Raw genomic sequence first — 57,671 nt, forward strand, 5'->3', positions numbered from 1 at the left:
TTGAGCTCTCCATTTTCTATCCAAATAAAGGACTAAGTTAAAAATTAATATATAATCAAATCACGCGTATTTCTTTTGAATCTCCAAAGCAACAGCCGAAGGAACAGGCTCATAATGATCAAACTGCATTGTATATTGCGCACGCCCCTGACTCATTGAACGAAGAGTATTCACATAACCAAACATATTCGCCAAAGGAACCATTGCATTCACAACTGTAGCAATACCACGCGCCTCAGTCCCTGAAATTTGACCGCGACGAGAATTGAGATCACCAATAACATCACCAACATAATCTTCCGGCGTTACAACCTCTACCTTCATAATTGGCTCGAGAAGTTGTGCACCCGCTTTTTTTGCTCCATCACGAAAAGCTGCACGAGCAGCAATCTCAAAAGCCAAAACGGAAGAATCAACATCGTGATAACCACCATCAATCAGTGTAGCCTTTACACCAAGCATAGGGAAACCCGCAAGAGGGCCTGATCCCATGACACTTTCAATCCCCTTTTGAACACCAGGAATATATTCCTTAGGAACAGCACCACCAACAATCTTTGACTCAAAGAGGAAATCATCACCATCATGAGGTTCAAAAATAATTTTAACACGAGCAAACTGCCCAGCACCACCAGATTGCTTCTTATGCGTATAATCAATTTCTGCTGTTTTGGTAATCGATTCACGATAAGCAACTTGAGGCTGCCCAATATTTGCCTCAACTTTAAATTCGCGCCGCATACGATCAACAATAATATCAAGATGAAGCTCACCCATTCCAGCTATAATGGTTTGCCCCGATTCTTCATCAGATTTCACACGGAATGAAGGATCTTCAGCAGCCAAACGATTGAGAGCTATACCCATTTTTTCCTGATCTGCCTTCGTTTTAGGTTCAATCGCAATTTCAATAACAGGCTCAGGAAAATCCATCCGCTCCAAAATAATAGGCTTCAAAGGATCACAAAGAGTATCGCCTGTTGTAGTCTCTTTAAGTCCCGCAAGAGCAACGATATCACCAGCAAACGCCTCTTCAATATCCTCACGAGAATTTGAGTGCATCTGAAGCATACGCCCCAAACGCTCTCTCTTTTTCTTCACAGTATTTTCAAGAGAAATACCTTTTTGAACCTTGCCAGAATAAATGCGACAAAAAGTCAACGACCCAACAAACGGATCGTTCATAATTTTAAAAGCAAGCATAGAGAGCGGAGCATCATCCGAAGATTCACGGGTTGCTTCAGACTCAGTCTTCACATCAACACCACTAATTGCGGGAACATCAACCGGAGAAGGAAGGTAAGAAACAACAGCATCCAAAAGCGGTTGAACTCCTTTGTTCTTAAAAGCAGTACCACAGAGAACTGGATGAAACTGAACCTCTATCGTTCCCTTACGAATAAGAGAAACAAGCTGTTCATTTGTTGGCATAACACCTTCCAAATACGCCTCTGTCGCAGCTTCATCAACCTCAACGGCCATCTCAATTAATTTCTCGCGATACTCTTCTGCCTTCTCCTTCAAATCGGATGGAATCTCACTTACAACCGCCGAAGCACCAATGGAGCCATCCCATTTTAATGCCTTCATCTCAACAAGATCAACAACCCCTTCAAAATCATTTTCAGCCCCGATTGGCAATTGCAAAACAAGTGCCCTAGCCCCCAATCGAGAACCAACCATCTCTACACTACGATAAAAATCGGCGCCTATCTTATCCATTTTATTAACAAAAACCATACGCGGCACACGGTATTTCTCAGCCTGCCGCCAAACAGTCTCCGTCTGAGGCTCCACACCAGCATTTGCATCCAACAATGCTATCGCACCATCAAGAACACGCAAAGAACGCTCAACTTCAATCGTAAAATCAACGTGCCCTGGCGTATCAATGATATTAAAACGCCGCTTCCGCCCATCACGCCCTTGCCAAAAGGTCGTTGTCGCAGCAGATGTAATCGTAATACCACGCTCCTGCTCCTGTTCCATCCAGTCCATTGTAGAAGCACCATCATGGGTTTCACCAATCTTATGATTCTTACCCGTATAAAACAAAATACGCTCAGTCATAGTGGTCTTACCCGCATCAATGTGCGCCATAATACCAAAATTACGATAATCTTCAATTTTATATTCGCGAGCCATTATATTTGCCTTATCCTTAAACACGCCTACCAGCGATAATGAGCGAATGCACGATTAGCCTCAGCCATACGATGAACATCCTCACGCTTCTTCACTGCAGAACCACGATTATTAGCCGCATCCATCAACTCAGCAGAAAGACGATCAATCATTGTCGTCTCATTCCGCCCACGAGCCGCCGAAATCAACCAGCGGATAGCAAGAGCCTGGCGACGATCAGGACGAACATCTATCGGAACTTGATAAGTAGCACCACCAACGCGCCGAGAACGAACCTCAATATGAGGAGAAACATTCTCCAACGCCTGATGAAACAGAGCTACAGGATCTGTCTTCACCTTTTTTTCTACAACCTCAAGCGCACCATAGACAATACGCTCAGCAACTGACTTTTTACCATCAAACATGATGGCATTCATAAATTTCGTAATAACCAAATCACCAAACTTGGGATCAGGATTAATTTCACGTTTTTCTGCTCTATGGCGACGGGACATTAGCTTTGTCTCTCAATATTATTTTGGACGCTTCGCGCCATATTTTGAACGACGCTGTTTACGATTCTTAACACCTTGGGTATCAAGCAAACCACGAATAATGTGATAACGAACCCCGGGCAAATCCTTCACACGACCACCTCGAATCATTACAACAGAGTGCTCTTGAAGATTATGCCCCTCTCCAGGAATATAACCTATCACCTCAAATCCATTTGTCAAACGGACTTTAGCAACTTTACGAAGTGCAGAATTCGGTTTTTTTGGCGTCGTTGTATAGACACGCGTACAAACCCCACGCTTCTGCGGATTCGACTGAAGAGCAGGAACTTTATTACGCTTAACTGGCGCTACACGCGGCTTGCGAATCAACTGATTTACGGTAGGCATATAACCTTCCTCTTTTCGATCTAAGTTCGTCTTACCCACTCGGGCTTTATCATTTCTATTTATTTCGATAGGATCAAAATAAATATCTAAGCTTACACACAAAATCGGGCACGCCTGCTATAAACAGCTTACCCGACTACAAGCAGAGAAGGCACGAGCCTTTTGCATTGGCATTTGCTTTTAATCTTTTATAAACCTGTTTAAATGTCTCCTTCGAGCAAATACCCGAAATCATCAATCACTCTCACATCGGTTATAGTGGTCTCTAATAGCGAGAACACATACATTCGTCAAGAACTAAACATCAGAAAGTTTTTAAAAATAAAAATAAATTAAATGATAAGGCTTTAGTTTGGCTTTTACAGAAGTTCTTGATAAACTAGTTTTCCATAGTAATATCTCTACATAAAAAGCAGCAATCTAATTCAAAGAGCACAAATTTGCCGGATATTTATTAAGACATTTTAACGATGCAATAAAAAATTACACCGGTAACATTTAAAATATTTAAGATGAATACCATGAAAATAGTAACATGGAATATTGCGGGAATAAAAGCGCGACATGAAACATTGTGTCAGTGGTTACAGAAAAATCAGCCCGATATAGTCTGTCTACAAGAAATAAAAAGTACCGATGAAAATTTTCCCCGCGGTGCAATTGAAGGCTTAGGGTATCATATAGAAACACACGGACAAAAAAGTTTTAATGGTGTTGCGATTCTCTCTAAAAAAACACCTGATGAAGTTATGCGCCGATTACCAGGCGATGATAATGATGAACAAACACGATACATTGAAGCCGTTTATTCAACAAATAAAGGTGTTATTCGTGTTGTATCCCTCTATTTGCCAAATGGAAACCCTATCACAAGCGAAAAATATTCTTATAAAATAGAATGGATGGAGAGATTGTACGCACATGCAAAATCATTGCTTGCATATGAAGAACCCCTTGTCCTAGCTGGTGATTATAATGTTATCCCTGCCCCATTAGACGCCAAAAATCCTCAAGAATGGAATCATGATGCCTTATTCCTTCCACAAACAAGACAAGCCTTCCAACGCATGATTCATTTAGGTTTTTATGATGCTATTCGTAATGTCACAGAAACCCCCTCATTCAGTTTCTGGGATTTTCAAGCTGGTGCCTGGCAGAAAAATAACGGGATTCGCATTGATCATTTGCTATTATCACCAGAAGCTGTTGATCAACTTATCTGTGCTTATAGCCAGAAAGAAGTAAGAGGGTATCAAAAACCATCGGACCATACGCCTGTTTGGGCACATCTTAATTTCAATTAACGAGGGTACAACAGCTGATTTATTGAAATAAAAAAATATCCCACCCCAAATATAATTCGTGCTACACCGTACGTGACAATATATCTTAAACAATAAAACAAGAACAAAAAACTATAAATGAATGGAGGACATCATGAAAAAATCATTGTTAATATTTATTGCAGCAACGGCGATCGGGTTCACCAGTATAGCACACGCTGAAAATGATACACTCGAAAAAATAAAAAAAACAGGAGAGGTCACGCTGGGCGTTCGCGAATCATCAGGTTTAGCCTATGCCCTCGGGAATGACAAATATGTAGGTTTTCACACAGAAATGGCAGAGCGTATTATTGACGATATTTCAAAAAAAATTGGTAAACCAATCAAAATTCATTATCTTCCCATCACATCGCAAAATAGAATCCCTCTCTTAAAAAATAGCACCTATGATTTTGAATGTGGATCAACAACAAATGATATTGCACGTAGTAAAGAAGCCGCATTTGCTTATACCACTTATGTTGAAGAAGTTCGAATTGCTGTAAAGAAAAACTCCAACATTAAGTCTCTTGATGATTTAAATGGAAAAATAGTTGCAACCACTACTGGTACAACATCTGTTCGGCTTATCCGCAAAAATAAACGTGCAAAAAATATTCACTTTAATGTTGTAAAGGGCAAAGATCACGGAGATAGTTTCTTATTATTAGAGTCTGGCCGTGCGGATGCATTTGTTATGGATGCTTCAATTCTGGCTGGGCTGATTGCAAAATCAAAAAAACCATCTGATTATGTCATTCTTGATACAGTGCTTTCAGTCGAACCCATCGCTTGTATGCTCCGATTAAATGACAAAAACTTTGAAAAAGAAATAAATGACAGCATTGTGCGCCAAATCAACAACAAATCACTTGAAAAACTTTACGATAAATGGTTTATGAAACCGATTCCGCCCGCAAATACTATTGTTAACCTTCCTTTATCTCAAGCAACAAAATACGCTTGGGAGCATCCCAATAATAAACCTCGTGAAAACTATACAGAAAATAAATGATAGAATTTAAAAAAATAACCACACTTCTTGAAAATTGAGTGTGGTTATATTGGGGTTTATTTTTTAATAAATTCAGGAAAATCAATTAATGGACTTTTCTTTTCTTTGTACAGATGACCTTGCCCAAACGTTCGTGGCTGGATGTCTTGGAACCCCTGGTGTAAGTCATACCTACTTAGATACACTACTTGATGGCTTTAAAAATACGGTGATATTATCTGTTTCTTCACTGATCTTAGCTGTATTTTTGGGCATCATTATAGGAACAATACGCACCCTACCAAATACTTCCGTGATCCGTTGCTTATTGCGTTCTATCGGAAGTATCTGGGTCGAGATTATGCGTAACATTCCCTTGCTTGTACAAGTGTTTTTATGGTATTTTGTTGTGCCTAAAATTTATCCACCAGCGATGAGCTTTTCACCTATTCTTCTCATAACATGTGCCTTAGGTTTCTTTACATCCGCCCGCATTGCGGAACAGGTACGTTCAGGTATTGAGGCCATTCCTTCTGGACAACGCTATGCAGCTATGGCAATGGGATTTACGACCTATCAAATTTATCGCTATATCATATTACCGCGTGCTATGCGTACGATCATGCCCCCACTTACTTCAGAAGCAATGGGTATTGTGAAAAATTCATCTATAGCATTTGCCGTTTCGATAAATGAATTGATGCAGTTTCAGTACCAAACAATCGAAGAAATAAGCCATGTTTATGAGAACTATTTAATTGTCACGATTCTTTACATTTTTATAGCTTTGTTCGTATTCATTATCATGACAATTATTGAACAAATACTCAAAATTCCGAATATTCAAACAGAGGAACGCTGAAGATGATAAATTTCATAACCTCCAAGTTTGAATTTTCTTTTCCTTTCAATTTTTCAGACTTTGATTTTTCATTTTTTACTTTTGATATATTCTGTTCTTATATCCTGTCAGGTTTACTCTTTAGTGTTTTTTTAACTCTTTTTGCGACAATATTAGGACTTATATTCGGCACTCTCTTAGCAATGATGCGGCTTTCTTCTATGAAGTTGCTCTCTTGGTTTGCAATAATTTACATAACTGCCATGCGTTCAATACCGCTTGTTATGGTTATTTTATGGTTTTTTGTCCTTTTACCTTTCCTCACTGGAACATCAATTGGTGCAAATAAATCAGCGCTTATCACCTTCACCGCTTTTGAAACCGCTTATTTTGCCGAAATTATGCGCGCTGGTATAAATTCTGTTGCCAAAGGACAAAAACATGCAGGACAAGCGCTCGGAATGACATATTGGCAAAATATGTACATCGTCATTCTTCCCCAAGCTTTCCGAGATATGTTGCCAGTTTTTTTAACTCAAGTTATTATCCTCTTTCAGGACACAACGCTTGTTTATGCAATCAGTGGACATAGCCTTTTGAACGGTTTTGATATTGTTGCTAACAATTTTGGTGTAAAGCAAGAAGCCTATATCTTAGCGGCACTTTTCTATTTTGTTATCTGTTTTACACTGTCGCAGATGGTCGTGTATCTGCAGAAAAAAATATCCATTATTCGCTAATAGGAAAAAAAATGACTACTCATATGATCGAAATAAAAAATGTTTCCAACTGGTATGGCGAGATTAATGTTCTTAAAAACTGTACAACCAATATTAACAAGGGAGAAGTTGTTGTGGTGTGTGGACCATCTGGTTCAGGTAAGTCAACACTTATTAAAACCATTAACGCTCTCGTTCCTTTTCAAAAAGGTGAAATTTGGATTAATGGAATACCAGTTCATTCAAAACAAACGAATTTGCCTAAATTGCGTAGTCAGGTAGGAATGGTATTTCAACACTTCGAACTTTTTCCCCATCTATCCGTCACAGAAAATTTGACAATTGCACAAATTAAAGTCTTAAAGCGCAGCAAAAAAGAAGCTCTCGAGCGTGGTTTGTTATATCTTGAACGCGTTGGGCTTATCGATCATAAAAATAAATACCCTGGTCAACTATCTGGAGGACAACAGCAACGCGTTGCTATCGCACGTGCCTTAACTATGGATCCGCTTGTTATGCTTTTTGATGAACCAACATCTGCTCTAGATCCTGAAATGGTGGGTGAAGTACTTGATGTCATGATCAGCTTAGCAGAAGAAGGTATGACAATGATTTGTGTAACACATGAAATGGGATTTGCGCAAAAAGTCTCTGAACGTGTTATTTTCATGGATCAAGGAAAAATCCTTGAAGACTGTTCGTCAAAAGAGTTCTTTTCTGATCCACAAGCCAGAATCCCACGTGCACAGGATTTCTTGTCTAAAATCCTTAGCCACTAGCAGCATATTATAACCAAAAACCACTTCTTTATAACAAAAAAGGTCAAAATTTATATCAAGATACACAAAAAAATATTATAACGAGATATTCAAAAACTGTTATTTTTTAAAATATCACCAACCAGCGAGAGTGCTTTACGCTTTTCGAATTCATTACAAAGGGCAAAAGCATGCTCTTGCAGAGAGCGAATCCAATCTCGATCTTTTACATCAGCTTTTTGATAGGCTACAGTTAACATTGCTGTACCACGAGCAATTTTTCCTTCCTGAACCAGCATATTTCCAAGCATTGCTTGAGCTGAAGGATTTCCTTTTCTTGCTGAAAGCTGAAACCATCGTGCTGCCTGCACAAGGTTTTTCTCCTTTCCCTCGCCCTTTAAAAACATTTTTCCTAAATGGTACTGAGCTTTAGAATTTCCATAATTCATTGCAGCCTGCATATAAAGGCGAGCAGCGTAAGAAGGATTAGGTTTTATAGGTGATTGAGGAATGCCTTTTTTTATATACCCTGCAAGTCTAACCAATGCATCAGAAATATAGCTTGCATCTTCTGAACCTAGATCAACATCTTTTTCAACGATAGATGCAAAAAAATTGTATGCCTTATAATCATCTTCAGGGACACCATCGCCCTCTGCATAAATAGAGCCAAGCTTCCAGCGCGCATCGATATTTCCCATATCGGCAGCACAACGTAATGCTGAAAGTGCCTGATTTATTTGCCCATTTTTATAAGCAGACATACCGCGTTTTAAAAAATAAAACGAATCATTAATAACTTTTTCCTCACTATTTATATCTATGACATAAGCATTAGCAAGAACTCCCCCCAAAGTAATAATAAGGGCAGCTTTTTGCCACGCTTTAAACCTGTTCATCATCTAAACCTCCCCCATTCTCTCATTTTTAATCATTACTTTTGCTACAAAATGCTTTGTATGAACTCAAAATCTTTTTAGTACAAGAAAATCTCTTGAATATAAGAAGGTTAACAGAAAGATAAATAAATGGAAAACGCAAAAAGCATCACCTTAAAATAATCTTTTAATTTTATATCTAACAAATTGATTTTTAATCATAAATCAAAATTCTGTATTTCATAATAGATTGCTTTATATTAAAGTATATGGTTATTTCAACCTTCTTATTCCGAAATAGCAGACACTGCTCAAGAGAGAAATTGTGTGTACTGAAAAAGAGTTTTAAAATGGATAAAATATCAAGAAACCGTTTAAATCTTAAAAACAGTAAGCAACATTAAAAATAAACTAACAACTTATTTTATCAAAACAAAAACGATAAAGTTCAGTTGTATTTACATGATAATACTCACCAGTAGAACAGAGAATAAAAGACCAATTACGTCAAGCGTTCTAAAGCAACAGATATTTTCTTCTGTGTAGCATGCAACTCTACAATCCTGTCACGCTCAATCTCAACAATTTCCGGCTTTGCATTTGCTACAAATTTAGGGTTGTTTAATTTAAACGATATTTTTTCAATATCCTGTTCAATTTTTCTCATATCTTTCATCAAACGAGCACGTTCAGCTTCCAAATCAATCAACTGCCCCAATGGTAAACAAAAAATCGCCTCTCCCAAAATCATTTGTGCTGATATAGCTGGAATTTTATCAGAGAAATGAATTGTTTCAATACGCGCTAATTTTTTAAGAAGAGTATCATAGCGTTGCACACGCTCTCGCGTTATTTCTCCTCCTTCGACAATAACAAGAGGTGCTAACGTGCCGGCGGGAATATTCATTTCAAAACGCACAGATCGAATCCCACTAACAACATCAATAAGCCAATTAATATCAGCAGCAGCCTTTTCATCTGCAAACATTTCCTCTGGCCATTGTATCAATGCCAGCATATCCTGACGCTTCATGTTTGGTGTTTCTGTCAGAGACCACAACTCCTCTGTCATATGAGGCATAAAAGGATGAAGAAGCTTATAAACTTCATCTAAAACCCAAGCGGTACAAGCCTGAGCCTCATTTTTAGCTTCCTCATTTGAGCCTTGAAATATGGGTTTGAGAAGCTCCAAATACCAGTCACAAAGTGTATTCCAAATGAAGCGGTAAAGTGCACTAGCCGATTCATTAAATTTATAATTTTCAATACCAGTAGTGACTGCTGAAACAGTTTTAGAGAGCTCTGTTAAAACCCAACGATTAAGCGCAAGTTTTGCTTTTTCTGGCTTAAAATCTGGATCATGCTTAACACCGTTCATCTTTGCAAATCGGGTAGCATTCCATAATTTCGTAGCAAAATTACGATAACCTGCAATACGGGAAGGATCAAGTTTGACATCACGCCCTTGCGCCGCCATAATAGCTAAAGTAAAACGGAGTGCATCTGCACTATATTGATCAATGAGCTCTAATGGATCAATAATATTCCCCTTCGACTTTGACATCTTTGCCCCCTTCTGATCTCGGACCAAAGCGTGCACATAAACCGTTGGGAAAGGAACCTCACCCATAAAGTGCAGTCCCATCATCATCATACGAGCAACCCAGAAAAAGATAATATCAAATCCCGTAACCGATAGAGATGTTGGATAAAAAGTAGCTAATTCAGGTGTTTTATTTGGCCAACCTAGTGTTGAAAAAGGCCAAAGAGCAGAAGAAAACCATGTATCTAAAACATCTTCATCACGCGTTAACGCAACCACTTCACCATAATAAGAAAGAGCTGCAGATAAAGCTTCTTCTTCACTTTTTTCAACAAAAACCGTACCATCAGGACCATACCAAGCCGGTATCTGATGTCCCCACCATAATTGCCGCGAAACGCACCAAGGTTGAATATTTTGCATCCAATTGAAATAGGTTTTCTTCCAACTATCAGGAACAAATTGTGTTTTCCCTTGACAAACAGCCTCTATCGCTGGCTTAGCTAATTCCGCTGCATGAACATACCATTGATCTGTCAAGAATGGTTCAATAGGCACCCCACTACGATCTCCATGAGGAACAGTGTGTGGATGATCATCAACCGCTGCTAAATATCCTCCCTTTTCCATTAAAGAAACAATACGATCACGCGCAAAAAAACGGTCAGATTGATCTAATTTTTCCACTAAGAGCTTTAATTCATCTGATAAAACCAGCCCCTCAAAAAATGCTTCATTCTCACGAAGAAAAATCTCAGCCTTTTTTGTAAAAATATTAATCAAACGTAGATTGTTGCGTTGCCCTACTTCAAAATCATTAAAGTCATGTGCTGGTGTGATTTTTACAGCACCACTCCCTGCATCAGGATCTGCGTAAGAATCACCAACAATTAACAATCTACGTCCAACAAGCGGCAAGATAGCATTTTGACCTATAAGATTTTTATAACGATCATCTTCAGGATTAACTGCAATTCCCGTATCACCAAGCATTGTTTCTGGACGTGTTGTCGCTACTGTAATAAAAGTTGTAGCATCATTCGGATCAAAAACTCTACCTTCAAGTGGATATCTAAAATGCCACAAATGACCTTTAACTTCTTTTTGCTCAACTTCAAGATCCGAAATAGCCGTTAACAGTTTAGGATCCCAATTAACCAAACGTTTATCTCTATATATCAACCCTTGCTTATAAAGCGTAACAAAAACTTCACAAACAGCTTGGGATAAACCTTCATCCATTGTAAACCGCTCACGCGACCAATCACACGAAACACCAAGTCTGCGTAGCTGGTTTGCAATAATCCCACCAGCCTCATGACGCCATTCCCAAATACGCTCAACAAATTTTTTTCTCCCCATTTCTTGGCGCGTTGGCTCTTGACGCTCTGCAAGTTGCCTTTCAACAACCATTTGCGTAGCAATTCCTGCATGATCCATACCCGGCTGCCACAATACATTTTTACCTCGCATCCGCTGAAACCGAACGACAATATCCTGGATTGTCGTATTCAGTGCGTGTCCCATATGCAATGAGCCGGTAACATTGGGAGGTGGAAGCATAACACAAAAGGGCTCTGCATCACTTTTCGAACCTACTCCCGCTTCAAAAGCACCACGAGCTTCCCATCTTTTTGCAACCCGTTGCTCTATAGAAGCAGCATCATAGTTTTTTTCTAACATTCTACCCACCCATAACGCCGCTAAAAAATTCAGGAAATGATCTGAAATCCGATCACACTCCCTACAAACCTCATCCATTGATGTCAAGTTTGCAAAACCGCAAACAGAATTTCATATAAAATTAAAACGGAGAACGCAAAAAAATAATAAAAAAATAATTAAGAAGATTTCTTAATTGCCTTAACAATCTCTTCACGTAAAATATTCTCAAGCAAAACGGGTAATTTACATTGTAACCATTCTGCTATAGCCGGACGCAAGACATCCTTTGCAATCTTCTCCGCAGAAGAAAGACAATATTCAGATAATTCTACACGAGTAGTCGCTCTATTTCCTTCCTGTGAGACACGGCTCTCATCATTATACTCTTTTGTTTTATGAACAGGGTGTTGTTCCTCAGAAGAAAACTTTACCTTTTGTATATTTACGCCAACCGTACCATTTTCTGGCTCTACATTCTCTTTTTCTTGCATTGACAAAGAATCTTGGTTTTCAGAAGAAAGCCCAATACGATCAGCCAAAGCCCTCATTGCATCATCAACCGATAAAGTAGTCTCATAACCAGCTCTCACAGTTCCTTCTAAACGATCTGCAGAGGTATTCATTGCACCACCTTCATTTAAAAAGTGATCAGGTTGAACCGCATTTTCTTCGATTATTTCACGAATAGATGTCAAAATTTCATCCATACTTGGCTCACGTAACACGCTTGAACTCTGTACCATACTTAAAAACCTCTCAAAGACGCAACAACAAAGAGAATCACACCTTTAGTGTAAGCAAAAGAATCATAAGATCAACACACCTCTCACTATATTTTCAAAGGTGATTGTCATGAATAAGGCACTACACACAACTTTCTTTATTGATAAAACAACATCTAGACTAGATTTTCTAGAGATTCCCAACGATCAACAGTCCGCCCCGTATAGACTGAAATTATTTGCAGATTTAATTTAAAAAGCTACTTTTATGCACTATCGGATATGTTTAACCATTTTCAAACCTAAATAATTTGCAGTCAATTTACCAATGAAAGATTGAACACTATAGCTCGCAACAACAGCATTACGCTCTGCTGTCGCAAGTGCAATTTGAGCATTAATTAACTGAGTACGAGAATTTAAAACATCTAATGTGGTAGCTTGTCCCACACGATTTTCTTGAACACGCCCCTTAAGCGCAATTTCAGCAGCACGAACACTCTCGCGGTAAGCGATGACAGATGCGCGAGCACCCTCCAACTGAAACCAAGCAGAAGTAAGTGCTTGTCTTGTACTACTCTGAGCTAAATCAAGGTGAAGGCGAGCCTGCCCAAGTTGTTCCTTGGATTGGCGAATTTGAGCAGAGGTACGCCCACCTTCAAAAATAGGGACACTGACTGATAACCCTATTGATTTAGAAACGCCATCCTCCCCAGCACCACTGTAAACACGATTATAAGATGCTGTTGCAGAAAAATCAACTTTAGGAAGTAATGCTCCTTCTTTAGCCTTTACATTATAAAGCCCAGCGTCAACCAAATATTTTGCATAAAGAATTGCCGGATGCATAAGTACACTCAGTTGATAAGCTGCATCAAGATTCATCGGCAAATTTTTTGCCACTGGTGGACGCTGTAATTTTTCAGGTTCAAAACCAATAACTTGTCTATAGGCTGCTTCTGCTGATTTTACTTCAGCACGTGCAAGACTCAGTTCTGAAACAGCTACAGAACGTGCAGCTTGTGCTTGGGCAAGATCAACACGCCCTCCCTCTCCCACATCAAATTTTGCTTTATTCGAACGAACTTGCTCCTCAAGAGCAGCCAAATTTTCTCTACGAAGATCAGCAATACGGCGCGCTTGATACACATTAGCATAAGCTGTTACAGCATCGAGAAACGTATTTTGCTCAGCATTACGAAAATATTCATGCTGAGCCTGTAACTTAACCTGAGCTGAAGAAAACATATTCTGCGTGACAAAACCGTCAAACAATCTTTGATTTAATCTTATTCCTATAGATCCAGAAGTGGTATAAGGACCCACCATAGGCTTACTCCGCCCATAGCTTCCAACCCCTTCAATTTGTGGTAAGAGCCCGGAGCGTGCAATAACCACATCATCACGCGATATACGTACAGCGGCACGTTCACTTTTTAACTTAGCATTGTGTATATAAGCTTTAGCAAAAGCATCCATCAATGTTTCAGCACAAACAGCCCCTGATAGAAAAACACTCAAAACCAGCAACAAACTTGCCTGAATTTTTTTGTTTATTTTGAACACACTACACACAATAACAAATCCCACATTAATCATAAAATTATCTTTTACCTACAAACAAAACAAATACTAAAATATAAAATCAGGCGTTTTTAAAAAACCAAGCAAACCTTTTACAGCGAGGTTAAAAGCTCGACGCGACGCAATAATCCCATTTTCTTTTATATAAATCCGCGCAACACCGGAATTACCATGTCCTTCAACCACAATGAGACGCCCACCGTCTCTCACTTGATCAAAAATACCCTCTGGAACAAAATCAACAGCACCTTCGATAAAAATAAGATCATAAGGCCCTCCCATAACATACCCCTGCTCCAAAGGTCCATGAACCACAGCCACATTGTCACACTGATGACGTTTTAAAACTTCAATAGCTCGCTCTGAAAGAGCTTTATTACTTTCTAACGCAATCACAGAGCCTGCAAGTTTTGAAAGCAATGCTGCACAATAACCACTCTTCGCACCGATATCCAAAACAATATCCGATGGTTTTACAGTTGCAAGCTGTAGCAATTTTGCTAAAGAGACAGGTCCCATCGAATAGCATGCAGGGAGCCCATTTTCCGCTGGATATACAACAATATCAGTATCAAGATAACTTAAAGCTTTCATATCTTCTGGTACAAAGTCTTCACGCGGTACCGTTAAAAATGCTTCAAGAACTGATAAATCCGTTACATTTACTGTACGAATTTGATTGTCAACCATTTTGCGACGAAGCTCTGCAAAATCTGCAACCATAACGACACTTTTCTCCTACACATAATAAAAACTATAATAAAATAGCGATAATGAGAACCTAAAATCTTTCACTGTGGGTGTTACAAAAAAGGACGCTACCGTCAACAATGAGATTCTAATCGCACTATTTTTCATGCAAAAACACTTTACCATGAAGAGAAGCAGTTTACTTGCGCATATTATCCCCAAAAGCCATTTTATTTAAATTGGCTGGAGGCCTCGCCCGGAATCGAACCGGGATACAAGGATTTGCAGTCCTCTGCGTAACCATTCCGCCACGAGGCCTCATCAACAAAAATATTAGAGTGTCAATAAGGGAAGGCAACGCATCCGTCAAGCTATAGAAATCTTCTCTGTTCTTTTTTCCTCTTCTTCTGTAGTTTGTGGTATTTTTTTTAAAAAAAAGTAATTTTACTCTTTGCAAATCAGTATTGCTTTGCTATAGCCCTTGCAGCTGTATAATTCGGCACTGTTCCCCGGTAGCTCAGCGGTAGAGCAACCGGCTGTTAACCGGTTGGTCGCTGGTTCGAATCCGGCCCGGGGAGCCATATTTCTCCTTATTATATATAATCTACTGTTTTTGTTAGACTTTTTTTAAGTAAGGGATTGGAATTTTCGAATTTGCTCTATAAATACATTCTTTTTGCAAGAAATCTTCAAATTTTTAACAAACATGCCAGCATATCATGAGCTCAACGAATCAACTGAGAGATAATGATTAAGAGCATATAATGAATTAGTTTATCAAATGCCGCGTATATTCCCAATGGAACAAACTGCTGATTATTGGATAATCCTCCTATACGGCCAACATAACAAAAGATTCCTGTAACTTAGAAAGCTATGGAATAAATTGAAAATTTAAATCTTATTCCTGTTTCAGATGCCATGCCAATATAAGCGACACCATACTGCATACTGTTTTTTCCATTGCAATGCGTGACGAACAAAGGGCAAAATCCATCTCTATTTTCTACAGATGTATTAACATACAAGTGTAGGTAAGTGGGTATTTATAAAATTCTCATCAACCATAACGTTCTCTCCTTTAGAAATTAGATTAAGGAAATAAAACGTACCTTTTATTTAAATAAGGGTGTTTTTATTTAAATGCAGCAAGAAATATATAATAGAGCTTTCAAAGTCGCGTCTAAAGCGCCATATGGAAGATAATTTCTTTTCAAGATATTTTTAATGATACCATATATTCAAACTGTTCCCGCTGCTCAAAAGTTGAAATCTTTGAAATCCTCTCTTATTGAGCAAGAGCGCTCTTTATATATCTTCTGCTATATTTCAAACTGAGAAGAAATCAAAAAGAGAAAAATACTCCGCGATCTCTTCTCAAGATTGTCCTCAAGCAGCCTTCTTCACTGACTTGCGAAAACGAAAAGGCTTTGCACGTTTTGCGGCTGCTTTTGCTTTTTTATGTCTTTCATTGGGAGAAGGAGATTTCTTACCCTGTAACTGTTCCGCTTTATCTTTACAACTTGAAAATTGCTTCTGACGTTTAGATTTTCTAAAATGGAGTTCCTTACTGTTTTCTTTTTCTCCACCTTCTAATACAATCGACTTTTCTGGAAAAGCAGCAAACTGTTCTGGAACAGTTTCACGTACTAATCGCATACGAGTCAAGCGTTCTACAGCGCGCAATCTTGCCCCTTCAGCACCTTCATCAAAAAGTGTTATCGCTTCACCAGAAGCACCATTGCGTCCTGTACGACCGATACGATGCACATAACTTTCAGCTTCATCTGGTAAATCATAATTAATAACATGGCTTATTCCTGGTATATCAATACCGCGCGCTGCAATATCTGTTGCAACAAGAATCTGTACGGCTCTTTCACGAAAAGCTTTTAAAGCAGACTGCCGAGCATTTTGTGATTTATTTCCGTGAATTGTCGCCACAGAATACCCGCTCTTTGCTAAACTACGTGTGACAGCATCAGCACCGTGTTTAGTCCGAGTAAAGACAATCACGGAAGCAAAAACCGGATTTGTCAAAAGTTTACCTAAAACACTCTTTTTTTCACGCGTAGAAACACAATAGAGCTTTTGGATAATCTCCGCAGCTGTTGTCCCTTGAGGAGAAACCTCTATTTTAACTGGATCATTGAGCAAACACTTTGCAAGTCCCGCAATTTCTTTCGGCATTGTTGCAGAAAAAAGTGCTGTTTGACGCTCTTGATGTAAAAGTTTTGCAATATCCCGTACATCATTAATAAACCCCATATCTAACATACGATCTGCTTCGTCTAGAACTAAAAAACGAGATTGGGAAAGATTAACGCATTTTTCACGTACAAGATCTCTTAAACGCCCTGGTGTTGCTATCAAAATATCTACCCCAGCACTCATGCGCTTAATTTGTTTTAAACGTGATACCCCACCAAAAACAAGACAGGTCGAAAGATGCGTTCCTTTCGCAACAGCACGAATTGTTTCATCAACTTGAACAGCAAGTTCACGTGTCGGAACCAAAATCAAAGCACGCGCAGTTTTAGGGGAACGTTTATCACCCATAGCCAAAATCTGATTTAAAATAGGTAAACCAAATGCCAAAGTTTTTCCCGAACCTGTCTGTGCAATCCCTAACACATCATGCCCTTTTAGCATCACGGGAATCGCTTGTTCCTGAATAGGCTTAGGTTTACTCATACCTGCAATGAGCAAGTTCTTAATCAAAAGAGTAGATAAACCCATCTTTGTGAAAATATTTTCTTTATTATTCAAAATAAAATCTTTCCTCAGCTCAACAACTCTCAACGAGTAACAAGCTGAACTCTGTTCCTCAAGAATCCGCGCAAAAGAGATCTTGATATTTCAAATTTGTGAAGCAACGCTTGAAAGAGCGATTTGCGCAACCTGTGAACACCCTGAAATCAAGGTAAAGGCACATAAATCTTACTTATGTAAATCTTAATTTATAAAAAGCCAGTGAACTAGCTTAAACACCTTCATGGATATTATCGTTGGAATATGATCAAAAAGCAAGAAGTTTAAAAAAGTGATTTGTCATAAATAAAAAAATAATATTTTTATCTTTTATTTCTTTATTATGATTTCCTTCGGTAAATGTAACCTATTCAAATCAGGATAAATCTCTTGAAAAACCGGATTTTGTATAGTTTTCTGACCACCATAAATTAAAAACCATTGCATTTTACCAAAAATTGCCAAAGTTTTATATTGAATAATGCGGTCATCCGTCTCAAGCGTAGTCGGAATCAAAGCATAAAAAGTTCCTTTATCAGTCTGCAAATATTCTATATTTTTTTCATCCAAATGGTAAGCACCAGCAGGCAAATTTTCAAATTGAACATGCAACTGTTTAAGAAAACTGTGACGTAAATTGTCCTCTGTCGTATTCAACCGACGCGCTATTTCCTTATAGAGTCTATCAGGCATATAAGAAGCAATAAGTGCAAAATTCCCATTTTTTACAGCATTATTGACATCAATAATTAATCTTGAAAGTTCAGATTTTTGTATTGTCTGTAGCTCAGATGCTATACTTTGTTTACCAATACTCAAAAACAAAAATAGTCCCAGTAAAAAATAAAAAACAACTTTCATCCCTAATATCTCTCGTTTTTGCAAAAGCCTTAACTTGTCAAATGACAAAATCAAATAATGTTTGATCGTCGGTAATATCGCGATAACGCCAACCTAAAGCTTGAAACTTCTTCTCTAAGAGACAAAAATTATCGTATTTTTTTGTCTCAATTGCGATCAATACAGAACCAAAGCTTCTAGATGATTTTTTAAGATATTCAAAGCGCACGATATCATCATCTGGAGAGAGTTGAGCAAGAAAATGACGTAATGCACCAGGATGTTGCGGAAAACTAAAAATAAAATACTTTCTCAAGCCCTGAAAGCGTAAAGAGCGCTCTTTAATATCTGGCAAACGCTCAAAATCGAAATTACCACCTGAAATAACGAGAAGGACTTTTTTGCCTTTTAACTCTTGAGGGGAAAGGCTTTTAAGAGCATCAATTGATAAAGCCCCTGCTGGTTCCAAAACCACACCTTCAACATTAAGCATCTCAACCATTGTAGAACAAACACGATTTTCAGGAACTGTAATAACAGAATCAGCTGAAAATTGCTTAAGCATTGTATAATTTAACGCACCAATTTCCGCCACAGCAGCCCCATCTACAAATGTATCGATATTTTCAAGTTTGACACGTTTTCCACTCTTCAAACAAGCAAGCAAACTCGCCGCTCCTTGCGGTTCAACAAAACGAATCTCTGTTTTCCAACCATATTCATGTAAAAACTTACTCACTCCACTCGCCAAACCACCACCACCTACGGGGACAATGATTAAATCTGGTGCGCTCTCCCCATTGAGTTTTTTCCATTGCAAAACAGCCTCATTAAGAATTGTCGCTTGTCCTGTAATAATGCGAATATCGTCAAAGGGTGGAGCCATGATACCACCACCTTGTGAGACAAAAGACTGAGCTGCTGCATAACATTGATCAAATGTTTCACCAACTAAACGGATATCAACAAACTCTTCACCAAAAATGCGTGTCTTATCAATTTTCTGTTGCGGAGTCGTCACAGGCATAAAAATCACGCCTTTACGTTTAAAATAGCGACAAACAAAAGAAACACCCTGCGCATGATTCCCTGCTGATGCACAAACGAATGCAGAATCTTGAGATATCTTATCAAGCATTTCTGAAACAAAATTAAAGGCACCGCGAATCTTGTATGATCGCACTGGTGTTAAATCTTCACGTTTCAAATAAATCTCTGCGTCATATTTTTGACTCAAAAAATCATTTCTCTGAAGTGGTGTTTCAGCAAACACATTATGCAAAGCCACCATAGCTTTATTGACGTCTCGAATAAATTTACTCATAACACCAGTCATTTCATGCTTCATTAATGTTACATAGGTTTCTTCTAGCTCTAAAGGCAAACATTGTCAGTCAAAAATTGAATAAAATACGAAAAGTTCTACTCTTAATCATTAATTCTTGATTCAACAAAAGATATAGCTTATGAGAGAGCTCTTATCGCGGACGTGATGAAATCGGTAAACATAGCAGACTTAAAATCTGCCGGTCTAAGACCTTGCGGGTTCAAGTCCCGCCGTCCGCACCACCACAATCGGATTTTCCTTTTAAGAGCTGCTAGAGAATGATAAATTGAGCTGCTTCAGCAGTTTCTATAATGCATTTTATGCTACCAAAGAGCTCCATAATAACAATTTCAATTGCGAATCATAATTTCTTTGAACATGCATTTTAGAAGGACCAATAATCTCACAGCTCTTCCGCACCTCAACACAAGCAATGAAAAATTAATGCCCTCCTCTCTCAGCATAAAGGATAATATTTTATAGAGAGCAAAAAAGGTCCTATCAAAAGATAGGACCTCTTAAACAAATTTAATCTCACAAAAATTAGAATTTGTAAGCTAAACCAATACGCAAATCATTCGCTTTATACTTAAGTTCAATCTCATCTTTAAATTTCTTTTTACCAAAATCTGAATAACGATATTCTGCACGCGCAATAACTTTATCTGTCATTGCAAAATCAACACCACCACCAAGAGTATAACCAATCATTGCTCTCGTAACATCTGAAGTAGCATTAAAGGGCTCTGCTCCCGTAATTGACGTCGACAAAATATCTTGAAACTTTCCATAAGCGACACCACCAGAGATATAAGGCATAATACGACCAGCAGAATAACCAACACGCACCCGTGTAGCACCATTCCATTTTTGTTTTAAAGTATGAGTAAAAGTTATACTGCTTTTCTCTGCACTTTCTCCTGTTCTTGGCTTAGCTCTCATTACATAGCTCTGAGCTTTCTTTTCCAAGTTTCCTGAAACTTCACTTTCCTCAGACTCTTCAGATTTAAAAAGAGTTTTTGTATCTTTTCGGCCAATTAAAAGGAGATCCGTATCAATTCCCCAAATAAAATGATTACCGAGATCAAAATTGATACCTGCATAAAAACCACCTGTAAAACCAGAAGGTTCAGGCATATACTTTTTCTCAACAGGTATCCACTCTTTCTTTCGAGCCTCCTCATCAGGATAAAGAGGAACATCAAGATTAGGCGTAAGTGCAGAGGTTTTACTCGAAAAACCACCAATTTGGCCTCCGAAATAAAAACCTTCCCAAGAAAAAGGTGAAGCAACAATAACTGATGAAGCAACATGTTCTGACGGTTCAGAAATCACCACATCTGCTGCCTGTACCATAGAAGTTGAAACAAAAGCAAAAACGGATGCTGTTATAAATTTTGTATTCATAAAATTATACCCCACTGCTATTATTCAAATATAATAAAAAATCATATTTAACAAAAACAAAGTTTTACAAAATTCTATGCTTTAAACTTACACATACTTCTTTGCCTTTACACTAAAAATCAACTTTAGTAAATAAATTTTAATTATTTAAGAAATAACTAATACTTATAAATATAAAATTTTAATCTAAAACATAAGTTATATTTATTTTAAAATAATTATATTAAATAACATTAATGACTTTTATTGAATGACTTTTATTGCATTATTATTTATGATAATATTTCCATAAACAGATAGAAAACAACTTACCTTATTATAAATATAATTTATTAAATTATGAAAATAAGTTTCAATAAAAAATGAATAATAAAATCATTTTATACGAAAAATATTTCAACAAATATTATCGAAGGATAAGAAATAACTGATTGTATTTCAGTTCTTTGCTTTTAGAAATGTTTAAAGATTCTTACACTGAAAACACAATTTCAAGTGCTGCACCTAGAAAAGGCTGCCTCTCTCACTTTTCCAATGTGAAATCTGACATTAAGATCATATTTTTCTACCAGCTTCTCACCAGAACATTTTTCAACGAGTCCAAGAATAAGATCTTTGCCTTTCCAAATCTTATCTCGTAATCAAAACCTTAAACAATTTTATTTAAAAATTGCTCTACCCTCACTGATTTCTATATTATCTTCTGCCTTGATTGCAAAACGATCTTTATTAGGAAAAGTGATAAAACACCCCTTCATACAAATTGTAACTGTTTGATGCGTATTTAACGAAATATTTAAGGGAATACTCCCTTCAACAATGGTAAGAGATTGTACCTTTAAATCAGTGTTTTTCACAGTTGCTGCAAAAGTTGTTAGAGTTAAAATATCAAACAGAACAACCGCAATAAAAACATACACATATCTTAGCATTCCAAGATTCCCTCCTCAACAAAACGTTTATATAATACAAAACGAAGAGCATTGGTCACCTTAGAAGGTGAAGTAATGTTAGGTACATAAATAGCCAAATTAAATGAAAATTTTTTACTATCAAATGCAGTAAAACTCACCTGTGGTGCAGGATTTTTTAATATTCCTTCTGTTGCTGACGCAATTTCTAGTAGAATTTCAACAACACGCTCTGGAGCAAGATGAGAAGAAACAGTAAGAGGGATATCAATCCGCCCCATTTTACTCCGTCGAGTCCAATTACTGACATTATTATTGATAAGACATGAATTAGGAATAATAATTGTCTTGCGCTGAAATGTTTCCAATTCCGTTGCACGGACACTGATACGTTTGACAATACCACCTACTGACCCAGATTCTATATAGTCTCCTAATTTAAAGGGTCTCCCAACCAAAATAATAAGCCCAGATACAAAATTTTGAACAATATTTTGTAAACCAAAACCTATCCCAAGCGAAAGCCCACCAGCAATGAGAGCAAAATTTCTAAGATCCAAACCTGCCATTGACAATGCTATCAAAGCAGACACAACAACACCAGCATAACTTATAACCGTTTTGATAGAATTACGCACACCAATATCGAATTCTCCATGCGCCAATATCGTGCCATCCAACCAACCAATAAATCGACGAATGACGAAAAAACAGGCGAAAAAAATAACAATTCCTATGAAGAGAGAAATCAAAGAAATAGAGACATTTCCAATTTGAAAACCGGTCATCAACTGCCACAACACGGCTCTCAAATCAGAGTACGAAAAACCAAACTGCACAGCTATTGGCATTGCGCAAAATACAATAACAAACAAATTGAGAAAAATACTCAGAACACCCCCTAATTGATTCATCATTTTCTCTTCTAAATGCAACCATTGCATCAAAGTATGGCCAACGATCGTTTTCATAAATTGGCCTTTAGTTCCAAGTGCTTGTGCACTTTTTATCCCCAAATACATGAGAACTAAAAATGCACCACCAATGATAATTTGCTGCATAATAAAACGCGCCAAACCAACATAACCCCAAAAATTCATCACAATGAGCAATAATCCTAAGAGAATGAAGGAAATGCGTATATAAAATGGCCAAAAGTGTGGTTTTCTTTCTTCATCCTGCAAACGCCCACGTCTGAAACGCCAAGGGACAAATGCAATGACAAAAAGCAGTATCGCTACAAGAAAAACAGCAATAAAACTTTTTGCAATTGTCAGAGATAGAGAAGCTGAAATTATTTGATAAATACTATCGAAGACAGCATCAAGTGCCAAGATTCCACCTAAAACAGTGAGTAAAATCACTAACTGATATGACGCTGACGGCGCAATATTGAAAAGATGTAGCGTATCCGATGATAAAAGAACAACTGCTAAACGATGAATCAAAAAGACTAAAATAATTTGATACCCTATCGTATCAAATACTGTTATGAGCTTTCCTGGATCCAAATTAAAACTACGAAACAAAAATAATACAAGATAAACGCAAACAACACATATCAGCGAAGGAAGAAGAACCGAAATAAAAGCAACGAATAAACGTTGTAGATAAGATATTTCCTCATTGTTCTTGGCCAAATGGGTGTGCACATATGCAAGAACTTTACGAGAAAAATAAGAAAGTCCCAAAGCAATAAAAAGTGGAATAAAAAAGGAAAGAAATAGTTGTAACAGATTGAAATAAAATATAAAATTCCACCAAGAACTCAACAGAAAAAGAAAATCAGATGAAGCCTCTTTTGTTTTCTCAATGATATGTTTAACCATTGGGGTTGAAAACTCAAGCTTGTGCGTAAGTGTACGTTTAAAAAGCTCTCGAGATTGAGAAATAGCAAGTTCGGATATTCTATTTGTAGCCAAAAAGATTGCTTCAAACCGAAGTACTATACTATTAATCTGAGCTTTTTTCTTTATCAAGTGAGAACGCTCCTCATCTATTTTTTTTACATTTTTTAAGTCACTATGGAGCTCTGTTAATTGATCAAGAAGTGCATTAATATCATTAAGAGGAGCACGTAAAACAAACGCTGCTTCTAAAGCACGTTTACTGATATCTTGTGCACGCAAGCGCAGTTCTGTCAAAGCACGCTCATCTTCTCTTTTATTTTCAAGGTCTCTTTTTAAAGTTTCTGTATTTTGTTCAAGACTCTTAATAATAAGCTGTTGTTGTTGAATAATTTTATCAATTGACTGAGAAGTGATTGCTTGTTCAACGACTATATTTTGTGCCCCAAGCTGCCCCAAAGCACAAAAGTGAAATACAACGATAATCCCAGAAATAAAGAAAACTATGCGTAATTTTTTTTCCAAAAATGAATACATATCTGCCTTAAATCTATAAAGAGGAATCCATCCCCCTCTTAGAAAATATGATATGGAAAAAATATTTTCAACTTTTATAAAATAAGCTTATAAAAGCTTCCCCTTATCCTATAATACTGATAATAAGAGAATGGATATTTGTAAGCTGTAAACTCAACAAATTTAAAGAAGGCGCCTCTAGCATGTTTTTTTTGCACCTCTCTTGCAAAAAAGAAAATTTTTTATCCTTTACAATTTGGCTTCTTCTGTCAAGTTTTGGGGTGTTATTGACAAGCAGCCTAGGAACGCGTCCTTATCTAATCAAAAGATCACAAGAAAATAATATAGTGAAAACAGAGACGCTTTATCCACAAAATAAGCGCGAGCAATTGAATGTTACAACAACCAAAAACACAAAACTTATAACATTCCATACAAATCCTGTTTTACCTATCGATACTTTTCAAAACCCTCTCACATTAAGTCTCTTTCTCATAATTACCACAATTATTTACACACAACTTAAAAACCTTCAAACGCAATATTTTTCAAATAAACGCGCTCCTCCTCTTACTTGAATTATAAAACTATCATTTTATCTCAGCCTTTAACTTTTAATACTCTTAAGATTGCCTATAGCGGAATATATCATGCGTACACCCGGTTGGTTAACTACTCTTTATTGTTTTATCCTTTTAAGCAGCATTTACATTGCCTTGCCCAATTTATTTTCGCCAGAACAGGTTAAAAACACACAATTCTTACCCAATACCCGTGTAACACTTGGGCTTGACCTTCAAGGAGGCTCTTCTCTCCTCCTCGAGGTCGATAGCAAAACGCTAAAGCGCGATCAATTACACATAGTTTTAGCAAATGTACGTAATACACTCCGCGAAAAACAAATCCCTACATCGAGTGTTCGTATTATCGAAAATAGCGTCGTTGCAGTTATTTCTGATCCACTACAAACTGAAAAAGCACTCTCTGCTTTAAAGACATTGATAACCCCTATACATAATAGCTTTGGTGCCACAGCGCATGATATCGCTATCAGTTCTCAAAATGAGACTATCCATGTCATATTAACCGAAGCTGGTATAAAAGATCGTATAAGCAATGCTATTGAACAAAGCTTAGAAATCATTCGTCGCCGTATAGATCAAGTTGGTGTTACGGAGCCAGCTATCCAAAAGGTAGGAACTGATCGTATTATGGTTCAATTGCCAGGATTACAAGATCCAAAGCAGCTGCGTGATCTTTTAGGAACAACGGCTAAAATGTCCTTTCATCTGGTACCCTCTAACGTGGATATTAATACCCCCCCTCCAGGTGTTTCAATCCTTCCTGGATATACTGATGAAACGCAACGTTACGCAATTTATGATCAAATCGCCTTAGATGGAAATGTCCTGAAAGATGCCCGTGCAGGTTTCGACCCGCAAATGCCAGGACGTTCTCTTATTTCATTCACCATGAATTCTGCTGGTGCAAAAATATTTGCGGAAATAACACGACAAAATATTAATCGTCCTTTTGCAATCGTTCTTGACAATAAAGTTTTGACTGCCCCTACTATCAATAGTGTTATTCCCAATGGACAAGGTCAAATTACAGGGAACTTTAATCCCAAAGAAGCCTCGACCTTGGCGGCTCTCCTCCGCGCTGGTTCTTTACCTGCACCACTTACTGTGATTGAAGAGAGAACTGTAGGTCCAAATCTTGGTGCTGACGCAATCCGAATGGGGCTTTACACTGGCATAATTGGCTTCGTTCTTGTTACGATTTTTATTTTTCTTCTCTACAGAGTTTGGGGTATCATTGCGAATATAGCATTAGCACTCCACACGATTTTAACATTTGCTGCACTCAGTCTCTTGGGTGCAACCCTCACACTTCCAGGTATTGCTGGTATTATTTTAGGCATAGGTATCGCCGTTGATGCCAATATTCTCATCAATGAGCGTATTCGTGAAGAAAGTCGAAAGGGTGTCAGCGCCTTTGCAGCCTTAGATCGTGGATTTAAACACGCTTTTGCAACCATTGTTGATGCCAATGTTACTGCAATTATTGCAACTATTTTACTGTTTTGGTTTGGTACCGGTCCTGTCCGCGGTTTTGCTGTCACAATGTTGCTTGGTATTATCATCTCCATGTTCACAAATATCACTATTGTGCGCATCATGATGATTTGGGTAATCCGTAAATGGAAAATTAAAACTCTGCATCTTCACTCTGTTTTCAATATCATCCCACAAAGTACATCTTTTCACTTCATGAAAGCGCGCTTCGTCGGTATTGGCGTTTCAATTGTTTTATCACTTGCTTCAGTTTTTCTGTTTTTTAAGCCTGGCTTAAACTTTGGAATTGATTTCATTGGCGGAAGCCAAATGAGTATTACCACAAAAGCACCAGCAAACTTAGCAACCTTGCGTTCTAAGCTTTCTGCCCTTAACATTGGTGAAATTACACTACAAAATATTGACAATGCAAACACTGTTCTGATTCGTATGCAAAAACAAAGCGGCAGTGAAGCACAACAAAGCATTGCCATTGATAAGGTCAAAGCAGCAGTACACACCATCTATCCAGATGCCACATTCGATCAAATAGAGGTTGTGGGTCCCAAAATTTCAGGGGAGCTTGCTACAGCTGCCTTTACTGCTGTTATTCTTGCTGCAATTGCTATGTCCCTCTATATATGGTTGCGCTTCGAATGGTTCTTTGCCGTTGGGGCGATTGTAACACTCATTTTAGACACCACAAAAATGATTGGTTTTTTTGCTTTATTTCAATTTGATTTCAATTTAACAGCCATCGCTGCTCTTTTAACAATTGTTGGTTATTCGATAAATGATAAGGTTGTTGTCTATGACCGAATGCGCGAAAATATGCGCCTTTATAAAAAAATGCAGTTACGTGAACTCATTGATCTCTCAATTAACCAAGTTCTTGTTCGCTGCCTTTTTACATCTGCCACCACAATTCTTGCGATGTTACCGATGGCAATATGGGGTGGAAGTGCGGTCCATAATTTTGCAGTTCCCATGGTCTTTGGAATTATTATTGCAACATCGTCCTCTATCTTTATTGCCGCTCCTATTTTACTCCTGCTAGGAAATTGGTGGCAAGAACGGAGTAATCGTAAAAACACTCAATGAAAAAAATGCTATGCTCATTCACAAACTATTCTCTCTCTTTTCATAAAAAATTATCGTCATTTCAATTCACTCATTTTTTGATAAAAAGTCGTAAATAATCCATGCTCCATGACACACCACTCATTACAACTATCGTTGCAGGTTTATGTTTAGCATTTCTTTTAGGAATGGTTGCTAGCCGTTTGCGTATTTCACCACTTGTGGGGTACTTGTTAGCAGGTGTTATTGTAGGGCCCAATACAGGCGGCTTTAAAATAGATTCTGTTATTATCAACCAACTTGCTGAAATTGGTGTGATTTTGCTGATGTTTGGTGTAGGGCTCCATTTTTCATTAAAAGATCTTTTATCTGTAAAAGCTATTGCTATCCCTGCTGCCATTGCACAGATGGCATTTTCTACTTTTCTAGGCTTGTGTCTTGGTCTGATCATGGGATGGGGATTTGGCGGCAGTCTAGTCTTCGGTTTAGCTTTATCAATAGCAAGTACTGTTATCCTCCTGCGTGCTTTGCAAGAACGCCATCTTATTGAAACAGAAAAAGGACGCATTGCGGTTGGTTGGTTGATTATTGAAGATTTAGCGATGGTTCTTATACTCGTTCTCATACCATCACTAGCAAATATCCTTGGCAATACAAAAAAAGAAGCGGTTGATCCTCTTGTTCAATGGTTAGATTTAAGTATTGGGGGAATTTTTTGTCTCACCATCTTGAAAGTTCTCATCTTTATCGCCCTTATGCTTGTTATTGGACGGCGTGTTATCCCATGGTTATTAAAAGTGAGTGCACAATCGGGGTCACGAGAATTATTTCGTCTTAGCGTTTTTGCGATTGCACTAGGTGTAGCATTTGGAGCAGCCCATTTATTTGGTGTTTCTCTTTCTCTTGGTGCTTTTTTTGCAGGCATGGTTATGAGTGAATCAGAATTAAGTCATCGTGCAGCGGAAGAATCCTTACCACTACGAGACGCATTTTCTGTTCTCTTCTTTGTTTCTGTAGGCATGTTATTTGATCCAGGAAAACTATTCACCCATTTTTTTCCTCTTTTAGCAACGCTCTCCATTATTATATTAGGAAAATCTGTTGTTGCATTTTTCATCGTTAAAGCTTTTCGCTATTCTAACACAACAGCCTTGACCATTTCTGCAAGCCTTGCCCAAATCGGAGAATTTTCTTTTATCCTTGCAGGTTTAAGTTTGAGTTTAGGACTTTTAAACAACGACGCCCATGATTTAATCCTTGGAGGTGCGATTCTTTCTATTTTGCTCAATCCTCTTGTTTTTATTGCCTGTGATAAAATTAAAAAACGTCTAGAACATTTGCCTATGAATTTACAAGATACACAAAAAATCAGTGATGTTGATCCGCAAGATTCTGACCAAGATTTTTTACCAACAACTTTAACAAACCATATTGTGATTATTGGCTACGAACGTATTGGTAAATCTGTTGCATTATCCTTAAAAAACAGAGGTGAACCTATAGTGATTGTTGAAGAATCAAAACGCCTCGCTGATAAAGCAATTGCAGACGGGTTCGAGGTCATTTGCGGTAATATTATTCAACAAGAAATAATGAACGCCGCAAATATGAGTGCTGCATATAAAGTTGTTATTACAATGCGAAGTACCATTGAAGTAGGAGAATGTATAGTGAATATACGTGATATGAAGAAAGATATTCAGATAATCACGCATGCATTATCCGATGTAGAAACAACTTATCTCATTGATTTAGGTGCAAATGTTGTAGTAACGGATGATGAGGAAATTGCCAATGGTATTATCGAGCATATAGAGGAACAAAGATCTGTCAAAAATATGCACAATCATGAACTAAATTTAAGAAAACATGAAATGGGTAAAGAAGCGTGAAAATAAAGCAATTTATATGGCCATTTGTTGGCATCCTAGCAATGCTGATTTCTATCCGCATTCTTTATGTGAAACTTTCGGCCATTTCTTTTGGTGATGTACTGGAACGCTTGAGTAATTTAAATGCACAAGACTGGTTGTTAGCCTGTTTGTGCTCTCTTCTAGCTTATGCTGCTCTTGCCGGATATGACCGAATTGCCTTGCAACATCTGGGCCATAAAATTTCTTGGATTTTTATCGCTATATGTTCGTTTACTACTTATGCACTTTCGCATAATATCGGCGCTTCCGTTTTTTCTGGTGCAGTTGTACGTTATCGTGCCTATAAAATGAAAGGATTAAATGGAACAGAAATCGCAATATTGGTAGGTTTTTGTTCTTTTACTTTTGTGATAGGTACAATCTTACTTTTTGGAATTGTTTTGATTCTGAAACCTGAAATTATTACTCTCATTCATGATGAGCTTCCTAAATGGCTTGGAACAACAATTGGGTTAATTCTGCTTAGCTGTATAGCACTTTATACTTTTGGCAGCTGGCTTCAATTAAAACCGTTACACTTGAGTAAAAAAATTCAGCTTTCTTACCCGCAACTGAAGATTGTCATTCAACAGCTTCTCATTAGCCCTCTAGAACTTTTAGGAGCAGCAGGAATTATATACGCTGTCCTCCCGCATAATACAGATATTCATTTTATTTCTGTGCTCGGTGTTTTTCTCGCATCTTTCACGATAACTCTTCTTTCCAATGCCCCTGCTGGAGGGATTGGTGTTTTGGAAGCTTTATTCATAACAGGTATGCCCAGTATAAATCCAACGGATGTTATTGTAGCACTTATTGTCTTTAGAATGCTTTATTTGATTATACCACTCATCATTTCATTATTTGTCGTAGCAATTTTTGAAACGCAACAATATTGGAAACAGAGCCCCAAAGCACCACCTAAATAAATAAAGGGAAATCATGCCTTTCTTTTTCGTGTACGTGTAATAACAACAACTACACAGAATTTAATTTTGTGTATCAATCAAGTTGCTATCTTTTTGATATTATAATTCTTCTTCAAAGAATCATTCATAAATCCACCAAATGAATCTCTGTATAGAAAAACAACTTCTTCTGTAACTATTCAAATTGATCATTGCTATTTTATAATAGAAAGTGTTTTTCTATCACCTTACTTATAAAGTAATGCGCTTTTTTCTTGTCATACAAGTGGAGAAATAAGAATTTTAGATAAATTCCGGCGATCCATTTCGATGACTTTAAAACACAAACCATCAGCTTCAAAGCTTTCCCCCTCATTCGGCAAATGACCAAACCGCCAAAGCATAAATCCTGCCAAAGTCGTATAACGATCTGCTTCATCAACAAGATTACGCCCCAGATAACTACTTAGACGACGGATATCAGCATATCCTTCAACAAGAAGGCTCCCATTTTCAAGTTGTTCAGCTATCATAGGTTCTTCATCATCATCAGGAAAATCACCAGCAATAGCTTCAAGAATATCTGTTGGTGTTGCAATTCCTTCAAAAGATCCATGTTCATCAACAATAATTGCAAGCTGGATTGAAGAATGACGTAATTGCTCCATCAATCGCAAAACACTTGTATTTTCGTGAACGACGAGGGGTTCCCGCATAGCTTTTTTCCAATTGATTTTTTTGCCCTCAGCCAAGTTTAAAAGAAGATCTTTTGTCAAAGCAACACCAACAAATTCATCTACTTTTTCACGTGCTAAAATTAAGCGACTATGTTTAACTTGTTGCAGTTCTTCACGCATTTCATTCTCATCGCTGTTTAAATCTAACCACTCAATTTCATTGCGTGGCGACATAATAGAACGAACAGGACGATCAGCCAAATCGAGAACACCACGAATCATTTCCTTTTCTTCTGGTCTAAATAATTCAGAAGCTGCGGCCTGTTCAGCAATAACATCTACAGTCTCACCAAAATTTCCGTCTTTGTTTCCCCCACCTAAGAGTCTCAAAACAGCATCAGCTGTTCGACCACGCAGATCATTTGTTGTAATCATCTTCTCACGATTACGACGCCCAATTTGATTAAAAGCTTCAATGAGAACGGAAAAACCAATAGCAGCATACAAATATCCTTTTGGAATATGAAAGCCAAATCCTTCAACAATGAGGGTAAAGCCTATCATCATCAAAAAGCCAAGACAAAGAATGACTATAGTGGAATGACGATTAATAAAACGCATAAGCACGCCAGATCCACACATCATCACCCCCATAGCAGCAATAACTGCTATATACATAACCACTGCCTGTTCTTTGACAATCATACCTGTTGCAGTAATAATACTATCTAGAGAAAAAACAGCATCCAGCACCACGATTTGAACAATGACCTGCCAAAAAACCGCATAAGCAATGCCTGTTTTTCTTTCATGCGACACTCCTTCTAATCTTTCATGTAATTCTAGCGTTGCCTTTGCCAGTAAAAAACCCCCACCACCAATTAAAATAAGACTATGCCAACTAAAAACAAAAGATGAGAATGAAAAAATGATCGTATCAAAATTCATCACCCATCCAATAACCGTGAGAAGAAAAAGCCGCATAACTAATGCTAAAGTGAGACCTATCAATCGTGCACGATCACGCAAATGCAGTGGCAATTTTTCAGCTAAAATCGCAATAAAGATGAGGTTATCTATTCCTAAAACAATTTCAAGAAAAACCAACGTGACCAAGCCAAACCACGCATGGGGATCAGTGATCCAATCCATCATAGTTCACCCTTTAAAAACCTAAAAGTGCACAATTGATAAAACAGATTCATGAGCTTTCATTCGCACAATTGATCAAGAAAATTGAGTGCAAAAAAATTGCGTTAGCAGAAAGAAACACACTTCCTAGACGCGCGCAGTTACTGATAAAATTTACAAAATAGTACAACAGCCTACACTTCTTACAATCACAAGAAGGCTCTTCTGAATTTTTCTCGGGCATTACGCTCGATGATCCTCCAACTATAGTCCCATAATAATCAGAACATTTATTTACAGGGCCTTTTATAATGGGTCTATTTTGATCTAAGATCAAGAGGTCTGTATCATATTTTTAATTGTATAACCAATCTCGTTATAAACGAGAGCATTTTCAGATAAAAAACAAGAAAATCATCTAGACTTCCTTTCTTAGGAACGTTATAGAATTGTTATTCTTATCTTTCAAGAAGCATTGGGTGATTAGCTCAGTCGGTAGAGCAGCTGACTCTTAATCAGCGGGTCGTGGGTTCGATCCCCTCATCACCCACCATACGCTTTTAAGATTCATGTAACTTATTGATTTTCCATATACTTTTTAAAGGTGTGGGGTGCATAAATAAAAGTGAGGGAATAGGATTTTCAGATCATGTTTCTACAACGGGGGATTTTTTCTTTTCTCTTTGTAGATTGTCAGCGGGTTTTGTATATTTTGACACGAGGTTTTGTACCAATTTATTTTTCAAAGGTTTTTAAAGAGGCTCTCAAAGGGTCTTCAAAGATCTTTCAAAAGTTATTTAAAGTCTCTTTCATGAATCTTTTTAAAACGTACAATTTGAAATGATCAACTCCTTAGAAGAAGCTCTCCATTAAGACCACATGAAATACTCGTTATCATGATAAATGCATATTCTCACTGAGATTTTTTGAGAGTTTCTTCTAAAAAACACACTGCAAACAAATAAACAGATAAATAAATACCCAAAATATAAACTAATGACAAAAAACCAAATATATTCACCATATACGCACTAAGGTAAAAAAATACCAATAAGCTAAGCCTCCCAACAGTTGACAAGAAAGATTCATATGTGTCCCTGAGATTATCGCTAATGCTATCATGCAGGACAACTTCTACACGAAGGGATGTGTACTTAATTAAATAAAAAATCATACAGACTAAAAGAACAGCAATTTCTTTTCTTGGATCAAAGAAAGCAGCTGTAAAAATCATAGAAGCTGAAAGAAACAGCAATAAAACAAAATTCATCCTCTCACTCAGTTTTGTAAAGAGGAAACTTGCCAATAACTGAGAAAACAATATAAGAGAAAATATCACACCAAGATAAAAATAAGTAACATGAATATCATAATCTTTAAATATCCACTGCCAATACTGCGAAAATATATTGAAAAAAATAAGCGAAAAATAAAAACATAGAGAGATATAAGGAACTTTAACAAAAAGAGAGAACATCTCTCTTGCGTCAGAAATTAAAGAATTGGCTTTTCTTAACTTTTGCTCTCCTTTGAGATCATCCAAAAAAAATAAACCAAATATTGTTGTTATCATCATTAAAAATGCCGAGATATACCATATATATTGACGAGAGTAATCGGCAAAATATGCACCTATCAAACTAAATATAAACATGCCAATGTAATTATATTGAGAGCTTGAACCAAGTACTTTTTTAGTAGATGTAAGTTTTGTTTTCGCATATTGAACAAGTAAAGCATTATAGGCACCAGCAATCAATGTAAGTGATAATGCATTAAAAAATTCTGCCAAAAGAAAACCATTAAAGCTTGTAGAAACTCCCATGAGAAATAGCCATGTGGCTGCAAAAGCTGCCGCTAAAATGATAGATAATTTATAACTTTTTCTATCTGCAAAATATCCAAGAGGAATATCTGTCACCATCATAATAAAAGCTTGAAATGACTTAATGATACCTATATCGATAAGAGTTAACCCTTTCTCAAACATATAAAATACAATAAAGGCACCTGTTAAAATTCTTATACCGTTAAATAAAAATCCAAACGCTAATATACTCGTCATTTATTCCCCAATAACGCCGATAAAGTAATCAATACATCACTTTAATATAAAAATTTATCTTTTATTACAAATATGGCAACAGCCGCTATACAGATCTCCAATCCTAACCATTTGATATCCGGAAAAATGCCGGAAAAATGAATGAATAATGTCCTTATCATAATTTGACATTTATCAAAACCAGTTAATTGTATGATATGTGCCATAAAAGCATGGACAATCCAATTCTAGGCCTTCATCGGCTTGTCCGTATAAATCTGGATAAATAATACGCAATTCATCGCCAACGATTTCTTACAAAAAAAGATTTTCAGAAACTGCTAGCAGCATTCTCTTTATTACCTTGCACCATAATGGCATCAATTTGGCCATAATTTAAAATCTCAAAAATAGCATATGTAAACACTCAATTTCTGAAGAATTCTTTTTTATGAAATGAAAAATACTTTTCACAAAAAAGATATATCCTATATATACATAAAATAACTGTGGAGATATTTTTATGTTAAATTTACAAACTGCTTCAATGATACCTAATTCTTCTATGGTTAAAATGTTAAGACGATTTTCAATCGCTCTTTTTTTAGTATTTTTAATACCATTTTTAAGTGGCTGTGGATTTAATACAATACCAACAAATGAAGAAAAAGCACATGCGGCATGGAGTGAAGTTCTGAACCAGTACCAACGTCGTGCAGATCTCATTCCTAATCTTGTAGAAACTGTCAAAGCTTATGCTGCGCATGAACAAGCTGTTTTTACAAATGTTATTGAAGCACGTGCCAAAGCAACACAAATCAACATTAATGCTGATATGTTGAATAATCCAGAGATAATGAAGCAATATCTCAACAATCAAGCCAATTTATCAAGCGCACTTTCACGTCTTATGGCTGTTGTCGAAAACTATCCTGATCTTAAAGCAAATCAGAATTTTCTTGCTCTGCAATCGCAATTAGAAGGCACTGAAAATCGGATTTCTGTTGCACGGCGTGATTATATCGAAACCGTACGCATCTACAATACGGCTCTCAAGACAATGCCAACAATGCTTTGGGCAAAACTATGGTTTCGTGATGCTAAGCCTATGCCAACATTTACGATTGACACCAATAACCAACAAGCACCGCAGGTCCATTTTAATTAATGAAATCGTTTCGACATCCTATACAACGCAGTGTTCCCCCATGCTTATGGGCTTTTTTAAGCGCTCTCTGTTTGGTTGTCGCATTGGGAAGTGTCACTTACGCGCAGATTAAGTTTCCTTCGCTAACAGGCTATGTTAACGATTTAGCGCATTTGCTCGATAATGCAACAAAACAAAATCTAACAGAAAAACTAGCGGAACTCGAAGAGAAAACAGGAGATCAGATTGTTATTATCACTCTTCCTACTCTTTCAGGAAACGATATAGAGACCTATAGCAATGCTCTTTTCCGCACATGGGGATTAGGCCAAAAACAGCTTAATAACGGTGTATTATTGGTCATTGCGCCAAATGAACGCGAAATGCGTATTGAAGTGGGATATGGTTTGGAAGGCGTGCTAACAGATGCTCTTTCTTCAGTTATCATTAATAGCTTTGTTCTTCCCAATTTTCGTGAAGGAAATTATCAAAAAGGTGTTATTGAAGCAGTTCATGCAATTATCAACATTCTTACAGAAAGTGATTCTGAATTTTCTTTTAGAATGAGAGAAAAAGCTAAAATTGTCGAAGCGCAACGAAAACAAGCCGAAAAAGAACAAATGATAGCCAATACAATCATATTTTTAATTCTTTTTATTGTGTTTGGTTTGCCTATTCTCGCAATGATTTTTGGAAAAAAAGTAGGACCACAGAAATATCTCTGGATGGGGATCGTCTTCACACCTTGGTTTCTTAACTTAAGAGCCGGTGGTAGATATCCTCCTGGAAGATTTGGTGGCCCTTCAGGAGGAGGAGGTTTCAGGGGTGGTGGTGGCTCATCTGGTGGTGGTGGTGCAACAGGAAGATGGTAAAACGCGTGTCACTTCTAAACAGAGTGTATTTTCTTTAAAATGAAATTTATTGCTGTATAATCTTCATTGTAATAAAAAATTCTATATTCTACTCTGCAATTCTTTTACTGATTATAACAAGAACGCGAACATCAACGTAAATATTGCTCATGAAATATGAATTAAAACATATTAATCGTAACCACTTACCGCATCACTTTAAAACACGCCCTGGAAGTCCACCAGTTGAATGGAAAATAAGTCATAACTTGGTCGAATATCCTGAAGCACTGTGTTATATGCAAAAGCGTGTAGAAGATATTCTTGAAAAAAACGCCCGTGAACAGGTTTGGCTTCTTGAACATCCTTCACTTTATACAGCTGGGACAAGTGCCAATAAAAAAGATCTTTTAACACCTGATGTATTTCCTGTTTATGAAGCAGGACGTGGTGGTGAATTTACCTATCATGGTCCAGGACAACGTATTGCTTATATTATGCTTGATCTCAAACGCAGGAAACAAGACATTCGCGCTTTTATTAGCGCATTAGAAGAATGGATTATACAAACTCTTGCAAAATTTAATATAAAAGGAGAACGTCGTGAAGATCGCGTTGGAGTCTGGATTAAAAGATCCAATTTCCCATCAACACAAAACAATATTGCTTCGGAAGATAAAATTGCGGCTATTGGCATTCGAGTGCGCAAATGGGTAAGCTTTCATGGAGTCTCTATTAATATTCATCCTAATTTAGCGCATTATGCAGGAATTATTCCCTGTGGAATTACAAAACATGGCGTAACCAGCTTTCTTGATTTAGGTGTTCCTGTAACAATGGATGATATTGATATTGCTCTACAACAAGCATTTGAACAAATTTTCGGTCCAACAATTGATGTTTCCTAACTGCATTGATTTTTAAATAAAAAACAGGCATAAAATTCATTCTAATGAATAATTTTATTTTATGAGGTGGATAATCAAACGCTATGAGCGATAACAGCAAAGATCTTTTTAGTATTTTAAATAATGCGCAGTCTCGGGTAAATACAAACGCAAAAAATCCGCAATCTCCCGTGAACTCAGAAAGAAGAGCTTCAGAAAAAAAGACAAAAGATACACAAGAAGATAGTTATAATGCCCTCTCTATTCGCGTACTTGAAGGCTTAGAGCCTGTGCGTTTACGCCCTGGAATGTATATTGGTGGAACAGATAGTAAAGCACTGCATCATTTGTTTGCTGAAATTATTGATAATGCCATGGATGAAGCTGTTGCTGGTTACGCAGACTTCATTGATGTATCGTTAGATAAAAATGGTTATTTAACGGTTACAGATAATGGGCGCGGTATTCCTGTCGAAAATCACCCTCAAATGCCTGACAAATCTACTCTTGAAGTCATCATGACACAACTCCATTCAGGTGGAAAATTCGATGGAAAAGCCTATCAAACTGCTGGTGGGCTACATGGTGTAGGAATTTCTGTCGTCAATGCTCTTTCTGATGATATGGAAGTCGAAGTAGCACGAGATCGAAAACTTTATCGACAACGCTTCTCACGTGGTATTCCTCAATCTGAATTGGAAAATTTGGGTGATGTTTATAATCGTCGTGGCACACGCGTTCGTTTTCACCCTGATAGTGAAATTTTTGGTGAAAAAGCAGCTTTTGATCCAGAAAAAATTTATAAGATGGCACGCTCCAAGGCCTATCTTTTTGGCGGCGTAAAAATTCGATGGAATTGTGATCCTATCATCCTTGAAGGCACAAAAAATATTCCTGAAAAAGCTGTTTTCCATTTCCCCGATGGACTCAAAGATTATTTGCTCTCATCATTGAAAGATGAATATCGGGTAACGTCAGAAGTTTTTTCTGGCAAAACAAAACAATGTAATGGCCATGGCTCCGTTGAATGGGCGATTGCTTGGCATGGTGGCGATTCTTGCGTACAGTCTTACTGTAATACCATTCCTACTGGAGAAGGCGGAACACACGAAATAGGACTACGGCAAGCTCTTTTGCGCGGATTGAAATCCTATGGTGAATTAATAGGAAACAAACGTGCTGCTATCATCACCTCTGATGATGTTATGATTTCAACAGTTGCAATACTTTCAGTTTTCATCAGAAATCCTGAATTTGTTGGACAAACCAAGGACCGATTAGCAACAATTGAAGCACAACGTATCGTTGAAAATGCAATACGCGATCCTTTCGATCATTGGCTAACAAATTCTCCACAAGAATCAACAAAACTTCTTGATTGGGTTATTGAACGTGCTGAAGAACGCGTAAGACGGCGCCAAGATAGAGAAATAAATCGTAAAACGGCTGTCCGTAAATTACGTCTGCCAGGTAAACTCGCAGATTGTAGCCAAAACAGTGCTACTGGTGCTGAATTGTTTATTGTTGAAGGTGATTCAGCTGGTGGTTCCGCTAAACAAGCGCGCAACAGAGCAAACCAAGCAATTTTACCTCTTCGTGGAAAAATCTTAAATGTAGCCAGTGCTGCCCATGAAAAAATGAACGCAAGCCAAACAATTAGTGACCTCATACTTGCCCTTGGATGTGGGACACGCTCTAAATATCGCGAAAAAGATCTCAGATATGAACGTATTATTATTATGACGGATGCAGATGTCGATGGTGCTCATATTGCCTCACTTCTCATTACCTTCTTTTTTCAAGAGATGCCCGATCTTATTCGTCAAGGACACTTATACCTTGCCGTGCCTCCTCTTTACCGAATATCGCAAGGAGGAAAAGTTGCCTATGCACGTGATGACACCCATAAAGATGAATTGCTTAAGACTGAATTCACTGGAAAAGCTAAAATCGAAATTGGGCGTTTTAAAGGGCTTGGTGAAATGCGTGCTGAACAACTTAAAGAAACAACTATGCATCCTCAAAAACGTACACTGTTACGCGTTTCTATTGATGCAATGGACATGCAAGAAACGAAAGATACCGTGGAAAGTCTTATGGGAACAAAACCAGAAGCGCGGTTTCGTTTTATCCAAGAAAACTCTACTTTTGCCTCCAATCTAGACATTTAATTCTCAGAAAATATCCTTCTCACACCACTGCTGCCGCGTCAATCACGCGCAGCTGTGGGGTGATCGTTCCATTCCAATAATTCAAACTCAGATGACCGGCCAAATGAATCATTTCACCAATATTTTCAGAAAGAAAATGACCAAGTGATGTCCCCACAGCACGAAAAGCTATTCCTCGCAGTTTTTTTCCTTCAAGATTCGAGACAACAAGGCGCAAATGCCCTTTACCAACCTCACACAGATTAATTAACCGGTGAGAGGGAAAAACAAAAACAGGGGTAGCATTTCCTGAACCAAATGGCCCTGCTTTTTCGATCATCTCAAAAAGCGTTTGATTAGCACCAGAAGCAGAAAGGCAACCATCTATCCTCAGAGACTTTTCAGCATGCAACTGCGAAACCATTAAAGAGACTTTTTCTTCTAGCCATTCTCGAAAAACTTCAATTTTTGTCGCTTGGATTGTGATCCCTGCTGCCATACTATGCCCTCCCCCTTTTTCTAATAGATTTAATGTCACAGCCTCACGAACAAGTGCACCTAAATCTATGCCATTAATTGAACGCCCCGATCCCACACCGCTTCCATCTTCTTTCAAAGCAATTGTAAAAACAGGGCAAAAAAAACGCTCTTTTAAGCGGGATGCAAGAATACCAATAACACCTGGATGCCATTCTTGATGCGCAATAACAATTGATAGAGGAGTATCCTGATTTTGATAAAGAGAATCAATATAAGATTCTGCTTGCGCCAATTGAATACTCTCCATCTCTTGACGCTCTTGATTAAGCTGATTCAATTGTTCTGCTATTTTTTCAGCTTCCTCTTTATCCTCACAACAAAGCAAACGTGCTCCTAAAGCTTGGTCGCCAATACGCCCTCCTGCATTAACTCTAGGACCTAATAAAAAACCCAAATGAAAACTATTAAGCGGCTCACCTATCCGTGCAACCTTTGTTAGAGCCACTATACCGTGATTATAAAGAGAACGTGCAACTTGGAGCCCTTTAACCACAAAGGCACGATTCACACCCTGTAATGGCACAACATCACAGATGGTTGCTAACGCAACAAGATCGAGCATACTGAGAAGATCAGGAAGATTTTCTCTCAACTTCTTTTTCTTCAACAAATGATTAACCCATGCTAACGTAACAAAGACAACGCCAGCAGCACACAAATGCCCTTGTCCAGAAAAATCATCAGGGCGATTAGGATTAACAAGGGCAATAGCCTCTTGATGAACCTCAGACATTTGATGATGATCTAAAACCACAACATCAGCGCCTTCAAGCCTTGCTGCTTTAACCGCCTCTGGACTGTTTGCCCCACAATCAACGGTAATAATGAGATGGGCACCTTCTTGCACGAGCATCCTCATCGCTTGCTCATTAGGGCCATATCCTTCCACAATCCGATCCGGAATATAAATTTTTACTTCTACACCCAAACAACGGAGAAAACGTGCCACGAGTGCTGATGAACAGGCACCATCGACATCATAATCACCAAAAACCGCCACCTTCTCTTTCTGCAAAATGGCCTCAACGATGCGCTCTGCCGCACATTGCAAATCGGCAAAACTTTCTGGATTAGGCATGAGTGTACGCAATGTTGGGTTGATAAAAGCAACCGCTTCAGATTCATCCACATCTCTTGCCGAAAGAACACGAGCAAGCTCATCTGGAAAACCAAATTTTTGGGAAATCGCACGCGCGTTATTTACCCCTTGAATATCAAGAGCATCCAACCACGCTTGCCCACAAGCAGAAGATTTAACATTGAGAAAATAACGAGACTGCTGCATCACGACTTACTCTTACAATGAAAGCCAATGAAATACAATCGGATGTTCAGGACAAAACACTCTTTCGCAGTATCTATTTTACAGTAAAATATGCATAAGCACCTTTCAATATGAAGTATTATAATACCTCAATTGTAAGATACTGTTTTATTAAGTTTTTATTTTCTCTTGACGCAATTCGAAAGACATTATATCAGAGCAAATAATACGCGTTAAATATTTCGCTATGGTAACAACTTTCAACGCAAAACAACAAAATACCCTCATAAAGGGTCTCAATAAAGGATACTTCTATGGCAACTTTTTCACAAAAGCCAACTGAAGTGGTGAAAAAATGGGTTATTATTGACGCAGAGAACCTTGTCTTAGGTCGTCTAGCCACGTTCGTTGCTAACCGTTTACGGGGCAAACATAAAGCTACATTTACACCACATGTTGATGATGGTGACAATGTTATTGTGATCAATGCAAACAAAATATCTCTCACCGGCAAGAAATATACAGACAAAAAATATTATTGGCATACCGGTTATATTGGTGGAATCAAAGAACGTACAGCGCGTCAGATTCTTGAAGGCCGTTTTCCTGAACGCGTTGTTGAAAAAGCTGTAGAACGCATGATTCCTCGTGGCCCCCTTGGTCGTCGCCAATTAAAGAATCTACGTGTTTATGCTGGGAGCCAACACCCGCATGCGGCACAACAGCCCGAATCTCTTGACGTTGGTGCTTTAAACCGCAAAAATAAAAGGACTGCTTGATTATGGCTGAAATTAATTCTCTTTCTGAGCTTAACGTTGTAACAAGTATTGCAGAAACACATGAAAATGTTGCTCCGGTTCATGTGCAAAAGCTCGATGCACAAGGACGTGCCTATGCAACAGGAAAACGTAAAGATGCCGTTGCTCGTGTATGGATCAAACCAGGTTCTGGAAAAATTACCATTAACAATAAAGAATTCGACAAATATTTTGCGCGTCCTGTTCTAAGAATGATTCTTCGTCAGCCAATCGTTGCAACAAATAGGGATACACAATTTGATATTGTTGCAACTGTTGCAGGTGGTGGTCTTTCTGGACAAGCTGGTGCTGTACGCCATGGTATTTCTAAAGCTTTAACCTATTACGAACCAGAACTTCGCACAATCTTGAAAAAGGGAGGCTTCCTCACTCGTGATAGTCGTGTTGTCGAACGTAAGAAATATGGTAAAGCGAAAGCGCGTCGTTCTTTTCAATTCTCAAAACGTTAATTTCAATTTTTATGCACTCTATAGAGCCCCGTCAAAACGGGGCTTTTTTGCTTACCAAAACAGATTTTAAAAACAGAACGACCAATTTGTATTATATCTTTAGATTATACCTGTCAGGAAAAATAAAAATATAAAACAACAAATTCCTTTTTAGAAAAGAGCGAACAAAAATTTCTCTAAAAATCCTTGTATGCTCAATGTATGCTCAATTTCGATCTCTACAATCTACCCTTTGTTCATTCAGAGAGAGCCGTACGCTTGTCCCCTCAAAGACTTTTATCACTAATTATATCAAGAGTTTTTCAATTTCTTTTTCCATCATCATTTAGCAAGTTTCAGTCTAAGAAGTGCTTTACCATTGAGATAAAATGAGGAACAGAAATAGGCTTTGACATGTATTCTTCACATCCGCTGGCACGAATCCGTTCTTCATCCCCTTTCATAGCAAAAGCGGTTACAGCAATAACAGGAATAGATCTCAGTTCCTCATCCTCTTTTAATTGTTTAATAACGTCGATCCCTGATACTTCTGGTAACTGGATATCGACAAGGATAAGAGAAGGCTTTGATGAACGCGCTAAATCCAATGCCATAAGACCATTACGCGTTTCAACTGTTTCATAGCCACTCGCCTCGACAAGATCACGGAATAACTTCATATTTAGTTCATTATCTTCCACGATCATAACTTTTTTTGACATTCGTATAATTCCACCCTTTTGAGATAAAAGATAAGATACCTTACCTTTTCACTAAGATAAAATGATAAAAAAAATTGTAAACCAGAAAGAAACGCAACAACGCATGCTAAAAGCATTTTTTCGCAAATATTTGTCATTTTAAACGTGATGTTTTTTCCGTTCCTAAAGGAAATCTAGAATAATCCTAAAATTTTGGTACCATATAATTTTTCATTGGCATTATTTTTCAAGTTAGCCAAAGTTTACAGATATAAAAATCAACAGTGAAGTCTTTTCAGCTTAGAAAAGATGTAAAACATTGCAAATCAATTCACATATCAGTTTTTGAAGAGAGAAAATTCAAGAGGAGCAATGTTATGCGTAGATTATTTGAGCTTTAAACAATCAATCTTTTTCTCTCAAGTAAGAAGATTGTTATCATATTTTGTTATTTCAAATGCTTTTACTATACAGCTATTCAGTAACAAATTAAAAAGTTATCTATGAATTTTCAATGAAATTTTATAATAAATTACCCTTACAATAAATGCATTGTTAAATGCAAAAGCGGTAGCAATAATAGCAAGTAAAAAAATTTTATTATAAATTATTACTCTTTTCTCACCATTTCTGAGTTCTTTTATTATTTTTTTAAGCTATTGGTAAGAAGAGACAAATTACATACAAACACTCTTTCAGCCTTTTGTCATCTTTATCCTATCAATCAGATGTATTTTATCACCGATAAGCAACAATATTTGTACAACCATCGATTTATTTTTAATATTAAATGAAAAGATTAGGTCTGTATATTGAAAGAGAGGCTGTTGGCTTTACTTTACGCTTTACAGCTTCAGCAAAATACAAAGATAAGAACACTCTATAAAAATTTATTGTATAATAAAATATAAAAATTGCGATAAAATAGCTTATATCAATTATAACTTATATCAATTAAATAATATGTATAATATATTTTAATTATTAACAATTAAACAATTTAGTGCAATTTAAAAACGTCAAAAGTATAAAATACTATAAAAAATAATATAAAAAACATTACAAAAACTAAAATCGCTATCATTAGCAGATTTTTTTTACTATAACCTTTATATCTCAAGTAAAAATATAAATAAAATAAAATCGTAGTTACGCTTAGTATCGAAAAAAGCATATTTACAATAAATATGCTAAAATTATCCCACATAAACAATGTCCATCATAATAATTAATAATATTTTATTATATAATAAAGTCCAAAATATATCAAAAAATATACGATAGTTATATTAATTCCTAATTTTATATCCTGCCACCAAGTAGGAAATTTTAATTTATAAAAAAATATACTTAAAACAATAAAAATATTTGTCGCAAGTAATGCATTTGTAATATTAAATATAATATCAATCATAATAAATTACATTTAAAATACTAAGTTATATAAAAATTAACTAAAGAAAATAAGAAAAAGAACAATATAAAAAATGAACTTATCATTATAAAGGATCTTTTTTTAATTTCTAGGAATGACCTTTTTTTAATATCTCTTTTTACAGAATCTCTAGATTCATAATAAAATTCAAATAAAGATATAAATATAATTAAATAAGTAATTATATAAATTAAATCAGAAAAAGTATTAAAAATATACATAAAACATAAAATTCCAAAATCAAATAGAATATTAATCAATATATTACTAAAATCTAATTTTATAAATATTTGTAAACATATTAATAAATATGTCTACAAAATTACCATAGTTTTAGAGATGGATAAATATTTTATAAATTAATAATAGCATGCGTCATACCGAGAGCCAAAGCCTATAACTCCTCCTACTCCATAGCCAATGCCGCTACCGATTGCTGCCCCACCTATAGCCCCAGGCACGATCCCTGCTCCACCTGATGAAAGCCCTTCACCTACATCTCCAATAAATACTCCGGCACTGCGTCCTATATTAGCTCCTACTACCCCCGATGAATTTGCTGACGACAAATAATCTCCAACAGTACACCCAGCCTGTGAACCACTTCTTGAAAAATTCATCGATGAAATATTAGAGAAAGTAGAAAATATTTACTTTATAAAATTTAGTAAAGTATTAAATAAGTTAAATTTATAAAATATAAGAATAAATAGTGTTATAACAGACGTTATGAAAAAAACTATAAAACATAACTTTATTATTGATGATAATTTTTTCTTAGTTTCTTTTTTACTGTAACCTTTGGATTCATAGTACAAAACAATTAATAATATAACAGTAATTACAATTAAGATTGAACGCAAAAATTCTATAATAAAATCAACAAAATCCATCCACATCAATAACATCCACCATAAAAATAAAAAATTATAAACGCTATTTTAGCAAATAAAAGAGTCCAAAATACATTACAAAGTAACTAATAATAATCATCAATCCTAATTTGATAGACTGAAACAACGTAGGAAAATTTACTTTATAAAAATATATACTTAAAAGTACAAAAATATTTGTTGCAAGCAATGCATTCTTAACAGTAAAAATAACATCAATCATAATATATCCTATTTAAAAATGATAAATATTTATTACAAAATTATCATACTTTTATAAAAAAGTTATTAAAACAAAATATCAATTACATAAAATTTAACATAATAAAATAATATAAAAAATGAAATTATTGTTATTAATGATTTTTGTATAATAAAATTGCTACTACAATCCTTATAACCGTAATATACTTTAAATAAAGATATAAATACAATTAAATTAGAGAATGCTATCAACAAAAAATTAATAATATTTAATTTATCCATAACACATAAAATTTCTAAATTTAAATCTATAAAATTTATTTTATCAACATTTGTAGACATATTAATAAATATGTCTACAAAATTATCATAAATTTAAAGATATACCGCTAAATAGTTGATAAATTACCTTTTTAGACAAAGATAACCATGATGTATGGCTCCTACAGCTCCCCCTATTAAAGTGCCGTTAAAAGCTCCCCCTACTGCACCTATTGCAGCACCACCTGCAAAAGTCGCTATGACAGTCGGTGCAGCAACACCACCTGTTGCAACTGTTGCAGCTCCTCCTGCCACTGCTCCAAGCGCTCCTCCCACTGGCGCTCCAATGCCTGTTCCTATAGCCGCCCCTAATTGTGCTGTTGATTTCATCTCATCCCAATAACCTGAAGGGCTACATGAAAGGCTTGAATCACGCGATGAGCTTGAACTACCCATTATTATTCTCATTTCTATTACAAAACGTATCATTATGATACGGAAAATTCATTATCATGCATTCCAGATCAATGTAAAATACATTTTTTTATAAATAACATAATAATTCTATAAAAATAATAAATATATTATGTATTAATAATAAAATGCAAAATGTATACTTTAATTAAATAATAATATTATTTATAATACTATAAAATCTGAAATATTAATCAGAACTTTCTCTTAACATAATCATAAAAGCAAATGAATCATTCATCAGAAAGTTTAGTATCTTTCTCTTGATTAAGAAAAAAATATCAAAAAATGTATTTCACACCGACATCTAACTCACTATTGTTTCTATTATCATGCACATACTGGTTATTTCTTTTATTTTTCAGATAATTATCGATCGTACCTTACTATATCAACGCGTTGACTTATAAAAATAATCATTGTTGTGCATGATGAATGAGAGTCCCGAATACAGTAAGATCTTTTCATTGCAGCCCCTCTTATAATCAATCAAAAAAATATTCGCTTGTATATTACATGCAGAATCTGTGTGTGGATAAAAAAACGTTTAAGAAAGGAATAAAATTTCTCTTATAAATCATCTCAATGCACAGACACTCACAACATCTCGTCGCGCAAAAATCCTCTATACTATCTGTTAACCCGATGATTACTACATTCTTTAGCACAATGCTTAGCATTATGTTAGGCATTTTAAGAGCTTATTCTACTACACTTTGCGCATTTTATACTTAACCATTCTACAGTAGAATAAACACACCATAAGCTATAATCTTACTTATGATTTTTCAAAGGATTGATTAAAAACGATAGCGTACCCCACCAGAAAAACGAATTCCAGAAAAACCAGCCTTGGTAAGCTTATACTGGTAGATTAAATCACCGTGAAGCGCAATCTTTGAAGACAGTTTTGCATGAATACCAAATCCCGTTTCTAAAGAAGAACCAAAAGAACCCAACGGAAAAGTATCTTTAAAACGCACCAATTGTTTGCCTCCAAAACTATGCGTAAAATGAAGTTTTCCATGAAAAGAGGTAATGCGATCCTCTTGAGAAGTGGCAAGGGTTTTGGTTAAATGCCCACCAACGCGTATCACCCATTGATCAGGTTTTCCCATTTCAATATCAAAGTAATCAATATCACGAGCATTATCAAATCGGAGATACTGATAAATAACTTGAGCCTGCGGATCAAAAATAAGCCCCCTATCCCCTATCATAAATGCTTTACCAGCAGACAAAGAAACATTCAGAGGCGTCCCTTTTAATGACGCCGTCTTACCTCTTGCAACAGTAAAGACATCACCTTTAAACAGCCCATAGGATAAAAGTCCATTCGCATAAAAACCCGTATCATATTCTATACGACCATATGCTGTCATTGACCATTTATGAAATACACTTTTTTGACTTTGCTCAACATCCCGAGGGCGCAAAGAAAGCTTTCCATAAGTTCCCACGATCCCTAAAAACGTTTTACTATATACACTTTCAATCGTCTTCAACGAAATGCCAGCCTCTATAGCATTATAATTAAGATTGCCTCCATAACCATATTCAAGTGCGGAAAGATCTGAAACATAACGGTAACTTCCACCATACCCTTGAACAAATAAAGCAAAATCTTTATTCGTTTCTAAAAATTTACCAGAAACAGATCGCATGATCTCCAACCGCTTATTTTGGTTACTGATATCTATCAGCCCAGTATGGAATAAGGCATTCTGCAAGAGAAGATAAGTTGGAATTTGTGGAACAACCTCTCTTATTTTTGTTTCAACAGGCTCCTCTGGAACAGGTTGGATATATTTACTTTCGAGACGAAAATCCCAAAAATTGTCATGACCTTCCACTAATCTTTGATCAGTACGTGCATTGCCAAGAGAAGAACTTGGACCATAAGCATGGAGATAGTATTGATAAGGCAAACCTCCCCATGTGATATAAGGGCTACTCAGCTGGAAAGAATCTTCTACGGCTTTTCCAGAAACTTGAATGAGCGAAATACTGTGCGTATTTCCATTGCCTGCCTCATCCCCTTTATTTCCTGCGATAAACTGCACATGAATTGTCGTTTTTCCAGAAACATCACCATAAATCAAAAGCCTATCAGTCTTCTGATCATTGAGTGAACCATCATCATTGAGAAACGTATTAAGATAGAGATGTGCATTCCCCTGTGCACTGTAAGCTTCTTCCTTTCCATTACCAATATGAAGTGCCTGATACTCTTCGTCCGTTGGAGTTTCGAAAGCGATAATACTATCAGAAAGTTTTACAAACGAAAGAGAGGAAATGACACGGTTCGAGTCCTGCAAATTTATTGCTTTTCTCTTCGTTAAAAACCATTTTGAATCTCTTGTCAAATAAAGCTCGGCAGTAGAATCATCAACAACGCGCGCACCCCCTATCAGTGAAGAAGATTCAATCAACACCGCCATAGAAGATCCGTTTTCAGCTGTTAAAAATAAATCTCCAGAAATCTTTGTACCTTCTGTGACGCCAATATAACCACTACTCTTATGACTATGAATAGCCGTACCATCAGGAACCTCAAAAGTTGTCTTTTTAAAAAAGACAATTCCTTGTTCGTAGCCATTAGCTCCTTTGTCCATATCAAAATGCACACCATGCTTGTTACCTGTCAACGTAATCTTTGAATCCTCAATATTAACTCGAGAAACTAAAATACGCCCGTCCTCTCCAGCATTTGATCGCGCATTAGAATCTAATCCAATCCACAAACCACGAACATCGCTAGCAACAACATTGCTATTCTTTAGAAAAAGAGAACCATTCTGATTTACACTTAAAACTGCATGAGCAATGCTATCTTCTTCATTTATTTTTTTACCTTTTGAAGTAATGGTAACATTATCTAAAGCTACACGTCCCCTTATTCCTACATAAGCCGCAGCGACATCCGTCACATCAATCGCTCCCCCTGTCATCTTAATACTTGCATCAACACCACTGAAAAGAGCAGCCTTCTGCCTGATGTTTTGACCTTCGACTTTAATTTTTGTATCTGTTAAAATAATAGATGCTCCCTGTTTGTCGGCATGAGCACCTAGTTGAGTAACCTCTACCAATCCACGATTGATCTCAATCGTTCCACTCTCAGCCTTGAGTCCTATAGAAAAACTCTTTAAAGTTGAATCGCTTAAAACAACCTTTCCACTTTGTGAGGCAACTACACCATAGGTATCTTCTGTATTATTGGCAGTTTCAACCTTCACACGCGTTGCGCGGATAATTGTATTTTTTTGCTGCGCGACTATAGCAGCTGACGATAAAAAAGAATTATCATCCTTTTTTTCAGAGGAGATCATAAACTGGTATGATTGATCAGCAATTATATGCTCTGTAGCATCACTACATCTATAAGGTAATTTGCTCTCACTGCACGAAAGTGAGACGGATGAAAGAGAACGTGCCTCAACATTTTCTATATTTGATAAAAAAGAAAAAACAGCCCCTATAAAGACACATGAATATAAACGATTTTTAGATATTTTGATCACCATTCTTTTTCAAACTTTCTTTCTTCTCAACAAAAACAAAAATGCAGGCAAAAAGAATATTTATCGATCACCTCACTACGTATGTTACGCATAATACGTTTCGTATTTTATGTAAAGATAGAATAAAAATCAGCAGGAAAATAGCCTTCACAAGCTTATGATGATAAAAACTACAAACAAGATAAAATCTGCATAAGAGACGGAATAACACGCGTTTCTTCGTGAGATCTTTTTATTAGCAAGTGAAAATCTAAAAATGCCCATACACAATACATAACATATATCTCATTTTGATCTCCAAACTTTATATCTTTAAAAAAGCCACTTTGAATTTTGTTATTTATACTGGAATCCTTCTTTACTCATGCATTCATAAACTAAAACACGTAAGCACATATCTTCAGAAAAAAGCCAGAATGATATCCAGACACATTTAAAAACTGCTTTTAATTATGAACTTATCAACACTTAAAGCTTTTACCACAACGCTATATGGAGAAGACTGGTTAGTACATTCCACCATATTTAAGAAAGCTATTGCACTCAAATTTTATGATTTTCTTTTGAAGAGATGAGCTCACAATAAAAGAGTTTAAAAGCCTATTGATATTTTTTACTTATTTTTGGAAACAAGAAACACAATATTTTGATAGTAGAATGAGGGAAAAATCCCACCACCCAAGCAAAAGCAAGAATATCAGGATTGTTGTTTTATAACCAGCAAAAAACCTAAGGTTGGCATTCCGGCTGATCTGCATTTTCTTTACAATAAGGACTATTCAAACGTTTTTCGACACTTCGCTGAGGAATGACAGCATCAGGTTGACAAATGGGAAGTTTAGCATCTTTATACTTCTCACACCACTTCATCGCCCCCAATCTATGATGAAAACCTGCTTGTATCAAGCAAGCATCAATGGATGCATCCGCGTTGATTTTTTCATGGATATCAGAATAACCTTCTGAGACATTCAAGTTATTTTCTGAGGAAATACCAGAAGGGGTCGGCATTCCACATTCTAGTAATGCTTTCTTTATCTCAAGGCTATCTGCACCAGGCTTTTCCCACACATCTACAGTCGTTAGAGGAGCCTGATCTGAGCCACATCCAGTCATAGTGAACAAAACTATCCCAGTGAATAACAATTTTAAGATTTGTTTCATTTTTTTCTTCCTGAATCATTTGAATAAATTGCTAAATAATGAAGTGATCATACATATTCTACAGATTTTATTCCCATGTCCATAACCATATAGACACGGGAAGAACCCTTCAATATTTTTCCATTCCTCTGTATTTATATTACTATCAGAGTAGATCTTATAGAAAATATAAGAATTTTTATCAAAATTTATATTAACAATATTGTATTTTTATGAATTTTCAAATTAATATAGTTTTTCTTTTCTTTACTCAACTCATTTAATGTATTTTCCACGGTTTGTGCATTAGAAACTGGCCCATAAAAACGAAGCTCTGTTTTATCTGTATCCCATGAATACCATGTTTTTTAAATCCAGAAAACAACTGCCCACCGTCATGTTACCACGGGGGTATACCTCAATAATTATACCAGAATTACCGTTCAGTCACCAAAATCACTTTCCCTCTATTTCTGATAAATTTCTATCCCAAACTCTACTTCTCCTATTTCAGCTTGTGGGAAACCTGTAAAAGAAAAAGGATCATTCTTATTATCAGCAACCTAAACCTTATAGAGCACCACATTATCTGGTAAGATAAAAATGCCATTATAGAACATATGGTAATGCCATCAGAGCCTGCTTTTAGCTTCTGCTCTTTTTCAGCTGTTAAATAATCATATTAAAAAATGTATTTTTCATCTTCTAAAAGTTTTTCATTAGCTTTTAGAAGAATCTGATGTGATATCACTACACTACCCTCTTACGAAAAAAACAGCGGGAATGATGAATTAAAAACTCCTCAAAAAAATGAAGAAGAACGGTATCTTAGTGGACACAGAAAGGGATAAAATCCTAAATGGTTTTGATTGCTTTAAAAGCATCTCAGCAAAAATCCTGAATTCCACCTATTCTCTGATGTTTCACCTGTAAGCCACCAAGTAACCACCCTCTCAATACAGCTTGGAAAAAACAATAATAACTGGCTATCATTAAGATTGAGAATGTACCCCACACAATGCGTATTTTTCAGAAAATCCTCTATCGATATAAAAAAAGATGTTGTTTCCGTAATTATATTTTTCCTATACAAAAAGAAAAATGAAAAACTTAAAGGGCTTTTCCTATGATGAATAATATTTACTGTGTTGGATACAATTATGTTGAACATGCTTATGAACTGGGCAATGTTGTTGAAAAAGAACCCGTTATATTTAGCAAGCCGAATAGTTCTCTTATCTTAGGAAATGAAATTTATCTTCCCGATTTTTCTAAAGAAATACATTTCGAAACTGAAATTGTGCTACGGATCTCAAAGGACACGTTTATGGTTACTGAGGTGGAAGCTGAAGAATGCTATGATGCCATAGCAGTAGGTCTTGATCTCACAGCGAGGGATTTGCAAACAAAACTGAAAAACAAAAAGCTTCCTTGGCTTTTGTCTAAAGGATTCAAAGGAGCCGCATACGTCTCTGACTTCATGGACAAGGAAAAAATAAAAAATCCAATAACCTTTGAAATGAAGCTAAATGGAAAAACCAGACAACTTGGCAATACGGAAAATATGATCTTTAGCTTTAGAAAAATAATATCATTTTTGAGTAGCTACATTCAGCTAGAGAATGGCGATATAATATATACAGGCACTCCACAGGGAGTAGGTAAACTTTCTCAATTTGATAGAATAGAATTATATATCGAAGATAAATTAATTTCAGAAATAAAGGTAAAATGAATCATCAAATACTGACCTTTTTTATAGTTTCATTTTTTTGGTTATATCACCTGGGCCGAATATGGCCCTTATAATTGATAATGCAACGAGACTGGGGAAAAAAGAACGGATTTGCTAACATTGCAAAGTTGTGTACAGCAACATATGTGCATGGTTTACTTTTATGACCATTTTTATATCATTCACTCATATAATTTTAAAAAGCAACGAGTAAAAGGATATAAATACAGCAATGGAAACAGTTTTATCCGTATTTTCTTTTTTCATTGTCTTGGGATAACCTCATCTCTCTCATAATAAATTGTAAAGCTGACAGATTAATCTTCCTATAGTTTTATCTGTCTATCACTCTTAACAGCGATATCACTCCTCTGTCAGAGCTCATATTTCTACTGGTTTTTCCTCATTTTCTCTGTGTAGCACAACAATAAATTAATCTAACAAACTCTTCAAATTTTAATAATAAAAATTAAGGATGATCTATTGAGAAATAATTGTAGCTATCCTATTTGCTTCCCTACCACCAAGGTGCTATAAATTACAGAATATTATCACTCATATATCTATAAAAAGTCCGCTGCTCATAGCTGTTTCCAATACTGACTTAAATGAAACAGCTAGAGGTTTTTTACTGCCTTTGTACAAAATAAAGCAACGACCTTCTCTTTATGATATCCAATAAAGTGGTGAGGAAATCATTTAACATTTCCATTTTCTTTTAAACGAAGATGACAACTCTATACTCTATTCGACTGAAAAAACGCTTCTTCATTATAAGATCTAAAACAACTACAGCACTCACTTATGGGCTTCTCGTAACCCATAAATGTCCCCTCATAACTGTTTAAAACGACTGCCAATATGAGAAATCATGAACCATTTATCTGTTATCTAAGCGACAACTAAACTCTGTCCGGAAATATCTATTACGTTGCTTTAGAGTAAAACAGCTTACCTTTGTTGAGTTCATATGCTTTTATCCACATGAAAACACAAAAAATGTTTTTTCCCTTTACTCCTCATTTATATCATGCTTCGATATTAAACATTACCTTTTTCAGGGTAAGAATCTTAAATAATTAAAAGGGAACCCCTAAAAAATGAGCTATACACAAAATTTAGAAGATAATCCTCGACAAAAATTGCAACGTGGATTAGATAACCGTCATGTACAACTTATAGCCCTCGGTGGTGCTATTGGAACAGGTCTCTTCATGGGATCAGGGAAAACAATTAGCGTAGCGGGCCCTTCCATCATACTGGTTTATGCTATTATAGGTTGTGCCTTATACTTTGTAATGCGTGCTATGGGTGAATTATTACTTTCTAATTCACAATATCGATCTCTTATTGATTTTTCAACCGATATGCTAGGACCAGGAATTGCCTTTTTTGTTGGCTGGAGCTATTGGTTGAGTTGGGTTGTAACTGGAGCCGCAGATATTATTGCGATTATCACTTATATGCACTTTTGGTGGCCCACACTTAATCCATGGATTACCGTTTTTGCTTGCATTGGTTTTTTCCTCATCTTTAACCTCTTTGCCGTAAAAATGTTTGGTGAACTTGAGTTCTGGTTTGGTCTTATCAAGGTTGTAGCAATTTTAGCATTAATCACTGTTGGATTTTATATGATCGCGACAGGCTTTACCTCTCCAAATGGTACTGTTGCTTCTCTCAGTCACGTATGGAACAATGGAGATATCTTTCCTCGAGGGATTACAGGTTTTTTTGCTGGATTTCAAATTGCCATTTTTTCTTTTGTTGGTATAGAAATTGCCGGAACAACTGCAGCGGAAGTCAAAAACCCTAAAAAAGTTCTTCCCAAAGCTATTAATGCAATACCGGTTCGTATTGTATTCTTTTATATTTTTTCTCTGGCTGTAATTATGTCCGTTACACCATGGGATCAAGTTGTTCCAGATAAAAGCCCTTTTGTCTCAATGTTTTGGCTTGCTGGCATTCCAATAGCTGCTGGTTTGGTAAATTTTGTCGTTCTCACCTCGGCGGCCTCTTCAGCAAATAGTGGCATTTTTTCTACCAGCCGTATGATATATGGACTTGCAACACAAAAAGGTGCTCCTTGCCTTTTAGGAAAACTTTCCAAATACCACGTTCCAGCAAATGCTCTATTCTTTTCTTGCTTATGTATTTTATTAGGATATGCAATTACATCGCTCTCTCCAAGCATCATAAGTGCTTTTACAATCGTAACGAGCATTTCAGCTATCGCATTTTTATTCGTATGGTCTGTAATTTTAATTAGTTATATTGTGTATCGTCGCAACCATCCCCACCTGCATGCAGAATCTGTCTACAAAATGCCAGGAGGCGTTATCATGTGCGGAATTATTTTAGTTTTTTTTGCTTTCATGCTCTATTTATTGACATTAGAAACCGATACCTTCATAGCTCTACAATATAGTATATTATGGTTCATGTTCTTAGGTATAATGTATTTTATGTTTGTAAGAAAAAAATCAGCTAAAGAAAATCAATAAAATCTGTATATAAAAACATAAAAGGGTAACTTTAGTTACCCTTTTTGATATCTGTACATAAAGCATAAAAGCTTTTTACAGAGTATCTGATATTGAGATTTCAATTACGCTCTTTATCAACCAACGCGTTAGATTTTATCCAGGGCATCATAGAGCGAAGTTTTTTGCCAACTTCTTCGATAGGATGATTATCATTCAAACGTCGCATCCCTTTAAAATGAGCTGCACCAGCTTTATATTCCTGTATCCAATTCGATGTGAATTTACCCGTCTGAATATCTTTCAAAATACGTTTCATTTCGGCTTTCGTTTCATCTGTAATCACACGTGGTCCAGACATATATTCGCCCCATTCAGCTGTATTGGAAATCGAATAATTCATATTTGCAATACCACCTTCATAGATAAGATCCACAATCAATTTAACCTCATGTAAACACTCAAAATAAGCCATTTCCGGCGCATAACCTGCATCCGTTAGTGTTTCATAACCCGCTCGAATAAGCTCAACAAGTCCTCCACAAAGAACAGCTTGTTCACCAAAGAGATCAGTTTCGCACTCTTCTTTAAAGGTTGTTTCAATCACCCCAGCACGTCCACCACCAAGACCGCACGCATAAGACAATGCTACATCATGGGCATGCCCTGAAGCATCTTGTGCAATCGCAATTAAGCAAGGAACACCACGACCACGTTGATATTCATTGCGCACCGTATGACCTGGACCTTTAGGAGCAATCATCACAACATCAACTGTTTTTTTAGGTTCAATTAAGCCAAAATGAATACTCAAACCATGCGCAAAAGCAATGACAGCACCATCACGTAAATGATCATGAATATGCTCTTTATAAATATCAGCTTGCAATTCATCCGGTGTTGCCATCATAATAAGATCTGCCCATTTTGCTGCTTCAGCAACACTTACAACTTCAAAACCATCCACCATAGCCTTTTTAGCTGTTGCAGACCTTGCACGCAAAGCAATTTTCACACTTTCAACTCCGGAATCTTTCAAGTTTAAAGCATGGGCACGTCCTTGTGAACCGTAACCAACAATGGCTACTTTTTTCCCTTTAATCAAATCAATCTTTGCATCACGATCATAAAAAACACGCATAAGAACACTTCCTTTTCTCTATATTTAAAATAAATTTTGGCTTATTTTATTGAATAAATAAGTAAAAAATGAATTCATGTGCTTAAATACACTATAAATAAAAAACAACATTTATAGCAACAAAGCAATTGAATATCTTTTTTAATTTATATATTGCATATAAAAAATATATCCCCAAAAAACTTATAAAAGTATATTTTAAATCAAAATATACTTTAAATACTTACTTACAAAATACGACATTATACAATAAACAATACTTATAAAAATAAATATACTAAAACTATATTCTTCTTTCAAAGAACAAAGCATTATCTTTTTGAACTTAAGATAGAAGCATGCATTTTTAACATGAATGAAATCAAAGAGGATAGCAAGAAAAATTGTAAATAAAGGATATCGTTTTTATATTTAAACGCAAAAAATCAATTCTACCATTCGCATGATAAAAAACACTGTTCATATAACCCAATTTTACAACGCGATGATAGATAGTGCAGCTTCCATTGTAGGTAATATTGAGTATTTTAATGGAATAAATTCATAGCTGAAGAATACCCTTAAAACTCTGTATCTTCTCAAAATGACCCTTATCATTTCAGTTGCCAACACACATCTAAAAGTTTCAGTTTTTTATTTTTCATAAAATCAATCTACTGCTGATTTGCTGTCTCTTTAAAATAACTACAAAACTTATCTTTCTCTCTACAGGTTCATATAATAAAATCACGACCAATTTTTTAAATTGAATGCAGCATTTCTATTGCTATCATAATATATCAGTGCCTTTTATCTAAACAAACATATGCAAAGTCGTTTCCTCAAGATAAAGAGCCTTTAGAAAAATTCACCCATTGTGTAGAGGAAAAAAATCACACCAATAACTGAAGAAAACGCTGAACCGTATCATGCATTCCATATTCTAAGGCATCCGCAATAAGCCCATGACCAATAGAAACTTCATCAAGCCAAGGAATGTGATGGACAACAGCAGGAAGATTTGTAACTGTCAGATCATGGCCTGCGTTAACACCTAATTGCAACTCTTGAGCTCTTCTTGCTGCGAAAACAAGTTTACTGAGTTCTTGATCTTGTTTTGTCTTATCCTGAAATGCACCACCGTAAGGTCCAGTATAAAACTCCACACGATCAGCGCCGATTGCCTTAGCAACATCAAGACCATCAACAACAGGGTCTGCAAATAATGATACGCGAATTTTTTTTGCTTTCAAACATTGAATAATAGGTGCTAAAAATTCTGCATTATGAGCAAAATCCCAACCATGATCAGAAGTTAACTGAGTTGGATCATCGGGCACAAGAGTAATCTGATCAGCATATTTTTCTGCTATGTTCAAAAATGTATCACTTGGATAACCTTCAATATTAAATTCAGCAGTAGGAAATGTACTGTTCATTAAACAACGTATATCCG

At 36.4% G+C, this 57,671-nt stretch carries 41 protein-coding genes and 4 tRNA genes (1 of these 45 running past the window's edge); 20 read left to right on the forward strand and 25 right to left on the reverse strand.

Going from position 1 to position 57,671, the window contains the following annotated elements:
- Nucleotides 1-60 precede the first annotated feature (60 nt).
- The 3 genes from fusA to rpsL are packed head-to-tail and all read right to left on the reverse strand — an operon-like array spanning nucleotide 61 to nucleotide 3,032.
- Complete coding sequence (gene fusA, locus NPX99_RS02945; protein WP_269030294.1) at nucleotides 61-2,145, reverse strand: elongation factor G; 2,085 nt, start codon at nucleotides 2,143-2,145, stop codon at nucleotides 61-63.
- Between the two features lie 26 nt (nucleotides 2,146-2,171).
- Nucleotides 2,172-2,642, reverse strand: coding sequence for a 30S ribosomal protein S7 (rpsG, locus tag NPX99_RS02950; protein WP_269030296.1), 471 nt, complete (start codon nucleotides 2,640-2,642; stop codon nucleotides 2,172-2,174).
- A gap of 18 nt (nucleotides 2,643-2,660) precedes the next feature.
- A complete protein-coding gene (gene rpsL / locus NPX99_RS02955) occupies nucleotides 2,661-3,032 on the reverse strand; it encodes a 30S ribosomal protein S12 (protein WP_004859227.1) in 372 nt (123 codons plus the stop codon).
- A gap of 521 nt (nucleotides 3,033-3,553) precedes the next feature.
- Between rpsL and xth the strand changes: the two genes are divergently transcribed.
- The 5 genes from xth to NPX99_RS02980 all read left to right on the forward strand — a co-directional run bounded on the left by xth (nucleotide 3,554) and on the right by NPX99_RS02980 (nucleotide 7,690).
- A complete protein-coding gene (gene xth / locus NPX99_RS02960) occupies nucleotides 3,554-4,336 on the forward strand; it encodes an exodeoxyribonuclease III (protein ID WP_269030298.1) in 783 nt (260 codons plus the stop codon).
- Between the two features lie 133 nt (nucleotides 4,337-4,469).
- Nucleotides 4,470-5,372, forward strand: coding sequence for a transporter substrate-binding domain-containing protein (locus NPX99_RS02965; protein ID WP_269030300.1), 903 nt, complete (start codon nucleotides 4,470-4,472; stop codon nucleotides 5,370-5,372).
- Nucleotides 5,373-5,460: 88 nt separating this feature from the next.
- The gene (locus NPX99_RS02970; protein WP_269030301.1) at nucleotides 5,461-6,213 is read left to right on the forward strand and encodes an amino acid ABC transporter permease; all 753 of its coding nucleotides are present in this window, start codon (nucleotides 5,461-5,463) and stop codon (nucleotides 6,211-6,213) included.
- Nucleotides 6,214-6,215: 2 nt separating this feature from the next.
- On the forward strand, nucleotides 6,216-6,932 hold the full coding sequence (locus NPX99_RS02975) for an amino acid ABC transporter permease (protein ID WP_269030303.1): 717 nt from the start codon (nucleotides 6,216-6,218) through the stop codon (nucleotides 6,930-6,932).
- Nucleotides 6,933-6,943: 11 nt separating this feature from the next.
- Nucleotides 6,944-7,690, forward strand: a complete 747-nt coding sequence (locus NPX99_RS02980; protein ID WP_329957932.1) for an amino acid ABC transporter ATP-binding protein — start codon at nucleotides 6,944-6,946, stop codon at nucleotides 7,688-7,690.
- 89 nt (nucleotides 7,691-7,779) lie between these two features.
- Here NPX99_RS02980 and NPX99_RS02985 read toward each other — a convergent pair whose 3' ends face one another.
- From NPX99_RS02985 to NPX99_RS03010, 6 genes are all read right to left on the reverse strand, one after another.
- Nucleotides 7,780-8,571: a tetratricopeptide repeat protein gene (locus tag NPX99_RS02985; protein WP_269030305.1), complete on the reverse strand. Its 792-nt coding sequence runs from the start codon at nucleotides 8,569-8,571 to the stop codon at nucleotides 7,780-7,782.
- 478 nt (nucleotides 8,572-9,049) lie between these two features.
- Nucleotides 9,050-11,773: a valine--tRNA ligase gene (locus NPX99_RS02990; RefSeq protein WP_269030307.1), complete on the reverse strand. Its 2,724-nt coding sequence runs from the start codon at nucleotides 11,771-11,773 to the stop codon at nucleotides 9,050-9,052.
- Between the two features lie 158 nt (nucleotides 11,774-11,931).
- Entirely contained in the window at nucleotides 11,932-12,498 is a 567-nt protein-coding gene (locus NPX99_RS02995; RefSeq protein WP_269030309.1) for a DUF2497 domain-containing protein, read from the reverse strand.
- 252 nt (nucleotides 12,499-12,750) lie between these two features.
- Complete coding sequence (locus tag NPX99_RS03000) at nucleotides 12,751-14,076, reverse strand: TolC family outer membrane protein (RefSeq protein WP_269030310.1); 1,326 nt, start codon at nucleotides 14,074-14,076, stop codon at nucleotides 12,751-12,753.
- A gap of 33 nt (nucleotides 14,077-14,109) precedes the next feature.
- Nucleotides 14,110-14,784 (reverse strand): protein-L-isoaspartate O-methyltransferase family protein, encoded by a 675-nt coding sequence (locus NPX99_RS03005; RefSeq protein WP_269030312.1) that lies wholly within the window; start codon nucleotides 14,782-14,784, stop codon nucleotides 14,110-14,112.
- A gap of 211 nt (nucleotides 14,785-14,995) precedes the next feature.
- Nucleotides 14,996-15,069 (reverse strand) — tRNA-Cys (locus NPX99_RS03010).
- 188 nt (nucleotides 15,070-15,257) lie between these two features.
- Here NPX99_RS03010 and NPX99_RS03015 point away from each other — a divergent pair.
- A tRNA-Asn gene (locus NPX99_RS03015) sits at nucleotides 15,258-15,332 on the forward strand.
- Between the two features lie 808 nt (nucleotides 15,333-16,140).
- On the opposite strand, the gene NPX99_RS03020 is transcribed toward NPX99_RS03015, so the two are convergent.
- The 3 genes from NPX99_RS03020 to ilvA form a co-directional block, all read right to left on the reverse strand.
- Nucleotides 16,141-17,490, reverse strand: coding sequence for a DEAD/DEAH box helicase (locus NPX99_RS03020; RefSeq protein ID WP_269030574.1), 1,350 nt, complete (start codon nucleotides 17,488-17,490; stop codon nucleotides 16,141-16,143).
- Between the two features lie 342 nt (nucleotides 17,491-17,832).
- Entirely contained in the window at nucleotides 17,833-18,363 is a 531-nt protein-coding gene (locus NPX99_RS03025) for a hypothetical protein (RefSeq protein WP_269030314.1), read from the reverse strand.
- A gap of 37 nt (nucleotides 18,364-18,400) precedes the next feature.
- A complete protein-coding gene (ilvA, locus tag NPX99_RS03030; protein WP_269030315.1) occupies nucleotides 18,401-19,678 on the reverse strand; it encodes a threonine ammonia-lyase IlvA in 1,278 nt (425 codons plus the stop codon).
- A 147-nt stretch (nucleotides 19,679-19,825) separates the two neighbouring features.
- Here ilvA and NPX99_RS03035 point away from each other — a divergent pair.
- Nucleotides 19,826-19,911, forward strand: a tRNA-Leu gene (locus NPX99_RS03035).
- 301 nt (nucleotides 19,912-20,212) lie between these two features.
- On the opposite strand, the gene NPX99_RS03040 is transcribed toward NPX99_RS03035, so the two are convergent.
- The 3 genes from NPX99_RS03040 to NPX99_RS03050 form a co-directional block, all read right to left on the reverse strand.
- The gene (locus tag NPX99_RS03040) at nucleotides 20,213-21,076 is read right to left on the reverse strand and encodes an outer membrane protein (protein WP_269030318.1); all 864 of its coding nucleotides are present in this window, start codon (nucleotides 21,074-21,076) and stop codon (nucleotides 20,213-20,215) included.
- Nucleotides 21,077-21,735: 659 nt separating this feature from the next.
- Nucleotides 21,736-22,008: a hypothetical protein gene (locus NPX99_RS03045; protein ID WP_269030322.1), complete on the reverse strand. Its 273-nt coding sequence runs from the start codon at nucleotides 22,006-22,008 to the stop codon at nucleotides 21,736-21,738.
- Nucleotides 22,002-24,371, reverse strand: coding sequence for a mechanosensitive ion channel domain-containing protein (locus NPX99_RS03050; protein ID WP_269030326.1), 2,370 nt, complete (start codon nucleotides 24,369-24,371; stop codon nucleotides 22,002-22,004). Before NPX99_RS03050 ends, NPX99_RS03045 begins: the two co-directional genes overlap by 7 nt.
- Before the next feature lie 182 nt (nucleotides 24,372-24,553).
- Here NPX99_RS03050 and NPX99_RS03055 point away from each other — a divergent pair, with 182 nt between their 5' ends.
- The 4 genes from NPX99_RS03055 (at nucleotide 24,554) to NPX99_RS03070 (ending at nucleotide 30,329) form a co-directional block, all read left to right on the forward strand.
- Nucleotides 24,554-24,928, forward strand: coding sequence for a hypothetical protein (locus NPX99_RS03055; protein ID WP_269030328.1), 375 nt, complete (start codon nucleotides 24,554-24,556; stop codon nucleotides 24,926-24,928).
- Between the two features lie 72 nt (nucleotides 24,929-25,000).
- Nucleotides 25,001-27,508 carry a protein translocase subunit SecD gene (secD, locus tag NPX99_RS03060; RefSeq protein ID WP_269030329.1) on the forward strand — a complete coding sequence of 836 codons (2,508 nt, stop codon included), beginning with the start codon at nucleotides 25,001-25,003 and terminating at the stop codon, nucleotides 27,506-27,508.
- Nucleotides 27,509-27,609: 101 nt separating this feature from the next.
- Nucleotides 27,610-29,379 carry a YbaL family putative K(+) efflux transporter gene (ybaL, locus tag NPX99_RS03065; protein ID WP_269030331.1) on the forward strand — a complete coding sequence of 590 codons (1,770 nt, stop codon included), beginning with the start codon at nucleotides 27,610-27,612 and terminating at the stop codon, nucleotides 29,377-29,379.
- Nucleotides 29,376-30,329, forward strand: coding sequence for a lysylphosphatidylglycerol synthase transmembrane domain-containing protein (locus NPX99_RS03070; protein ID WP_269030332.1), 954 nt, complete (start codon nucleotides 29,376-29,378; stop codon nucleotides 30,327-30,329). Before ybaL ends, NPX99_RS03070 begins: the two co-directional genes overlap by 4 nt.
- A 257-nt stretch (nucleotides 30,330-30,586) precedes the next feature.
- Here NPX99_RS03070 and NPX99_RS03075 read toward each other — a convergent pair whose 3' ends face one another.
- The gene (locus tag NPX99_RS03075) at nucleotides 30,587-32,140 is read right to left on the reverse strand and encodes a TerC family protein (protein ID WP_269030334.1); all 1,554 of its coding nucleotides are present in this window, start codon (nucleotides 32,138-32,140) and stop codon (nucleotides 30,587-30,589) included.
- A 453-nt stretch (nucleotides 32,141-32,593) separates the two neighbouring features.
- Here NPX99_RS03075 and NPX99_RS03080 point away from each other — a divergent pair.
- Nucleotides 32,594-32,669, forward strand: a tRNA-Lys gene (locus NPX99_RS03080).
- Nucleotides 32,670-33,029: 360 nt separating this feature from the next.
- Here NPX99_RS03080 and NPX99_RS03085 read toward each other — a convergent pair.
- On the reverse strand, nucleotides 33,030-34,181 hold the full coding sequence (locus NPX99_RS03085) for an MFS transporter (RefSeq protein ID WP_269030335.1): 1,152 nt from the start codon (nucleotides 34,179-34,181) through the stop codon (nucleotides 33,030-33,032).
- Nucleotides 34,182-34,683: 502 nt separating this feature from the next.
- Here NPX99_RS03085 and NPX99_RS03090 point away from each other — a divergent pair.
- The 4 genes from NPX99_RS03090 to parE all read left to right on the forward strand — a co-directional run bounded on the left by NPX99_RS03090 (nucleotide 34,684) and on the right by parE (nucleotide 39,216).
- Nucleotides 34,684-35,328, forward strand: a complete 645-nt coding sequence (locus tag NPX99_RS03090; protein ID WP_269030337.1) for a LemA family protein — start codon at nucleotides 34,684-34,686, stop codon at nucleotides 35,326-35,328.
- Nucleotides 35,328-36,179, forward strand: a complete 852-nt coding sequence (locus NPX99_RS03095; protein WP_269030338.1) for a TPM domain-containing protein — start codon at nucleotides 35,328-35,330, stop codon at nucleotides 36,177-36,179. The genes NPX99_RS03090 and NPX99_RS03095 overlap by 1 nt, the downstream gene beginning before the upstream one ends.
- A 149-nt stretch (nucleotides 36,180-36,328) precedes the next feature.
- Nucleotides 36,329-37,066 carry a lipoyl(octanoyl) transferase LipB gene (gene lipB, locus NPX99_RS03100; RefSeq protein ID WP_269030340.1) on the forward strand — a complete coding sequence of 246 codons (738 nt, stop codon included), beginning with the start codon at nucleotides 36,329-36,331 and terminating at the stop codon, nucleotides 37,064-37,066.
- An 83-nt stretch (nucleotides 37,067-37,149) separates the two neighbouring features.
- Complete coding sequence (parE, locus tag NPX99_RS03105; RefSeq protein ID WP_269030342.1) at nucleotides 37,150-39,216, forward strand: DNA topoisomerase IV subunit B; 2,067 nt, start codon at nucleotides 37,150-37,152, stop codon at nucleotides 39,214-39,216.
- A 19-nt stretch (nucleotides 39,217-39,235) separates the two neighbouring features.
- Here the strand turns inward: parE and recJ are convergent, their stop codons facing one another.
- Entirely contained in the window at nucleotides 39,236-41,020 is a 1,785-nt protein-coding gene (gene recJ, locus NPX99_RS03110; protein ID WP_269030576.1) for a single-stranded-DNA-specific exonuclease RecJ, read from the reverse strand.
- Between the two features lie 293 nt (nucleotides 41,021-41,313).
- Here recJ and rplM point away from each other — a divergent pair, with 293 nt between their 5' ends.
- Entirely contained in the window at nucleotides 41,314-41,778 is a 465-nt protein-coding gene (gene rplM / locus NPX99_RS03115) for a 50S ribosomal protein L13 (RefSeq protein WP_269030344.1), read from the forward strand.
- 2 nt (nucleotides 41,779-41,780) lie between these two features.
- The gene (rpsI, locus tag NPX99_RS03120) at nucleotides 41,781-42,266 is read left to right on the forward strand and encodes a 30S ribosomal protein S9 (RefSeq protein WP_254769911.1); all 486 of its coding nucleotides are present in this window, start codon (nucleotides 41,781-41,783) and stop codon (nucleotides 42,264-42,266) included.
- A 335-nt stretch (nucleotides 42,267-42,601) separates the two neighbouring features.
- Here the strand turns inward: rpsI and NPX99_RS03125 are convergent, their stop codons facing one another.
- The 5 genes from NPX99_RS03125 to NPX99_RS03145 form a co-directional block, all read right to left on the reverse strand.
- Nucleotides 42,602-42,967, reverse strand: coding sequence for a response regulator (locus NPX99_RS03125; protein ID WP_269030347.1), 366 nt, complete (start codon nucleotides 42,965-42,967; stop codon nucleotides 42,602-42,604).
- 1,773 nt (nucleotides 42,968-44,740) lie between these two features.
- A complete protein-coding gene (locus tag NPX99_RS03130) occupies nucleotides 44,741-44,950 on the reverse strand; it encodes a hypothetical protein (protein ID WP_269030349.1) in 210 nt (69 codons plus the stop codon).
- Between the two features lie 933 nt (nucleotides 44,951-45,883).
- Nucleotides 45,884-46,195 (reverse strand): hypothetical protein, encoded by a 312-nt coding sequence (locus tag NPX99_RS03135; RefSeq protein ID WP_269030351.1) that lies wholly within the window; start codon nucleotides 46,193-46,195, stop codon nucleotides 45,884-45,886.
- A gap of 818 nt (nucleotides 46,196-47,013) precedes the next feature.
- On the reverse strand, nucleotides 47,014-49,740 hold the full coding sequence (locus NPX99_RS03140; protein ID WP_269030353.1) for an autotransporter family protein: 2,727 nt from the start codon (nucleotides 49,738-49,740) through the stop codon (nucleotides 47,014-47,016).
- A gap of 726 nt (nucleotides 49,741-50,466) precedes the next feature.
- On the reverse strand, nucleotides 50,467-50,901 hold the full coding sequence (locus NPX99_RS03145; protein WP_269030355.1) for a hypothetical protein: 435 nt from the start codon (nucleotides 50,899-50,901) through the stop codon (nucleotides 50,467-50,469).
- A 1,105-nt stretch (nucleotides 50,902-52,006) separates the two neighbouring features.
- On the opposite strand from NPX99_RS03145, the gene NPX99_RS03150 reads away from it, so the two are divergent.
- Both NPX99_RS03150 and NPX99_RS03155 read left to right on the forward strand, forming a co-directional pair.
- Nucleotides 52,007-52,615, forward strand: a complete 609-nt coding sequence (locus NPX99_RS03150; RefSeq protein ID WP_269030357.1) for a fumarylacetoacetate hydrolase family protein — start codon at nucleotides 52,007-52,009, stop codon at nucleotides 52,613-52,615.
- A gap of 1,100 nt (nucleotides 52,616-53,715) precedes the next feature.
- Nucleotides 53,716-55,116: an amino acid permease gene (locus NPX99_RS03155; RefSeq protein ID WP_269030359.1), complete on the forward strand. Its 1,401-nt coding sequence runs from the start codon at nucleotides 53,716-53,718 to the stop codon at nucleotides 55,114-55,116.
- A gap of 100 nt (nucleotides 55,117-55,216) precedes the next feature.
- On the opposite strand, the gene ilvC is transcribed toward NPX99_RS03155, so the two are convergent.
- Nucleotides 55,217-56,236 carry a ketol-acid reductoisomerase gene (gene ilvC / locus NPX99_RS03160; protein ID WP_269030360.1) on the reverse strand — a complete coding sequence of 340 codons (1,020 nt, stop codon included), beginning with the start codon at nucleotides 56,234-56,236 and terminating at the stop codon, nucleotides 55,217-55,219.
- A gap of 872 nt (nucleotides 56,237-57,108) precedes the next feature.
- A protein-coding gene (locus NPX99_RS03165) for a pyridoxine 5'-phosphate synthase (protein WP_269030362.1) crosses the window boundary here: on the reverse strand, nucleotides 57,109-57,671 show its 3' portion. It continues 172 nt past the right edge of the window; the window shows 563 of its 735 coding nt (coding positions 173-735); its start codon lies beyond the right edge, outside the window; the stop codon is at nucleotides 57,109-57,111.

It is taken from the genome of Bartonella sp. 220B (assembly GCF_026930205.1).
In the GTDB taxonomy this organism is placed as follows: Bacteria; Pseudomonadota; Alphaproteobacteria; order Rhizobiales; family Rhizobiaceae; genus Bartonella.

Excerpts from the sequence above, each read along its gene's own strand:
- fusA (WP_269030294.1), bottom strand. The coding sequence starts at position 2,145 with ATGGCTCGCGAATATAAAATTGAAGATTATCGTAATTTTGGTATTATG.
- rpsG (WP_269030296.1), bottom strand. The coding sequence starts at position 2,642 with ATGTCCCGTCGCCATAGAGCAGAAAAACGTGAAATTAATCCTGATCCC.
- rpsL (WP_004859227.1), bottom strand. The coding sequence starts at position 3,032 with ATGCCTACCGTAAATCAGTTGATTCGCAAGCCGCGTGTAGCGCCAGTT.
- xth (WP_269030298.1), top strand. The coding sequence starts at position 3,554 with ATGAAAATAGTAACATGGAATATTGCGGGAATAAAAGCGCGACATGAA.
- NPX99_RS02965 (WP_269030300.1), top strand. The coding sequence starts at position 4,470 with ATGAAAAAATCATTGTTAATATTTATTGCAGCAACGGCGATCGGGTTC.
- NPX99_RS02970 (WP_269030301.1), top strand. The coding sequence starts at position 5,461 with ATGGACTTTTCTTTTCTTTGTACAGATGACCTTGCCCAAACGTTCGTG.
- NPX99_RS02975 (WP_269030303.1), top strand. The coding sequence starts at position 6,216 with ATGATAAATTTCATAACCTCCAAGTTTGAATTTTCTTTTCCTTTCAAT.
- NPX99_RS02980 (WP_329957932.1), top strand. The coding sequence starts at position 6,944 with ATGACTACTCATATGATCGAAATAAAAAATGTTTCCAACTGGTATGGC.
- NPX99_RS02985 (WP_269030305.1), bottom strand. The coding sequence starts at position 8,571 with ATGATGAACAGGTTTAAAGCGTGGCAAAAAGCTGCCCTTATTATTACT.
- NPX99_RS02990 (WP_269030307.1), bottom strand. The coding sequence starts at position 11,773 with ATGTTAGAAAAAAACTATGATGCTGCTTCTATAGAGCAACGGGTTGCA.
- NPX99_RS02995 (WP_269030309.1), bottom strand. The coding sequence starts at position 12,498 with ATGGTACAGAGTTCAAGCGTGTTACGTGAGCCAAGTATGGATGAAATT.
- NPX99_RS03000 (WP_269030310.1), bottom strand. The coding sequence starts at position 14,076 with ATGATTAATGTGGGATTTGTTATTGTGTGTAGTGTGTTCAAAATAAAC.
- NPX99_RS03005 (WP_269030312.1), bottom strand. The coding sequence starts at position 14,784 with ATGGTTGCAGATTTTGCAGAGCTTCGTCGCAAAATGGTTGACAATCAA.
- NPX99_RS03020 (WP_269030574.1), bottom strand. The coding sequence starts at position 17,490 with ATGGGTTTATCTACTCTTTTGATTAAGAACTTGCTCATTGCAGGTATG.
- NPX99_RS03025 (WP_269030314.1), bottom strand. The coding sequence starts at position 18,363 with ATGAAAGTTGTTTTTTATTTTTTACTGGGACTATTTTTGTTTTTGAGT.
- ilvA (WP_269030315.1), bottom strand. The coding sequence starts at position 19,678 with ATGACTGGTGTTATGAGTAAATTTATTCGAGACGTCAATAAAGCTATG.
- NPX99_RS03040 (WP_269030318.1), bottom strand. The coding sequence starts at position 21,076 with ATGAATACAAAATTTATAACAGCATCCGTTTTTGCTTTTGTTTCAACT.
- NPX99_RS03045 (WP_269030322.1), bottom strand. The coding sequence starts at position 22,008 with ATGCTAAGATATGTGTATGTTTTTATTGCGGTTGTTCTGTTTGATATT.
- NPX99_RS03050 (WP_269030326.1), bottom strand. The coding sequence starts at position 24,371 with ATGTATTCATTTTTGGAAAAAAAATTACGCATAGTTTTCTTTATTTCT.
- NPX99_RS03055 (WP_269030328.1), top strand. The coding sequence starts at position 24,554 with ATGTTTTTTTTGCACCTCTCTTGCAAAAAAGAAAATTTTTTATCCTTT.
- secD (WP_269030329.1), top strand. The coding sequence starts at position 25,001 with ATGCGTACACCCGGTTGGTTAACTACTCTTTATTGTTTTATCCTTTTA.
- ybaL (WP_269030331.1), top strand. The coding sequence starts at position 27,610 with ATGCTCCATGACACACCACTCATTACAACTATCGTTGCAGGTTTATGT.
- NPX99_RS03075 (WP_269030334.1), bottom strand. The coding sequence starts at position 32,140 with ATGATGGATTGGATCACTGATCCCCATGCGTGGTTTGGCTTGGTCACG.
- NPX99_RS03085 (WP_269030335.1), bottom strand. The coding sequence starts at position 34,181 with ATGACGAGTATATTAGCGTTTGGATTTTTATTTAACGGTATAAGAATT.
- NPX99_RS03090 (WP_269030337.1), top strand. The coding sequence starts at position 34,684 with ATGTTAAATTTACAAACTGCTTCAATGATACCTAATTCTTCTATGGTT.
- NPX99_RS03095 (WP_269030338.1), top strand. The coding sequence starts at position 35,328 with ATGAAATCGTTTCGACATCCTATACAACGCAGTGTTCCCCCATGCTTA.
- lipB (WP_269030340.1), top strand. The coding sequence starts at position 36,329 with ATGAAATATGAATTAAAACATATTAATCGTAACCACTTACCGCATCAC.
- parE (WP_269030342.1), top strand. The coding sequence starts at position 37,150 with ATGAGCGATAACAGCAAAGATCTTTTTAGTATTTTAAATAATGCGCAG.
- recJ (WP_269030576.1), bottom strand. The coding sequence starts at position 41,020 with ATGCAGCAGTCTCGTTATTTTCTCAATGTTAAATCTTCTGCTTGTGGG.
- rplM (WP_269030344.1), top strand. The coding sequence starts at position 41,314 with ATGGCAACTTTTTCACAAAAGCCAACTGAAGTGGTGAAAAAATGGGTT.
- rpsI (WP_254769911.1), top strand. The coding sequence starts at position 41,781 with ATGGCTGAAATTAATTCTCTTTCTGAGCTTAACGTTGTAACAAGTATT.
- NPX99_RS03125 (WP_269030347.1), bottom strand. The coding sequence starts at position 42,967 with ATGTCAAAAAAAGTTATGATCGTGGAAGATAATGAACTAAATATGAAG.
- NPX99_RS03135 (WP_269030351.1), bottom strand. The coding sequence starts at position 46,195 with ATGGGTAGTTCAAGCTCATCGCGTGATTCAAGCCTTTCATGTAGCCCT.
- NPX99_RS03140 (WP_269030353.1), bottom strand. The coding sequence starts at position 49,740 with ATGGTGATCAAAATATCTAAAAATCGTTTATATTCATGTGTCTTTATA.
- NPX99_RS03145 (WP_269030355.1), bottom strand. The coding sequence starts at position 50,901 with ATGAAACAAATCTTAAAATTGTTATTCACTGGGATAGTTTTGTTCACT.
- NPX99_RS03150 (WP_269030357.1), top strand. The coding sequence starts at position 52,007 with ATGATGAATAATATTTACTGTGTTGGATACAATTATGTTGAACATGCT.
- NPX99_RS03155 (WP_269030359.1), top strand. The coding sequence starts at position 53,716 with ATGAGCTATACACAAAATTTAGAAGATAATCCTCGACAAAAATTGCAA.
- ilvC (WP_269030360.1), bottom strand. The coding sequence starts at position 56,236 with ATGCGTGTTTTTTATGATCGTGATGCAAAGATTGATTTGATTAAAGGG.